The sequence below is a fragment of the Massilia sp. TSP1-1-2 genome, assembly GCF_049896185.1.
Lineage (GTDB): Bacteria > Pseudomonadota > Gammaproteobacteria > Burkholderiales > Burkholderiaceae_D > Telluria_A.
The window spans coordinates 1-57671 of record NZ_JAFCTU010000035.1 but is presented as its reverse complement, the minus strand read 5'-3'; the positions used below and the strand labels follow the sequence as shown (position 1 = coordinate 57671).

The 57671-nt window shown below is 62.7% G+C and carries 45 protein-coding genes, 3 tRNA genes and 1 pseudogene (1 of these 49 running past the window's edge); 15 read left to right on the top strand and 34 right to left on the bottom strand.

Annotated elements, in window-relative coordinates; genetic code table 11:
• Positions 1-537, top strand: partial view of a tetratricopeptide repeat protein gene (locus tag ACP7BV_RS22615; protein ID WP_426106992.1) — the 3' end only. Its footprint begins 1089 nt before the window's first position; 537 of the gene's 1626 nt are visible here — the last part of the coding sequence; its start codon lies beyond the left edge, outside the window; its stop codon occupies positions 535-537.
• 27 nt (positions 538-564) lie between these two features.
• Here the strand turns inward: ACP7BV_RS22615 and ACP7BV_RS22610 are convergent, their stop codons facing one another.
• Positions 565-1371: a hypothetical protein gene (locus ACP7BV_RS22610; RefSeq protein ID WP_426106991.1), complete on the bottom strand. Its 807-nt coding sequence runs from the start codon at positions 1369-1371 to the stop codon at positions 565-567.
• A gap of 71 nt (positions 1372-1442) precedes the next feature.
• Positions 1443-5048, bottom strand: a complete 3606-nt coding sequence (locus ACP7BV_RS22605) for a hydantoinase B/oxoprolinase family protein (protein WP_426106989.1) — start codon at positions 5046-5048, stop codon at positions 1443-1445.
• 73 nt (positions 5049-5121) lie between these two features.
• Between ACP7BV_RS22605 and ACP7BV_RS22600 the strand changes: the two genes are divergently transcribed.
• On the top strand, positions 5122-6582 hold the full coding sequence (locus tag ACP7BV_RS22600; protein ID WP_426106987.1) for an NAD(P)H-hydrate dehydratase: 1461 nt from the start codon (positions 5122-5124) through the stop codon (positions 6580-6582).
• Between the two features lie 168 nt (positions 6583-6750).
• On the opposite strand, the gene ACP7BV_RS22595 is transcribed toward ACP7BV_RS22600, so the two are convergent.
• Entirely contained in the window at positions 6751-7467 is a 717-nt protein-coding gene (locus ACP7BV_RS22595; RefSeq protein ID WP_426106986.1) for an ABC transporter ATP-binding protein, read from the bottom strand.
• On the opposite strand from ACP7BV_RS22595, the gene ACP7BV_RS22590 reads away from it, so the two are divergent.
• Both ACP7BV_RS22590 and mnmH read left to right on the top strand, forming a co-directional pair.
• Positions 7466-8095, top strand: coding sequence for an arylesterase (locus ACP7BV_RS22590; protein WP_426106985.1), 630 nt, complete (start codon positions 7466-7468; stop codon positions 8093-8095). The genes ACP7BV_RS22595 and ACP7BV_RS22590 overlap by 2 nt on opposite strands.
• The gene (gene mnmH, locus ACP7BV_RS22585; RefSeq protein ID WP_426106984.1) at positions 8092-9159 is read left to right on the top strand and encodes a tRNA 2-selenouridine(34) synthase MnmH; all 1068 of its coding nucleotides are present in this window, start codon (positions 8092-8094) and stop codon (positions 9157-9159) included. Before ACP7BV_RS22590 ends, mnmH begins: the two co-directional genes overlap by 4 nt.
• 234 nt (positions 9160-9393) lie before the next feature.
• Here mnmH and ACP7BV_RS22580 read toward each other — a convergent pair whose 3' ends face one another.
• The 11 genes from ACP7BV_RS22580 to ACP7BV_RS22530 form a co-directional block, all read right to left on the bottom strand.
• The gene (locus ACP7BV_RS22580; protein ID WP_426106983.1) at positions 9394-11298 is read right to left on the bottom strand and encodes a SurA N-terminal domain-containing protein; all 1905 of its coding nucleotides are present in this window, start codon (positions 11296-11298) and stop codon (positions 9394-9396) included.
• Positions 11299-11388: 90 nt separating this feature from the next.
• Positions 11389-11465: transfer RNA gene (locus tag ACP7BV_RS22575), tRNA-Asp, on the bottom strand.
• 26 nt (positions 11466-11491) lie between these two features.
• Positions 11492-11567: transfer RNA gene (locus ACP7BV_RS22570), tRNA-Val, on the bottom strand.
• Positions 11568-11633: 66 nt separating this feature from the next.
• Entirely contained in the window at positions 11634-11906 is a 273-nt protein-coding gene (locus tag ACP7BV_RS22565; protein WP_426106981.1) for an HU family DNA-binding protein, read from the bottom strand.
• 129 nt (positions 11907-12035) lie between these two features.
• The gene (gene lon, locus ACP7BV_RS22560) at positions 12036-14456 is read right to left on the bottom strand and encodes an endopeptidase La (RefSeq protein ID WP_426106980.1); all 2421 of its coding nucleotides are present in this window, start codon (positions 14454-14456) and stop codon (positions 12036-12038) included.
• Between the two features lie 283 nt (positions 14457-14739).
• Positions 14740-16008: an ATP-dependent Clp protease ATP-binding subunit ClpX gene (clpX, locus tag ACP7BV_RS22555; protein WP_426106978.1), complete on the bottom strand. Its 1269-nt coding sequence runs from the start codon at positions 16006-16008 to the stop codon at positions 14740-14742.
• A gap of 150 nt (positions 16009-16158) precedes the next feature.
• Positions 16159-16776, bottom strand: a complete 618-nt coding sequence (gene clpP, locus ACP7BV_RS22550; RefSeq protein ID WP_426106977.1) for an ATP-dependent Clp endopeptidase proteolytic subunit ClpP — start codon at positions 16774-16776, stop codon at positions 16159-16161.
• 47 nt (positions 16777-16823) lie between these two features.
• Positions 16824-18164, bottom strand: a complete 1341-nt coding sequence (gene tig, locus ACP7BV_RS22545) for a trigger factor (protein WP_426106976.1) — start codon at positions 18162-18164, stop codon at positions 16824-16826.
• Between the two features lie 35 nt (positions 18165-18199).
• Positions 18200-18286, bottom strand: a tRNA-Leu gene (locus ACP7BV_RS22540).
• A 332-nt stretch (positions 18287-18618) separates the two neighbouring features.
• On the bottom strand, positions 18619-21744 hold the full coding sequence (locus tag ACP7BV_RS22535) for an efflux RND transporter permease subunit (RefSeq protein ID WP_426106974.1): 3126 nt from the start codon (positions 21742-21744) through the stop codon (positions 18619-18621).
• Positions 21741-22832 carry an efflux RND transporter periplasmic adaptor subunit gene (locus ACP7BV_RS22530; protein ID WP_426106973.1) on the bottom strand — a complete coding sequence of 364 codons (1092 nt, stop codon included), beginning with the start codon at positions 22830-22832 and terminating at the stop codon, positions 21741-21743. Before ACP7BV_RS22530 ends, ACP7BV_RS22535 begins: the two co-directional genes overlap by 4 nt.
• A gap of 151 nt (positions 22833-22983) precedes the next feature.
• On the opposite strand from ACP7BV_RS22530, the gene hpnC reads away from it, so the two are divergent.
• From hpnC to ACP7BV_RS22505, 5 genes are all read left to right on the top strand, one after another.
• On the top strand, positions 22984-23793 hold the full coding sequence (gene hpnC / locus ACP7BV_RS22525) for a squalene synthase HpnC (RefSeq protein WP_426106971.1): 810 nt from the start codon (positions 22984-22986) through the stop codon (positions 23791-23793).
• Positions 23794-23917: 124 nt separating this feature from the next.
• Positions 23918-24751 (top strand): presqualene diphosphate synthase HpnD, encoded by an 834-nt coding sequence (hpnD, locus tag ACP7BV_RS22520; RefSeq protein ID WP_426106969.1) that lies wholly within the window; start codon positions 23918-23920, stop codon positions 24749-24751.
• A 4-nt stretch (positions 24752-24755) separates the two neighbouring features.
• Positions 24756-26099 carry a hydroxysqualene dehydroxylase HpnE gene (hpnE, locus tag ACP7BV_RS22515; RefSeq protein ID WP_426106967.1) on the top strand — a complete coding sequence of 448 codons (1344 nt, stop codon included), beginning with the start codon at positions 24756-24758 and terminating at the stop codon, positions 26097-26099.
• Positions 26100-26423: 324 nt separating this feature from the next.
• A complete protein-coding gene (locus ACP7BV_RS22510) occupies positions 26424-27245 on the top strand; it encodes a DUF1700 domain-containing protein (protein ID WP_426106965.1) in 822 nt (273 codons plus the stop codon).
• A 7-nt stretch (positions 27246-27252) separates the two neighbouring features.
• Entirely contained in the window at positions 27253-28059 is an 807-nt protein-coding gene (locus ACP7BV_RS22505) for a GIN domain-containing protein (RefSeq protein WP_426106963.1), read from the top strand.
• Here the strand turns inward: ACP7BV_RS22505 and ACP7BV_RS22500 are convergent.
• Positions 28052-29305: a TIGR03862 family flavoprotein gene (locus tag ACP7BV_RS22500; protein WP_426106961.1), complete on the bottom strand. Its 1254-nt coding sequence runs from the start codon at positions 29303-29305 to the stop codon at positions 28052-28054. The two genes, ACP7BV_RS22505 and ACP7BV_RS22500, sit on opposite strands and share 8 nt — an antisense overlap.
• Positions 29306-29432: 127 nt before the next feature.
• On the opposite strand from ACP7BV_RS22500, the gene ACP7BV_RS22495 reads away from it, so the two are divergent.
• From ACP7BV_RS22495 to ACP7BV_RS22485, 3 genes are read left to right on the top strand one after another with little or no spacing between them, the layout of a single operon-like run.
• Complete coding sequence (locus ACP7BV_RS22495; protein WP_426106960.1) at positions 29433-29822, top strand: hypothetical protein; 390 nt, start codon at positions 29433-29435, stop codon at positions 29820-29822.
• Positions 29819-30022, top strand: a complete 204-nt coding sequence (locus ACP7BV_RS22490) for a helix-turn-helix transcriptional regulator (RefSeq protein ID WP_426106958.1) — start codon at positions 29819-29821, stop codon at positions 30020-30022. The genes ACP7BV_RS22495 and ACP7BV_RS22490 overlap by 4 nt, the downstream gene beginning before the upstream one ends.
• Positions 30019-30939 (top strand): alpha/beta fold hydrolase, encoded by a 921-nt coding sequence (locus tag ACP7BV_RS22485; protein ID WP_426106957.1) that lies wholly within the window; start codon positions 30019-30021, stop codon positions 30937-30939. Before ACP7BV_RS22490 ends, ACP7BV_RS22485 begins: the two co-directional genes overlap by 4 nt.
• 306 nt (positions 30940-31245) lie before the next feature.
• Here the strand turns inward: ACP7BV_RS22485 and ACP7BV_RS22480 are convergent, their stop codons facing one another.
• Complete coding sequence (locus ACP7BV_RS22480; protein WP_426106956.1) at positions 31246-32007, bottom strand: TenA family transcriptional regulator; 762 nt, start codon at positions 32005-32007, stop codon at positions 31246-31248.
• 178 nt (positions 32008-32185) lie between these two features.
• Between ACP7BV_RS22480 and ACP7BV_RS22475 the strand changes: the two genes are divergently transcribed.
• Complete coding sequence (locus ACP7BV_RS22475) at positions 32186-34612, top strand: sensor domain-containing protein (RefSeq protein ID WP_426106954.1); 2427 nt, start codon at positions 32186-32188, stop codon at positions 34610-34612.
• Positions 34613-34688: 76 nt separating this feature from the next.
• Here the strand turns inward: ACP7BV_RS22475 and moaD are convergent, their stop codons facing one another.
• The 7 genes from moaD to kbl all read right to left on the bottom strand — a co-directional run bounded on the left by moaD (position 34689) and on the right by kbl (position 42481).
• Positions 34689-34946, bottom strand: a complete 258-nt coding sequence (gene moaD, locus ACP7BV_RS22470; protein ID WP_426106952.1) for a molybdopterin converting factor subunit 1 — start codon at positions 34944-34946, stop codon at positions 34689-34691.
• A 6-nt stretch (positions 34947-34952) separates the two neighbouring features.
• Positions 34953-36206: a gephyrin-like molybdotransferase Glp gene (gene glp, locus ACP7BV_RS22465; RefSeq protein ID WP_426106951.1), complete on the bottom strand. Its 1254-nt coding sequence runs from the start codon at positions 36204-36206 to the stop codon at positions 34953-34955.
• A 22-nt stretch (positions 36207-36228) separates the two neighbouring features.
• Positions 36229-37704 (bottom strand): threonine synthase, encoded by a 1476-nt coding sequence (thrC, locus tag ACP7BV_RS22460; protein ID WP_426106949.1) that lies wholly within the window; start codon positions 37702-37704, stop codon positions 36229-36231.
• 108 nt (positions 37705-37812) lie between these two features.
• Complete coding sequence (locus tag ACP7BV_RS22455) at positions 37813-38664, bottom strand: substrate-binding periplasmic protein (RefSeq protein ID WP_426106948.1); 852 nt, start codon at positions 38662-38664, stop codon at positions 37813-37815.
• Positions 38665-38831: 167 nt separating this feature from the next.
• Positions 38832-40229 carry an L-serine ammonia-lyase gene (locus ACP7BV_RS22450; RefSeq protein ID WP_426106947.1) on the bottom strand — a complete coding sequence of 466 codons (1398 nt, stop codon included), beginning with the start codon at positions 40227-40229 and terminating at the stop codon, positions 38832-38834.
• A gap of 28 nt (positions 40230-40257) precedes the next feature.
• A complete protein-coding gene (locus ACP7BV_RS22445; protein WP_426106945.1) occupies positions 40258-41220 on the bottom strand; it encodes an NAD-dependent epimerase/dehydratase family protein in 963 nt (320 codons plus the stop codon).
• Between the two features lie 49 nt (positions 41221-41269).
• Positions 41270-42481 (bottom strand): glycine C-acetyltransferase, encoded by a 1212-nt coding sequence (gene kbl / locus ACP7BV_RS22440; protein ID WP_426106944.1) that lies wholly within the window; start codon positions 42479-42481, stop codon positions 41270-41272.
• A 208-nt stretch (positions 42482-42689) separates the two neighbouring features.
• Between kbl and ACP7BV_RS22435 the strand changes: the two genes are divergently transcribed.
• A complete protein-coding gene (locus ACP7BV_RS22435; protein ID WP_426106942.1) occupies positions 42690-43265 on the top strand; it encodes a helix-turn-helix domain-containing protein in 576 nt (191 codons plus the stop codon).
• Between the two features lie 88 nt (positions 43266-43353).
• On the opposite strand, the gene ACP7BV_RS22430 is transcribed toward ACP7BV_RS22435, so the two are convergent.
• The 11 genes from ACP7BV_RS22430 to ACP7BV_RS22380 all read right to left on the bottom strand — a co-directional run bounded on the left by ACP7BV_RS22430 (position 43354) and on the right by ACP7BV_RS22380 (position 56941).
• A complete protein-coding gene (locus ACP7BV_RS22430) occupies positions 43354-44085 on the bottom strand; it encodes a hypothetical protein (protein WP_426106941.1) in 732 nt (243 codons plus the stop codon).
• A 171-nt stretch (positions 44086-44256) separates the two neighbouring features.
• Complete coding sequence (locus ACP7BV_RS22425; protein WP_426106997.1) at positions 44257-46434, bottom strand: prolyl oligopeptidase family serine peptidase; 2178 nt, start codon at positions 46432-46434, stop codon at positions 44257-44259.
• A 241-nt stretch (positions 46435-46675) separates the two neighbouring features.
• Complete coding sequence (locus ACP7BV_RS22420) at positions 46676-49030, bottom strand: putative bifunctional diguanylate cyclase/phosphodiesterase (RefSeq protein ID WP_426106996.1); 2355 nt, start codon at positions 49028-49030, stop codon at positions 46676-46678.
• A 5-nt stretch (positions 49031-49035) separates the two neighbouring features.
• Positions 49036-49668 carry a methylamine utilization protein gene (locus ACP7BV_RS22415; RefSeq protein ID WP_426106939.1) on the bottom strand — a complete coding sequence of 211 codons (633 nt, stop codon included), beginning with the start codon at positions 49666-49668 and terminating at the stop codon, positions 49036-49038.
• 157 nt (positions 49669-49825) lie between these two features.
• Entirely contained in the window at positions 49826-51220 is a 1395-nt protein-coding gene (locus ACP7BV_RS22410; protein WP_426106938.1) for an SEL1-like repeat protein, read from the bottom strand.
• 248 nt (positions 51221-51468) lie between these two features.
• A complete protein-coding gene (locus ACP7BV_RS22405; RefSeq protein WP_426106936.1) occupies positions 51469-52278 on the bottom strand; it encodes a metal ABC transporter permease in 810 nt (269 codons plus the stop codon).
• On the bottom strand, positions 52275-53195 hold the full coding sequence (locus tag ACP7BV_RS22400; protein WP_426106934.1) for a metal ABC transporter substrate-binding protein: 921 nt from the start codon (positions 53193-53195) through the stop codon (positions 52275-52277). The genes ACP7BV_RS22405 and ACP7BV_RS22400 overlap by 4 nt, the downstream gene beginning before the upstream one ends.
• Before the next feature lie 11 nt (positions 53196-53206).
• On the bottom strand, positions 53207-54574 hold the full coding sequence (locus tag ACP7BV_RS22395) for a hypothetical protein (protein WP_426106933.1): 1368 nt from the start codon (positions 54572-54574) through the stop codon (positions 53207-53209).
• A 70-nt stretch (positions 54575-54644) separates the two neighbouring features.
• The gene (locus tag ACP7BV_RS22390; RefSeq protein ID WP_426106932.1) at positions 54645-55004 is read right to left on the bottom strand and encodes a hypothetical protein; all 360 of its coding nucleotides are present in this window, start codon (positions 55002-55004) and stop codon (positions 54645-54647) included.
• A 21-nt stretch (positions 55005-55025) separates the two neighbouring features.
• Positions 55026-55667 carry a 3'-5' exonuclease gene (locus ACP7BV_RS22385; RefSeq protein WP_426106930.1) on the bottom strand — a complete coding sequence of 214 codons (642 nt, stop codon included), beginning with the start codon at positions 55665-55667 and terminating at the stop codon, positions 55026-55028.
• An 8-nt stretch (positions 55668-55675) separates the two neighbouring features.
• Positions 55676-56941 (bottom strand): Hsp70 family protein, encoded by a 1266-nt coding sequence (locus ACP7BV_RS22380; RefSeq protein WP_426106929.1) that lies wholly within the window; start codon positions 56939-56941, stop codon positions 55676-55678.
• Positions 56942-57218: 277 nt separating this feature from the next.
• Here ACP7BV_RS22380 and ACP7BV_RS22375 point away from each other — a divergent pair.
• Positions 57219-57593, top strand: a pseudogene (locus ACP7BV_RS22375) (cbb3-type cytochrome c oxidase subunit I); the annotation flags it as partial.
• Between the last annotated feature and the right edge of the window lie 78 nt (positions 57594-57671).

Genomic DNA, 57671 nt, shown 5'->3' with positions numbered 1-57671 from the left:
AAAACCGAACTGACCAGTGCCGTCGGCGGCGTGCGCAGCGCGGCCAGTCTGTCGAGCGCGCTAAAAATCGGACTGGCGCGCAGCTGCCTTGCCAGCAAACTGGACAAGGAAGCGTCGGACGTGATGCTGGCGGTGATGAACGACTTCAACAGCGACATCACGCTGCCGCAGGCCATGGCCGTGTTCGCCAAGGCCGGGCGCCAGGATCTTGCCGAGGGCCTGGGCGCTCAGCTCAAGCAGCAGTCCCAAGAATTGCTCAGCGTGGCGACCGAAAAGGCGAATATGGGCGACTTGAAGGGCGCGGTGCAAACCTTGCTCGAGGCACTACACAAGTCGCCGGGCAACCTGGAAGTGATGATCGCGCTGGCTGCCGGCATTTTGCGCCAGATTGCTGAGCTGGGCTGGGATCACAGTCTGGCGGAGGTGGGCCGGACCCAGATCGACACGATCCGCGAACTCGATGCGCGCCACCCGAAAGTGGGGCCCTTGCTCGACGAGTACAACGGGCTCAAGCGCAAATACGGCATATCGAGCTGAACTTGCCGCCGCGCTGCAGCGCGCTGATCAGCGGGTGCGTTCCTCGCACTCGCGCGCAAGTTCCCCCGGGCGGCAGCGCCGGTCCACGGCCTGGCGCGGCGGCTCCTGGAACGCAGGATCGAGCCCCCGTTCGCGCGGCGGCTGCAGCATCGTTCCCTTGATGGGCCTGGCGCGCGGCTGAACCTTTGCCACTGCGGGCGTCGCTACCCGTTTTGCAATGATGGCTGCTTTTTTGGCCACGGCCGCGATGGTGGGCTTGGGCACCACTTTCTTGGCCGGCTTGGCGGCGACAACAGCCGGCGCGGCCGGTTTTTCGACTTTCTTTGCCACAACCGGCGCTGGCGCATGCACGCTCGGCGCGGCCGGTTTCTCCACTTTCTTTGCCGTAACGGGCGCTGGCGCGCTTGGTGCTGCCGGCTTGGGCGTTTCGGCCACCGCTTGCGGGTGCGCCACGGCGGCAGTTTCTTCTTTCTTGTGCGCGGGCACTGCCTCTTGCGGCAACATCACCAGCGGCGGCAGGCTCGACACGCGTTTTTCAAGCAAGGGCGGCGCTGGCGCCGGCGCCGACGCATTGGCGGCCACCACTTCCATGGAACTGTTCGACTCGTACAAATCGAGCGCGAGCATGGTCGCGCCCGCCGCCACGGCAATCGTCACCAGCGCGATGCCCAGGAAGATGACGCGCCGGCCCCAGCGCTGTCCCGCCGTGGGCGCGGCGCTCTGATTACTCAGCCAGGCCGGCATCTCGCCGGCATCGATCGCCGGCTGCACGTTCGCTTGCGGCGCAAGGGTTGGCTCGTGCTTGTGAGCGTGGGGATGTTCGCTATGGTCCAAAATAATCGCCTATGTTTAGTCGTGCAGGCCCAAGTGTAGCCAATAATACAAAGCTACAGTGCACGAATGCGCTATTTCTCTGCGAAACCGTAACCGCCGCCGCCTGGTGTTTCCACGATAAACGTGTCGCCGGCCGCCATCTCGGTCTTGCCGATATGAGGCAGGTGCTCGGTGCTGCCATCGGCGCGCAGCACCGTGTTCACGCCCGTGGCGCCCGCTTCGCCGCCGGCCATGCCGAACGGCGCGTGCACCCGGTTGTTCGACAAGATGGCCGCCATCATGGGTTCCAGAAAGCGCAGCTTGCGCACGCCACCATTGCCGCCGGCCCAGCGCCCTGCCCCGCCGGACCCATGGCGGATGGCATAGCTTTCCAGACGGACCGGAAAGCGAAATTCCAGGATTTCCGGATCGGTCAGGCGCGAGTTGGTCATATTGGTTTGCACCACGTCGGTGCCATCGAAGCCTTTCCCCGCGCCCGAGCCGCCGGAAATCGTTTCGTAATACTGGTATTTGGCGTTGCCAAAGGTAAAGTTGTTCATCGTTCCCTGCGACGCCGCCATCACGCCGAGCGCGCCGTATAAGGCGTTGGTGATGCAGGTCGACGTTTCCACATTGCCAGAGACAACCGAGGCCGGGTAATGGGGATTGAGCATCGAGCCGGACGGAATGATCACGCGCAGCGGTTTGAGGCAACCGGCGTTAAGCGGAATATCGTCGTCAACCAGGGTGCGAAACACGTACAGCACGGCCGCCATGCACACGGCCGACGGCGCGTTGAAATTGTTGGGCAGCTGGCCGGAAGTGCCGGTGAAGTCGATCTCGGCGCTGCGTTCTGCCCGGTCGACCCGGATCGCGACCTGGATGCGGGCGCCATTATCGAGCTCGACCGTAAACTCGCCATCTTTGAGCGCCGTGATCACGCGCCGCACCGCTTCCTCGGCATTGTCCTGCACGTGGCCCATGTAGGCCTGCACCACGTCCAGCCCGAAGTGCGCCACCATCTTGCGCAATTCGTCAACGCCCTTCTGGTTGGCCGCAACCTGGGCGCGCAAGTCCGCCATGTTCTGGTCCGGATTGCGCGCCGGGTAGCGCGCCGCGCCCAGCAAGGCACGGGCCTGGGCGTCGCGCAGCAAGCCATCGGCACCGTCAACGAGCTTGAAGTTGTCGATCAAGACGCCTTCCTGGTCAATCGTCACCGAGTCCGGCGGCATGGAACCGGGTGTCGTGCCGCCGATGTCGGCGTGGTGGCCGCGCGAGCCGACATAAAACAGGATGACCTGCCCCGCTTCATCGAACACGGGCGAAATGACCGTCACGTCAGGCAGGTGGGTGCCGCCGTGGTACGGGTCGTTGAGCATGAAAACGTCGCCCGGGCGCATCTTGCCCGCGTTTTCCAGCATCACGGTCTTGATGCTCTCGCCCATGGAACCCAGGTGCACCGGCATGTGCGGGGCGTTGGCGATCAGGTTGCCGGCCGCGTCGAACAGCGCGCAGCTAAAGTCGAGCCGCTCTTTGATGTTGACCGAATAAGCGGTGTTCTGCAGCCGCAGGCCCATTTGCTCGGCAATCGACATGAACAGGTTGTTGAAAATCTCCAGCATCACCGGGTCGGCCGTGCTGCCGATCGCCCGCCGTTCGGGCAGCGCGGCGACGCGCGTGAGCACCAGGTGGTTGTGCGGCGTGACCGCTGCCTGCCAGCCTGGTTCGATAACGGTGGTCGCATTGTCCTCGGCGACGATGGCGGGGCCGGCAAGCACGTCGCCCACGCGCATGTCCGCGCGTTTGTAGAGTGCTGTCTGGTGCCAGGCGCCGGCGCTGTACATGCGCACCGTTTCGTGCTCCGTCAAGGGACCGTGGCGTGGAGCGGGGGCGGCCACGGTTTCGGGTGGCGCGTCGGACGCGCCGATCGCTTCCACCGACACCGCTTCAACCACCAGTGCCTTGCCCGGCATCAGGAAGGAAAAGCGCTTTTTATAGGCGGCGTCAAACTGCAGCGTCATTTGCGCGGCAGCGTCAAAGAGTACGATGATGGCCGAGTCGGTCCCTTCGTAACGCAGATGGACGCGGCGCACCAACGCAATGCGCTCGATGGCCACGCCCTGGTTTTCAAGCTCCTGCACCACGCTGTTTCCCAGCACGCGCAAGCGCTCGGCCAGCGCCTCGCACGGCGTATCATCAAGGCGCGTTTCGACAGCCGCCTCACGCATGGCGCTCTGGTCGGCCAGGCCCATGCCGTAGGCCGACATCACGCCGGCGAGCGAATGGACGAACACCGTCTTCATGCCCAGGGCGTCCGCCACCAGGCAAGCATGCTGGCCGCCGGCGCCGCCAAAACTGGTGAGCGCGTAGTGCGTCACGTCGTGCCCGCGCTGCACCGAGATCTGCTTGATCGCATTGGCCATATTGCCCACCGCGATCTGGATGAAGCCGTCGGCCACCTGCTCCGGGCTGGGCGTGGCGCCCGTGGCCTGGCCGATCCGCGCGGCCAGCGCGGCAAATTGTTCGCGCACGGCGCCGGCGTCGAGCGTTTGATTGGCCTGGGGACCGAACAGCGTCGGGAAATGCGCAGGCTGGACTTTGCCCAGCATGACGTTGCAGTCCGTGACCGCCAGCGGGCCGCCGCGCCGGTAGCTGGCCGGCCCCGGGTTGGCGCCCGCGCTGTCGGGGCCCACCCGATAGCGGCTGCCGTCAAAATGCAGGATCGAGCCGCCGCCCGCGGCCACGGTATGGATGCTCATCATCGGCGCGCGCATGCGCACGCCGGCGACCCGGGTCTCGAACACGCGTTCAAATTCGCCGGAAAAATGCGAAACGTCGGTGGAGGTGCCGCCCATGTCAAAGCCGATCACGCGCTCGAACCCGGCCAGGGCGCTGGCGCGCACCATGCCGACAATCCCGCCGGCCGGGCCGGACAAAATACTATCCTTGCCCTGGAACGTGCGCGCATTGGTCAGCCCGCCATTGGACTGCATGAACTGCAGGTTTACGTTGGGCAGCTGTTCGGCGATCTGGTCGACGTAGCGGCGCAAGATCGGCGAGAGATAGGCGTCGACCACGGTGGTGTCGCCGCGCGCGACCAGTTTCATCATGGGACTGACTTCATGCGAGACCGAAACCTGGGTAAAACCAATGGCGCGCGCAATGGCCGCCGCCGCCGCTTCATGCTGCGTGTAGCGGTAGCCGTGCATGAAGACGATGGCCAGTGAGCGCAAGCCCTGGTCGAACAGCGCCTGCAAGGATGCGCGCGTGGCAACAGCGTCAAAGGCGGTGACGACGTCGCCGTGGGCGCCGATGCGCTCATCGATTTCCACCACGTGGCTGTAGAGCAGTTCGGGGAGCACGATATGGCGCTCGAACAAACGCGGGCGGTTCTGGTAGGCTATGCGCAGCGCGTCGCGAAAGCCGCGCGTGATGGCCAGCGCGGTCGGTTCGCCCTTGCGCTCGAGCAGCGCGTTGGTGGCCACCGTGGTGCCCATCTTGACCGCTTCGATCGCTTGCACGGGAATCGGCGCGTCGGGGACGATGCCGAGCAGGTGGCGGATGCCGGCGACGGCGGCGTCGCGGTACTGTTCCGGATTTTCGGACAGCAGCTTGTGGGTCAGCAGGCTGCCGTCGGGCCGGCGCGCCACGATGTCGGTAAAGGTGCCGCCGCGGTCGATCCAGAATTGCCAATCCATGTTCTGCCTCGTGTAGAAATGTGTGCGCTATTGTAGAGCGAACGAACTGAAACTTTGTGTGGAAAATAACGACATGACACCACTTTACAGCGTTGCCGAGATTCGCGACATTGAACGGGCCGCCGCAGCGGGCCTCCCGGCCGGCGTTCTGATGGAGCGCGCCGGCCGCGCCGCAGCCGACTGCGCGCTGGCGATGCTCGCCGGCAGTACGGTGCTGGTGCTGGCCGGCCCTGGCAACAACGGCGGCGACGCGCTGGAAGCTGCCGCCAACCTGGCGCTGGCCGGCATTGACGTGAGCGTGCTGTACCTGGCAGGCACTGGCGAGCTCGCGCCGGAGACGGCGCACGCACTCAAGCGGGCGCGCGACGGCGACGCCGTTTTCATTGACGAGCTTCCCGCGCATTGCGATCTGGTGCTCGACGGCCTGTTTGGCATTGGCCTGGCGCGGGCGCTGACGGGCGCCGCGCGCGAGCTTGCGCTGGCCGTCAATCGACTCGGTGTGGCCGTGCTGGCGCTTGATGTGCCGAGCGGACTCGATGCCGACACTGGCGCCGTGATCGGGCCAGACGGCGTTGCCATCCGCGCCACGCGCACCATCACTTTTATTGGCGACAAGCCGGGGCTGCATACCAATTCAGGGCGCGATCACGCCGGCGTCGTGACGGTAGCGTCGCTGGAGATTGCCGCGCTGCCGCTGGCCAGCGCCGGCATCAACGACCCATCCTGCTTTGCGGCCCAGTTGACGCCGCGCTCGCACAATTCGCACAAGGGCAGTTTTGGCGACGTTGCCATTGTGGGCGGCGCGGCAGGCATGACCGGCGCGGCGGTGCTGGCCGCGCGCGGGGCGCTGTTCGCCGGCGCCGGGCGGGTGTTCGTGGCCAGTCTCGACCCCGGGCCGGCGTACGACAGCATGCAGCCCGAGATCATGTTTCGCAGCGCTGCCGCGTTCAACGGCGCGGCCAGCACGCTGGTGCTCGGGCCGGGCATGGGCGACTCGGCCGCGGCCATCCGCGCGTTGGTCAAGGCGCTGGACGGCCCCTCCCCGCTGGTGCTCGATGCGGACGCGCTCAACCTGATTGCGGCCAGTCCCGATTTGCAGGGGCATTTATCGAGCCGCGCGGCGGACACGATCATGACGCCCCATCCGCTGGAGGCAGCGCGCCTGCTGGGCGTGACGGCCGGCGTAGTCCAGGGTGACCGGCTGGCCGCGGCGCGCGAGATTGCGGCGCGTTTTGGCGCGGTGGTCGTGCTCAAGGGATCGGGCAGCGTGATTGCGGATGCGCGCGGGATGGCCGTCATTAACCCGACCGGCAATCCTGGCTTGGCCACAGGCGGCACAGGTGACGTGCTGGCGGGTGTGTGCGGCAGTTTGCTGGCGCAGGGCTGGCCGGCGTGGGAAGCGGCGCTGGGGGCGGTGTGGATGCACGGCGCCGCAGCCGACTGGCTGGTGCAGCAAGGCGTGGGGCCGGTCGGGATGACGGCGGGCGAGCTGCCGGCGGCGGTACGGACGGTGCTTAATCAGTTGTTAGGGTGACGCCGCGGTTGGCGGAATGCACTGCGTTTTTCCGCCCTACGGTGACGCTGCGGCCGGCCAAATGCACTGCCGACGACGCCATCTACACCAAACACCCCGACGCAACGGGCAATTTTCGTAGGGCGGAAAAACGCAGTGCATTGCGCCAAGCGCCGCCGACGACGCCATCTACACCAACCGGCCCGCCGCAATGGTAATGGTGCGCCCGCAGCGCGCAGCAATTGACGGATCGTGCGTCACCAGCACCAAGGTCGATCCGCGCTCGCGGTTCAATTCGAACATCAGCTGGATCACCGCTTCGCCGGTCGCCGCATCCAGGCTGCCGGTAGGTTCATCGGCAAACAGCAGCGGCGGCTCCGTGACAAACGCGCGCGCCAGCGCCACGCGCTGCTGCTCGCCACCCGACAGATACTTGGGATAGTGCTTTAGCCGGCTCGACAGCCCCACCCTGCCCAGCATCGCCGTCGCGCGCTCCTTGGCGTCGCTCGCGCCACGCAATTCGAGCGGCAGCATCACGTTTTCAAGCGCGCTCAAATGCGCCAGCAGCTGGAACGACTGGAACACGAATCCCAGCCTGGCCTTGCGCAGGCCCGCCCGCCCATCCTCGTCCAGCGCGAAAATATCCTGCCCGCCCAGCAGCACCTTGCCGCTGGAAGGCGTATCGAGACCGGCCAGCAAACCGAGCAAGGTGGACTTGCCAGACCCGGACGCGCCAACGATGGCGAGCGTCTCGGCCGGTTGCACTGTAAAATCCACGCTGTGCAGGATGGTCAGTTCGCCGCTGGTGTCGGCCACCCGTTTTGAGAGGTCGATCACTTCAATGGCGGCTGCCGCCTGGCCGGTCTGGTTCACGTAACGATGGGAAGCTTCAGGAATGTCACGCATGCGTAGTTATCTCAATAAATGGTCGCTCTGCGGCTGGCTGCTGCTGGCCGCATCAAGCAGCGCCTATTCTGCACCAAAAACCGTGCTCGTGCTCGGCGACAGCCTGTCTGCCGAATACGGTCTGAGCCGGGGCAGCGGCTGGGTCGCATTGCTCGAACAAAGACTCAGGAAGGAGAAGATCGATGCGCGCATCGTCAACGCCAGCATCAGCGGCGAGACCACCAGCGGCGGTCGTGCGCGCCTGCCTGCGCTGCTCACGCAGCACCATCCCGACCTGGTCATCATTGAACTGGGCGCCAACGATGGTCTGCGCGGCCAGCCCGTGGCCGCAGCCGAAGCGAACCTGCGCACGATGATCGAGCAGTCGCAGAAGAGCCGCGCGCGCGTGCTGCTGGTCGGCATTCGGGTACCGCCCAACTATGGGCGCAGCTACACCGAGAGCTTTTATGGCATGTACAAAAAGCTGTCGACGCAATCGAAGGCGGCGCTGGTGCCGTTCATGCTCGAAGGCGTGGCCGACACCCCTGCCATGTTCCAGGCCGACCGGCTTCACCCCAACGCGACGGCGCATCCGATCATCCTGGCCAACATCTGGCCGCAATTTCTGGCATTGGTCAACGCGAAATGAAATACCCGGCACTGATCGATTTCACCCAGATTCTTCCGCAGCTCGACCAGTTCGACTGCATCATCGACGCGCGCAGCGAGTCCGAGTACGCGCTCGATCACATTCCCGGTGCGGTCAATTGCCCCGTGCTGCATGACGAAGAGCGGGTCCGCGTCGGCACGCTGTACAAGCAAGTGAACGCCTTCGAAGCGAAAAAAGTGGGCGCGGCGCTGGTGGCCAAGAACATCGCGCGCCACATTGAGGAGCTGTGGCTGGACAAGCCGCGCGACTGGAAGCCCTTGATTTACTGCTGGCGCGGGGGCAACCGCAGCGGTTCGCTGGCGCATATCCTGGCCAAAGTCGGCTGGCCCGCGATCCAGCTTGACGGCGGCTACAAGGCCTACCGCGCGCATGTGAGCAGCGATCTGGCCGAGGTGCCGGCGCAGCAGTTCCGCGTGATCTGCGGCACCACCGGCAGCGGCAAGAGCCGCCTGCTCGAAGTGCTCGACGCGATCGGCGCGCAGGTGCTCGACCTGGAACAGCTGGCCGCGCACCGCGGCTCGGTGCTGGGCAATTTGCCCAGCCAGCCGCAGCCATCGCAAAAGATGTTCGAGACGCTGATCTGGGCCAAGATGCGCAGTTTCGATCCGGCGCTGCCGGTGTTCGTGGAGTCGGAAAGCAAAAAGGTGGGCAACCTGCGCGTGCCGGACGCGGTGATGGACAAGATGCGGCTCTCGCCGTGCGTGTCGTTGACGCTGTCGCGGCCAAACCGGGTGCGCCTGCTGATGGAGGATTACCATCATTTTACCGACAGTCCGGACACGCTCAATACGCAGCTTGAATGCCTGGTCAAGCTGCACGGACGCGCCAAGATCGATGACTGGAAGTCGATGGCCAATGGCGGCCAGATGCCGGCGCTGGTCGACCATCTTTTGGTGGACCATTATGATCCGGCGTATGTGAAGTCGATTGACCGCAATTTTGTGCAGTTTGGCCAGGCGGAGATATTGGCGTTGAACGATATCGGGGTCGATGATTTCATGGCCGCCGCGCGCTATTTACATCCAGCAGCACCAATAGTGTGACCTCACCCCACATCGTCCCCGCCTGCGCGAGGACGATGTCGGTTTGGTTTTCGGGCTATCAAATATCGCGATTTTTGGGTTGCCGGTTATTGCTAAAACGTTTGGCAACACCTTCATGTGGTGCCAGGGCGCGCTTCACCGCCGGCAAGCCTTTTGTTCATATCGCATTCGTCGCACCGATAAAAAAACCCGGACAGCTTTCGCTTCCGGGTTTTTTTCATGGTGCCGTGCCGGTTACTTGGCGTCGGAAACCGTGGTTGGCTTGAGCTTGATCTTCGACTTGGCCTTGACCTTGAGCGCATCAATATAGCTGTACATTTCCTGCTGCGCGATGACGCCGCCGATTTGCTCCTGCTCGGCCTTGCGGCGTGCCACATCAACCTGCGCCGGCTGCGTCACCTTGCCAATGCGGTACACGCCGTAGCCCACACCCGGCACATCGACGCCGACATAGGCTGGCAGCTTGGTCACATCGGCCTTGAGCACCGCCAGCATCGCCGCAGGGGCAATCGTTGGCGGCTTGTTGCGCGTGACGACTTTGGCCGCGCCGAAACCTGCAGCGTCGCCCGACAGCTTGGCCGCAGCGATTTTGGCGGCGCCCGCTTTTTGCGCCAGCTTGGTCGCTTCTTCCTGCGCTACGCGCTGGCGGATGACGGCTTCCACTTCGGCCAGCGGCCGCGCTGCTGCCGGCTTGTACTCCAGCACGCGGCCGGCGACGAGCACGCTAGGCGCCACTTCCACCGCTTCAACGTTGCGCTTGTTCTTCAGCGAGTCCGCCGAGAACAGCGCCTTGAGGAACTTGGCATTGTTCGCCGGGACGGCGCCCAGTGCAGCCGATGGCGTGCGCGTCAGGTGCTCGATCACCTGGACCGTCAGGCCCAGCTTGTCGGCCACCGGCTTCAAGCTCTCGCTCTGCTCGTCAACGGTATTATTGAACGTCTCGACCAGTTCCGAATACTTCTTCGACATCTTTTGCTTTTTGAGTTCGGCAGCCACCGCAAGCTTGACTTCGTCCAGCGGCTTGATGACCGCGGGCGTGACCTTGGTCACGGTGATGATGTGGTAACCGTAGCTGGTTTCGACCAAGGAAACCTCGCCCTGCTTGAGTTTTTGCAGTGGGGCGGCCAGTTGCGGGTCGACGCTGGCGACATTACCCAGGTCGCCGCCCAGTTCTGCCGACGCGATGTCTTCCGAACGGGTTTTGGCAATTGCGGCAAAGTTGGCGGGCGCGGCGCGCACTTCGGCCAGCACGGCGTCCGCTTTCGCCTTGGCGGCGCTGTTTTGGGCCGCGTCGCCCGCTTTCACATTGATCAGGATATGACTGGCAAGACGCTCTTCCGGCGTGGTGAACTTTTTCTGCTCGGCCTTGTAGTACGCGGCAACGTCATCGTCGCTGACCGTGACCTGCTTCTCGACGGCGGCGGCATCAAACACGACGTACTCGGCCTTGACCTGCTCGGGAATCTGAAACAGCGGCGCATTCTTGTCGTAGTAAGCCTTGACCATCGCGGGCGTGACCTGCACCTGCGCGACAAAATCGGAGGCCGGGAACACCAGCTCTTGTACTTCGCGTTCCTGGTCGGCGATTTCCGACAGGCGCGCGGCAACGGCGCGCGGCGCAAAAGCACTGCTCTGAATGGCGGTGTTGAGCTGCTGCAGCGCGAGGTCGCGCCGCATCTGCTCTTGAAACTGGGTAGGACGCATGCCCTGCGCTGCCAGCAAAGCCTTGTAGCCATCGAGGTCAAAGCTGCCGTCGGGCTTCTTGAAGGCCTCGATCTTGCCGATTTCCTTCATCAAGACTTCATCGCTGACCGTCATGTGGCTGGCGCGCAGTTCGGCGTCGAGCGCACGCTGGGACACCAGGTTGTCCAGCACTGCCTGCTTCGCTTCAGGCGTTTCGAATTCCTTGGCGTTGAAACGCTCGCCCATCGCGGAGCGCGCGCGGTCGAGCTGCTGGCGCTGGGCTTCGTCCAGATCCAGCTGGGTGACCTTCTGGCCGCCCACATTGGCCACTTCTTCCATCGCCGGGCCACCGCCGCCACCGTAGCTGCTGACACCGACGACAACGAACGACGGAATGATCAGCAATGCCAGCAGTACCTGCATCCATTTTTTGTGCGTGCGAATAAATTCAAACATGTGAGCCAATTCGAAAAGGTAAGCAAAAAGCAGCAATTAAAACGCAAACGAAAAAAAAGGCGAACTCTCGTTCGCCCTTTTTCTTTAAGCTGGCGGAGCGGACGGGACTCGAACCCGCGACCCCCGACGTGACAGGCCGGTATTCTAACCAACTGAACTACCACTCCTCAAAATACGGGTATTGCATGTCTGGTGGTGGGCGCTGAGAGGCTCGAACTCCCGACCTAAGCCTTGTAAGGGCTCCGCTCTACCAACTGAGCTAAGCGCCCAAGCATCAACGACTTACTTGGGTGCCTCCAAACGTTTTCCAGCGATTGTCACCTCGCTGAAGGACATTAGTTTACTGCATCCTTGAGCGCTTTGCCAGCTTTAAATTTCGGGACTTTGGCGGCAGCGATCTGGATCGCTTCCTTGGTGCGCGGGTTGCGCCCTTCGCGCGCCGCCCGCTCGCCGACCGAGAAGGTACCAAAGCCGACCAGGGTCACGCTGTCGTTCTCGCGCAAGCTCTTGGTGACCGCTTCGATCACGGCGTCGAGCGCGCGCGTGGCCGAAGCCTTGGTAATGTCTGCCGACTTGGCGATTTCTTCGATTAATTCTGTTTTATTCACGTGTGCCCCATTGCTTGAAATTGCGGCAGGAAATACCGCAGCAGCGTATTAAACAAGCCGCCCACAGATGTGTCAAGCCAAAAACAAACAAGCGCCCGAAGGCGCTTGTCGTTGACCAACAATTAGCAGTTAGTGCTTGACGACATCGGTACTTGCTGCGGCAGCACCGTCGGCGGCTGCTGCGGCCGGTGCCACGGCCACGGCCGGCAAATCAACCACGGGCGTCGGCATGCGTTCCAGAGCAATTTCAAGCACCTTGTCGATCCAGCGTACCGGAACGATTTCGAGCTTGTTCTTGACGTTGTCCGGAATATCGGCCAGGTCCTTGACGTTTTGCTCGGGAATCAAGACTGTTTTGATGCCGCCGCGATGCGCCGCCAGCAGCTTCTCTTTCAGTCCGCCGATCGGCAATACTTCGCCGCGCAGCGTGATTTCGCCCGTCATCGCCACGTCGGCGCGTACCGGAATGCCCGTAAAGACCGACACCAGCGCGGTGGTCATGGCGATACCGGCGGACGGACCGTCCTTCGGTGTCGCGCCTTCCGGCACGTGGATGTGAATGTCGGATTTCTCAAACACGTCGTTACGGATACCCAGGCGATTGGCGCGCGAACGCACCACCGTACGGGCCGCTTCGATCGACTCTTTCATCACGTCGCCCAGGGTACCGGTGCGAATCACGCCGCCCTTGCCCGGCATTTGCACCGCCTCGATGGTCAGCAAGTCGCCGCCCACTTCGGTCCATGCAAGGCCGACCACCTGGCCCACCTGGTTTTCCTTTTCCGCCACGCCAAAGTCGTAACGGCGCACGCCAAGGAACTTGTCGATGTTCTTGCCATTGACGAGGACCTTTTTGTCGGCCTTTTTAGTCAGCAGCATCTTGACGACCTTGCGGCAGATCTTCGAGATTTCACGCTCGAGTGAACGCACGCCGGCTTCCCGGGTGTAGTAACGGATGATGTCGCGAATGGCGACTTCCTCGACCTTGATCTCTTCTTCCTTCAGACCGTTGGCCTTGATCTGCTTGGGCAGCAAGTAACGCTGCGCAATGCTGGTCTTTTCATCCTCGGTGTAACCCGACAGGCGGATCACTTCCATCCGGTCCAGCAGCGCCGGCGGAATGTTGTACGAGTTCGAGGTCGCCACGAACATTACGTCCGACAAGTCGAAGTCCACTTCGATGTAATGGTCCGAGAACGTATGGTTCTGTTCCGGGTCCAGCACTTCAAGCAGGGCCGACGAAGGATCGCCGCGGAAGTCCGCGCCCATCTTGTCGATCTCATCTAACAGGAACAACGGGTTGCGTACGCCAACTTTCGACAGCGACTGCAATACCTTGCCCGGCATCGAGCCGATATAGGTACGGCGGTGGCCCCGGATCTCGGCTTCGTCGCGCACGCCGCCCAGCGCCATGCGCACGAACTTGCGGTTCGTGGCACGCGCGATGGACTGACCAAGCGAGGTTTTACCCACGCCGGGAGGCCCCACAAAGCACAGGATCGGTGCTTTGAGCTTGTCGACGCGTTGCTGGACCGCGAGGTATTCCAGAATGCGTTCTTTCACCTTGTCGAGGCCGTAGTGATCGCCCTCGAGGACTTTCTCTGCGTTTTCCAGGTCGTTGTTGACCTTGGACTTTTTCTTCCACGGCAGATTGACCAGGGTGTCGATGTAGTTGCGCACGACGGTCGCTTCGGCGGACATCGGCGACATCAGCTTCAACTTCTTGAGTTCGTTGGTTGCCTTGTCGAGTGCCTCTTTCGGCATCTTGGCGGCAATCACTTTCTTCTCGAGTTCGTCGATGTCGGCGCCGTCTTCGCCCTCGCCCAATTCCTTCTGGATGGCCTTGACCTGCTCGTTCAGGTAGTACTCGCGCTGCGACTTTTCCATCTGGCGCTTGACGCGGCCGCGGATGCGCTTTTCAACCTGCAAGATATCGAGTTCGCCTTCCAGCTGGCCAAGCAGATGCTCGAGGCGCTTGGCGACGTTAAAGATTTCCAGGATCACTTGCTTTTGCTCGAGCTTGAGCGGCAAGTGCGCGGCGACCGTATCGGCCAGGCGGCCTGCGTCGTCAATACCGGCGAGCGAAGCGAGAATCTCGGGTGGGATTTTTTTATTCAGTTTGACGTACTGGTCAAACTGTTGAACGATGGCCCGGCGCATCGCTTCGACTTCGGAATCGTCGCCGATTTCCGATTCGAGCGGGGTCAGGTCCGCAATGAAGTGCGCCGACGTATCGCTGATGTGATTGATACGCGCGCGCTGGGCGCCCTCGACCAGCACCTTGACGGTGCCGTCGGGAAGCTTGAGCATCTGGAGAATGTTGGCCACGCAACCGATTTCGTAGATATCGGAGGCGGATGGCTCATCCTTGGCGGCTGCCTTTTGGGCGGCAAGCATGATGCTCTTGCCTTGCTCCATCGCGGCCTCAAGCGCCTTGATCGACTTCGGACGGCCGACGAACAGTGGTATCACCATATGCGGGAAGACGACCACGTCGCGCAACGGCAGTAACGGCAGCGTCGTTTGCTCGGTTAATTTGGAAGTTGTCATGGCATACCTTATAGAAAGCGTGTTTACGATGTTGGCACTCACTGCCGAAACACAAGACCGGCGAATAAAAATATTTTCCACAAGTCGTTTAAACAGTTAATAACTTGATTCAAATACACCGGAATAAACTAAAAGAATTTAATGAACGTCAATTAAAAAAGCCACTGCGCAGCGAGGCGCTGCGAGTGGCTTTTCGATTGAAGCCTGATTCTTTTATTGAGGTAAATTGTACCGCCAAGAATTAGGGATTCAAACCCTTTTGTTGTGTGCGCGCGGCACAATTTCAGTTTTCGCCGGACGCCTTGGCTGTTTCGCTGTAAATCAGTAAAGGTTTTGCGCCGTTCGTGATCGAATTTTCATCGATAACGACCTTCACGACATTCTGCTGATTCGGCAGTTCATACATAACATCCAACAAGGCGTGTTCAAGAATCGAACGCAAACCGCGCGCACCGGTTTTGCGCGCCAATGCTTTACGGGCAATAGCATGCAAAGCGGCCGGGCGAATTTCCAATTCGGCCCCTTCCATTTCAAGCAACTTGGAATACTGTTTGATCAAGGCATTCTTCGGCTCGATCAAAATCTGGATCAGCGCCTCTTCCGTCAGCTCGCTCAAGGCGGCAACGACCGGCAAACGGCCCACCAGCTCGGGAATCAGACCGAACTTGATCAAGTCTTCCGGTTCAGCTTCAAGCAGCACGTCGCTGCTATCGCGCTGCACCTGGCTCTTGACGTTGGCCGAGAAGCCGATGCCGCTCTTTTCGGAGCGGTTCTGGATGATCTTGACCAGGCCGTCAAACGCGCCGCCGCAGATGAACATGATGTTGGTCGTGTCGATCTGGACGAAGTCCTGGTTCGGGTGCTTGCGCCCGCCCTGCGGCGGCACCGATGCCATGGTGCCTTCGATCAGTTTGAGCAGCGCTTGCTGCACGCCTTCGCCGGAGACGTCGCGCGTGATCGAGGGATTATCCGACTTGCGCGAAATTTTATCGATCTCGTCGATGTAAACAATGCCGCGCTGGGCCTTGTCGACTTCGTAATTGCAGCTTTGCAGCAGCTTCTGGATAATGTTTTCGACGTCTTCGCCCACATAACCGGCTTCGGTCAGCGTGGTGGCGTCAGCGATGACGAACGGGACGTTGAGCATACGCGCCAGCGTTTGCGCCAACAGCGTCTTGCCCGAGCCGGTAGGACCGACCAGCAAGATGTTGCTCTTGGCCAGTTCGACGTCATCTTTCTTGCCGAGGTGCTTCAAGCGCTTGTAATGGTTGTACACCGCCACCGACAGGATGCGCTTGGCCTTTTGCTGGCCGATTACATACTGGTCGAGCAGTTCCTTGATTTCATTGGGCGTTGGCAGGTCCGACTTGGCGCCGGCGACCGATTCCACGTTCGAGGTTTCGTCGCGGATGATGTCGTTGCACAGGTCGATGCACTCGTCGCAGATGAACACGGACGGTCCCGCGATGAGTTTCTTCACCTCGTGCTGGCTCTTGCCGCAGAACGAGCAGTAAAGGAGTTTTTCGCCGCTGGAGGATTTTTTGTCAGACATGGGCAGGTTTCTATTGGATTGCGATGAAAATAAGACTAAGACGGGCGTCAGAGCGATGGGCTGTGAATTGCCATGCTACCCGAAATAAAAAGCAAACGCCCGAACGTTGTCGCGCCCGGGCGTTTTTTCAGCAACACTTTGTTGAATGCATCAAGCGCGGCTGGTCAGTACTTTGTCGATCAGGCCATATTCGGCCGCTTCGTCGCCGGACATGAAGCGGTCGCGATCGGTATCCTTGTGGATCTGCTCCATCGTCTTGCCGGTGCGCTCAGCCAGGATCTGGTTGAGACGCTCGCGCAGGTACAGGATTTCCTTGGCCTGAATTTCAATGTCGGAAGCTTGCCCTTGCGAGCCGCCCGACGGCTGGTGAATCATGATGCGCGAGTTCGGCAGCGAGAAACGCTTGCCCTTGGTGCCCGCTGCAAGCAGGAAAGCACCCATGGACGCAGCCAGGCCCGTACATAACGTAGACACGTCAGGTTTGATGAAGTTCATCGTATCAAAGATCGCCAGGCCGGCCGAAACCGATCCGCCGGGCGAGTTGATGTAGAGCGAAATGTCCTTGTCGGGATTTTCGCTCTCGAGGAACAGCAGCTGGGCCACGATCAGGTTGGCCATCTGGTCGTTGACCGGGCCGACCATGAAAATCACGCGCTCCTTGAGCAGGCGCGAATAAATGTCATAGGCGCGCTCGCCACGACCACTCTGCTCCACCACCATCGGCACGAGGCCGAGAGCGTGGGTATCCAATGCCGGATTATGGTTCATTGCTGTCATTTCCTTTAGTAAGGGCTGGCCCGGGCATGTACCGGGGCTTAAGCTTGTGCCTGGCTTCCCATCAATTCGTCGAAAGCCACATCTTTGGTGGTGACTTTCGCACGGCTGAGCACATAGTTGACGACGTTTTCTTCTAATACAAGGGCTTCGACTTCCGACAGGCGGCGACGATCGCTGTAGTAGTACTTGAGCACTTCGCGCGGGTCTTCGTAACTTTGCGCGAAATCTTCGATTTGCGCCTTGACCTGCTCGGCGGTAGCCTGCAGCTTGTTGTCTGCAACCAACTGCGACAAGATCAGGCCCAGGCGCACGCGGCGCTCGGCCTTGGCGGCGAATAATTCTTGCGGGAATGGCATGTTTTTCACCTCCATGCCGCGCTGCGCCATGTCCTGGCGGGTCATTTCGGCCAGACGCTCGGCGTCCTGGGCGATCATCGCCTTCGGCACTTCCATGTCGACGACAGCCACGAGCGCGTCCATGACGGCTTCCTTGTTGCGCGCCTTGACGCGGCCGGCGACTTCGCGCTCAAGGTTGACCTTGATATCCGCGCGCATCTTTTCCAGGTCGCCGTCTTCCATGCCCAGCGTTTTGGCAAATTCTGCATCGACTGCCGGCAGGTGCGCCCACTCGAGCTGCTTCAGGGTGATGGTGAAGTCGGCAGTTTTGCCGGCCACGTCCTTGCCATGGTAGTCCTCAGGAAAAGCCAGCGGGAACGTCTTGCTCTCGCCAACTTTAAGGCCGATGGTGGCCGCTTCGAATTCCGGCAGCATGCGCCCTTCGCCCAGCACGAATGCATAGTCTTCCGCTTTGCCGCCCGGGAATTCAACGCCGTCGATGACGCCGGTAAAGTCAACCGTGACGCGGTCGGCAGCAGCTGCGATCGGCTCGCCGCCGTCGCCGTGTTCGCCAGCCACGCCCTTGGGGTGGTAGTGAACGCGCTGCTTGCGCAGGATGTCGATGGTTTTTTCGATTTCGGCTTCGGAAACGTCGGCCTTGACGGTTTCGATCTCGACGCTCGAGAGGTCGGAGATGACGACGTCCGGATAGACTTCGAAGGTGGCGTCAAAGGAGAGCACGCCTTCAGGACTGTCTTCCTTTGGTACGATATTTGGGTAGCCGGCCACGCGCAACTGATTGGTGTTGGCAGCTTCGCTGAAAGCGCGGCCAACCTTGTCGTTCAGGACGTCGGACTCGATCTGGTAGCCGTACTGCGCGGCGACCATCTTCAGAGGAACTTTACCTGGACGAAATCCCGGCGCTTTGGCCGTTTTGGCCTGTTGTTTCAGGCGCTTTTCGACTTCCGTACGGACGTCAGTCAGCGGAAAAGAGATCGTCAAGCGACGTTCGAGTTTACCCAGGGTTTCGACTGCAGTTGCCATTGTAAAAATCGTCCAAAAAAAATGAATTAAATTCGTGGTGCGAGGAGGGGGACTCGAACCCCCACACCATTGCTGGCGTCAGGACCTAAACCTGGTGCGTCTACCAATTTCGCCATCCTCGCGGGATCGCAGCTTGCACTGCCTGTGTCCGTCATGAAAACACAAAGGGCGCCCGATGATGAGACCGGCCGCCCTGCACTGCCTTTGTTAGGGGCTACAACATCAACCCGGTATTTTACTGGATTTTCTGACCATATAGGGATTTTTCCAAACCGTCCCGAAACACCGCGAAACACCGGGGTCAGACCACTTTTTCCCTACAACCAGGGTCAGACCACTTTTGCCACCTTGCGATTTACATCTGGAACAAGTGGTCTGACCCTGGTTTTCAAGCAAAAGTGGTCTGACCCTGGTTTTCAAGAAAAAGTGGTCTGACCCCGGCTGCCTTCTGCGTTCAGGTCATGAACACGGAGTTCTGGTCGAGCGCCGAGATGCCCGGCAGCGGTTTCTTGACCCGGAACCAGGCGGCGTACAGCGCCGGCAAGAACAGCAGCGTGAGCGCCGTTGCCACCACTAGCCCGCCCATGATCGCCACCGCCATCGGCCCCCAGAAAACCGATCGCGACAGCGGAATCATCGCCAGCGCGGCAGCTGCCGCCGTCAGGATGATCGGCCGGCAGCGCCGCACCGCCGCCTCGATCACGGCATGCCACGGCGGCGTGCCGTTGGCAATATCGGCTTCGATCTGGTCGACCAGAATCACCGAGTTACGGATGATCATGCCAAACAGCGCGATCACGCCCAGGTTGGCGACAAAACCGAACGGGCGCCCCAACATTAACAGCGCCATCGCCGCGCCCGCAATGCCCAGCGGCCCGGTCAGAAACACCATCAACGCGCGCGAAAAACTGTGAAGCTGCAGCATCAGCAACGTGAACACGATGAACAGCACCAGCGGCACATTGGCGGCAATCGACGCTTCGGCCGCCTTGCTGTCCGCTTCGGCGCCTTCCAGGTTGATGGTGTAGCCATTGGGCAGCGTCTTGCGCAAGGCGCTCAAGGCGTCGCTCACCTGCGCCGACACGGTCGGCCCCTGGATGCCGTCGATCACGTCGCACTGCGCGGTAATGGCCCACTCGCGCCCTTCGCGCCACACCACGCCCGGCTCCCACACAAAATGCGCGCGCGCGATCTGCGAGATGGTCACCGACTTGCCCGACGCGGTAGGAATGTTGGTGTCGTTGAGCACCGAGATGGTGGCGCGCTCCTCGAGCGGCTGGCGCACCACGATGTCGATCAGCCGGTTCTCTTCGCGGAACTGGCCGATCGTGGTGCCCGACAAAATCGTGTTCGCCGCGCGCATCACCGTTTGCGACGTCACGCCCAAAGCGCGCAACTTGTCCTGGTCCAGGTCAAGCCGCAGCACTTTGACCGACTCGTTCCAGTTGTCGTTTACGCCGGCCGTGTTTTTATTTGCGCGCATGATTTCCTTGACCTTGTCGGCCAACTCGCGCGTGGTGGCAATCTCCGGCCCCGAGACGCGAAACTGCACCGGATACGGCACCGGCGGCCCGTTCGGCAGCAGCTTGACGCGCCCGCGCACGTCGGGAAAATCGTTCTTGAAGACGTCAACGATGCTCAAGCGCAGCTGTTCGCGGCTCTTCACATCCTTGGCCAGCACCACGATTTGCGACACGTTCGACTGCGGAAAAATCTGGTCCAGCGGCAGATAAAAGCGCGGACTGCCATTGCCCACATAGCTAGTCACGCTTTCCACGTTTGGCTGCTTTTGCATGTACGCTTCGAATTTTTTTGCCTGCGCTTCGTTGGCCTTGAACGTGGTCCCTTCGGGCATCCACATCTCGACCATCAGCTCAGGCCTGCTCGAATCGGGGAAGAACTGCTTCTCGATGAAAGTAAAGCCAAACACGCCGAGAAAAAACACCGCCAGGCTGAGGGCAATGGTCGTCTTGCGCCACTCCACGCACCAGGTGACGACATTGCGAAAGCGCTGAAAACCCGGCGTGTCGAACATGTCGTGCCCCGCTTCGCCGCCGGCGTGCGGCTTGACCTTCAATATCAAAAAGCCGATGTAGGGCGTGAAGTACACCGCCACCAGCCAGGAGATGATCAAGGCCAGCGCGTTCACCGAAAACATCGAGAACGTATATTCGCCGGCGGCCGACTTGGCCAGCCCGATCGGCAAAAAGCCGGCCGCCGTGATCAGGGTCCCGGTCAGCATCGGCATGGCGGTGGAGGTGTAGGCAAAAGTGGCCGCGTCAAAGCGCGACATGCCCTCCTCCATTTTGCGCACCATCATTTCAACGGCAATGATGGCGTCGTCGACCAGCAGGCCGAGCGCGATGATCAGCGCGCCGAGCGAAATTTTATGCAGGTCGATATCGAACAGGCGCATGAACAAAAACGTAATGGCCAGCACCAGCGGAATGGTCAGCGCCACCACCAGGCCGGGGCGCATGTCGAGCCGCAGCGGCTTGGTGTGCAGTCCGAGCGCGACGAAGCTCACAATGAGCACAATGGCGATCGCCTCGATGAGCGTGTGGATAAATTCGCTGACCGAGGCGGTGACGGCGCGCGGCTGGTCCGACACGCGGGCAAGTTCGATCCCGACCGGCAGCTTGGCTTTGATTGCCGCCACCGTCTTGTCCAGCTCCTTGCCCAGCACGATGATATTGCCGCCCTTTTCCATCGACACGCCAAGGCCGATGACTTCCTTGCCGTTAAAGCGCATCTTGTCGATCGGCGGATCCTGGTACTCGCGCTTGATGGTGGCAAAGTCGCCCAGCCGGATCGTGGTCTGCCCTGCCCTGAGCTCCAGGTTTTCCAGGTCTTTTACCGTCATCAAGGCGCCCGTCACGCGCACCTGCAGGTCGTCGGTGGGCGTGACCAGCACGCCGCTCGACTCCACCGTGTTCTGGGTGGCGATCTGGTTGGCGATGACTTCGAAGGGCACGCCCAGCTGCGCGAATTTTTTATGCGAGAACTCGATGTTGATCTTCTCGTCCTGTACGCCAAACTGCTCCACTTTGGACACCAGCGGCACGCGCAGCAGTTGCTGGCGCACGAAGTCGGCGTACTGCTTCATCTCGGCGTAGGTAAAGCCGTCGCCCGAAATGGCGAAGATGGAGCCGAAGGTGTCGCCAAATTCGTCATTGAAAAACGGCCCGATCACGCCCGGGGGCAGCGTGGGCCGGATATCGCCCATTTTCTTGCGCACCTGGTACCACGAGGTGGCCGTTTCCTTGGGCGGCGTCGACTCGCGCAGCTGCACCAGGATGATGGTTTCGCCCGGCTTGGAGTAGCTCCTGATCTTGTCGATGTAAGGCGTCTCCTGCAGCTTTTTTTCGAGCTTGTCGGTCACCTGTTCGGCCATCTGCACGGCGGTGGCACCCGGCCAGATGGCGCGCACGACCATGATGCGGAAGGTAAACGGCGGATCTTCATCCTGCCCCAGGTTCATGTAGCTGATGATGCCGCCCAGCAGCAGCGCGGCCATCAGGTAGCGCGTCAGTGCGATGTGTTCGAGGGCCCAGCGCGACAGATTGAAGCCGCCCTTCATTGCGCGATCCCGCCCGACGCCGGCTGTTCGGCCGCCAAAATCTTGACCTTTTGCCCCGCCTTGAGCAGGTTCACGCCCGCCGTCACCACCGTCTGGCCAGCCGTGACGCCGCCCACCAGGACCACTTCATTGCCGGCGGTGCCGCCGATCTGCACCGGCACCAGCTTGACGGCGCCGTTTTCGACCAGCCACACCGAGGTCGTCGCCTTTTCATGGAACAGGGCCGTGAGCGGCACGCGGATCATGGGCGCCGCCGTGCTCGAGGCAAACTGCACCAGCGCCGTCATGCCCAGCTTGACGTCCAGCGCGCTGTCGGGAATCGCCACCTTAACCGCATACGTGCGCGTGGCGGCATCGGCCACGGGCGAGACTTCGCGCACCTTGCCGGGAATGACGACGTTGGGGTTGGCCCACAGGCGAACGGTGACGTCTTGCACCTGGCGCAGCGTATCGACTTTGTCTTCCGGCAGGCCGATGACGATTTCCTTGTCGCCCGCCTTGGCCACCCGCACCACTGGCGTGCCGGGCAACACCACCGAGCCGACGTCGGCGTCGACGGCGGTGACCACGCCGTCGATGTCGGCCACCAGCGTGGCATAGCCGGCCTGGTTGGACTGGCCAAAATAGCCGGCCTGCGCGGCGTCCACATTGGCCTGGGCCGCCTTCCATGCCGACAGCTTCTGGTCCAGCACCGCCCCGCTGACGAAATTTTTGATGCGCAGTTCCTGGTAGCGTTTCAGTTCGGCCTTGGCCAGGTCGCGCGATGTTTCCGCCGCCGTCAGCGTGGCCTTGGACTGGGCCTGCGACAAGCGCAAATCCTGCGGATCGAGCTGCATGAGTATCTGGCCGCGCTTGACCACGGTGCCGGGGTCCACTTTGCGGGCGGTGATCTTGCCGGGCACGCGAAACGCCAGGCGCGATTCGACCCGGGAGCGCACTTCACCGGCAAATTCGGCATTGATGCCGACATTGCTGGAGGTCAGCACGAGCACCCGCACCGGGCGGATATCTTCCACCTTTGCCGCTTCCTTGGCACAGCCGCCAAGCAAAAGAAGGTGGAGGAGGAGCAGGTTTTTTAGGGCAAGCACTGGTTTTCCTTTACTATGCGTGGGGCTTGGGCAACCCGGCGCCGGGACGAAATGCATGATGCTACTACTCGTACGGCAACTACAGCTAACTGACTTTTCGGTTATTAATTACAATAGTACAAACATTGCTCGCAAGCGTCCTTAGATTCTCATGCCCGTCGATCATTACGAAAATTTCCCGGTAGCTTCTGTATTGCTGCCCAAGCGGCTGGTGCCGGCCGTCGAAGCCATCTATGCCTTTGCCCGCAGCGCCGACGATATCGCCGACGAGGGCGACGCCCTGCCCCATGAGCGCCTGGCCGCGCTGGGTGCCTATGAAGCGGCGCTGGCCTCGATCGGCCGCGGCGAGCAGCAGCCAGAACCCATGTTTGCGCGCCTGGCCGGCGTCATTGCCCAGTACGGCTTGCCGCTGCAACCGTTTAACGATTTGCTGTCGGCCTTCAAGCAGGATGTGGGCACCACCAGCTACGCCACGTTCGCGCTGTTGCTCGACTATTGCCGCCGCTCGGCCAACCCGGTCGGCCTGTTGATGCTGCATCTGTATGGGGCGGCGACGCCGGGCAACGTGGCCGAGTCCGACGCCATTTGCTCGGCCCTGCAGTTGATCAATTTTTTGCAGGATGTGGCGATTGACCGCGAGAAGCAGCGCATTTACGTCCCCTTGGACGACATGCAGCGCTTCGGCGTGACTGCCGCCCAGCTCGACGCGGCCAACGCCGATGCCAGGTTCCAGGCCATGATGTTTTTCGAGGTAACGCGCGCGCGCGCGCTGATGCTTGCAGGCGCGCCGCTGGCCAAGCGCCTGCCCGGGCGCATTGGCTGGGAACTGCGGCTGGTGGTTCAGGGCGGGCTGCGCATCCTGCAGGCGATCGAAGCGGTGCAGTTCGACGTATTTCGGCGCCGCCCCAAGCTCAAGGCGCGCGACTGGATCGTGATTATGTGGCGCGCCTTGTGGATGTGAATGGACACGCGAATCTGGCATCTGATTGCGCCATGTGAACCAAAAACCAACACCGCGCGCCCTCGCATGGGGCGCGGCGCTATAGAATAGCGGCTTCGCCCTGCCCACTATTGCATTTCTGACCATGTCCCCCGACGAATACTGCCAACAAAAAACCGTCCAGAGCGGCTCCAGTTTCTACTACAGTTTCCTGTTCCTGCCGCCCGAGCGCAGGCGCGCGATCACGGCCATGTACGCCTTTTGCCGCGAAGTGGACGATACGGTGGACGAGTGCACCGACCAATCCATTGCCCGCATCAAGCTGGCCTGGTGGCGCACGGAAGTGTCAACCATGTACATGGGCACCCCCACGCACCCGGTGATGCTGGCCCTGCAGCCGCACCTGGCGCTCTACAATCTGCAGGAAAAGCACTTGCAGGCGATCATCGACGGCATGGAAATGGACCTGGACCAGACCCGCTACCTTGATTTCCCCGCCATGCAGCGCTATTGCTGGCACGTGGCCAGCGTGGTGGGCATTTTGTCGGCCAGCATTTTTGGCGTGACCAATCCCAAGACGCTGGAATACGCCGAAAAGCTGGGCCTGGCTTTCCAGCTCACCAACATCATCCGCGACGTGGGGGAAGACGCGCGCAAGGGCCGCATTTACCTGCCGGTCAACGAGCTGCAGCAGTTCGGCGTGACGGCGGCCGACTTGCTCAACGCGCGCCACAGCGACAAGTTCGAAGCGCTGATGCGCTTCCAGGTCGAGCGCGCAAAAAAGGTCTACGACGAAGCGTTCGCACTGCTGCCGCAGGCCGACCGGCGCGCCCAGCGTCCGGGCTTGATGATGGCCGCCATCTACCGCACGGTGCTCGACGAAATCGAGCGCGACAACTACCGCGTGCTCACGCAGCGCATCTCGCTCACGCCGATCCGCAAACTGTGGCTCGCGTGGAAAACCTATATTCGTGGCTGACAGCGTGAAAACGGCAGCCGTGATCGGCGGTGGCTGGGCCGGCTGCAGCGCGGCGGTGGAGCTGGCCCGCGCCGGCTACAAGGTCACCCTGTTCGAGGCCGCGCGCACGCTGGGCGGGCGCGCGCGCGCGGTCGAAGCGAATGGACTGACGCTCGACAACGGCCAGCACATTTTGCTGGGCGCGTACACTGAAACGCTGCGCCTGCTGCGCCTGGTGGACATCGATCCGGCCAGCGCGCTGCTCAATGTGCCGCTGCAGATGCGCTATCCGCCGGCCGGCCAGGGCATGGATTTCATCGCGCCGCGCCTGATCGCGCCGCTGCACCTGGCCGTGGCGCTGCTGCGCGCCAAGGGGCTCACGCGCGCCGACAAGATGTCGCTGGCGCGCTTTTCAACCACGGCGCGCTGGATGGACTGGCGCCTGCACGTTGATTGCAGCGTGAGCGAACTGCTGGAGCGTTTCGACCAGACCGACCGCTTGATCGCACTGATGTGGCGTCCGCTGTGCCTGGCGGCGCTGAACACGCCGCCCGAGCGCGCGTCGGCGCAGGTGTTTCTCAACGTGCTGCGCGACAGCCTGGGCGCGCGCCGCGCCGCCTCCGACATGCTGTTGCCGCGCACCGACCTGACGGCGCTGTTCCCGGCCGCCGCCGCCGCTTACATTATCGCGCGCGGGGGCATGGTGCGCACCGGCGCCAAGGTCGGCGCGCTGTCGCCAATAGCGCCGAGCGACGGCCGTTGGCAGGTGGAAGCGACCGGCAATCAAGTGGACGGCAACTGGAGCGTGCAGGTGGACGCGGCAGTGCTGGCCGGCGGCGCGCCGTCAAGCGCCGTACTACTGGCCAAACTTGGCAAACAAGAACTGGCGACGGCACTGATGGCCTTCGAGTACGAACCGATCACCACCTGCTACCTGCAATACGGCCTTGGCACGCGGCTGGACCTGCCCTTTTACGCCTTGCTCGATGACCCGGCCAGCGGGCGCTGGGGACAGTTCGTGTTCGACCGCGGCCAGCTCGAATTGGCCCAGCCAGGCCTGCTGTCGGTGGTGGTCAGCGCCTCATCCCAGGCCGGCGCGCTCGAGCGGCACGCCTTGAGCGGCGCCATTGCCGAACAATTGGCGCACGCGTTTGCACGCCCGGAACTGGCCACGCCGGCCTGGAGCCAGGTGATCACCGAAAAGCGCGCCACCTTTGCCTGCACGCCCGGCTTGCAACGGCCCGCGATTGACGTTGGCTTGCCAGGCCTGGCGCTGGCCGGGGACTACACCGCGAGCGACTATCCGGCCACGCTGGAGTCGGCCGTGCGCAGTGGCGTGGGCGCCGCCCGCCTGGTGCGGACACGCTGAAAGGCGCGTCCCTTCCCCTGATGCGCCACGGCGCCGTCGCGCTATCCGGTCGTCTGCCCCCTGAAAGACGCAGACTGTCGCATGCACATGGCCAAGAGCGCGCCCTTTTCGTACAGTCGCACCATCGATACTGATACCTGAAGACGGGATTGCAAAATGGACATCACTCTGGGATTGCGCGCCTTGACCCTGCTCGCGTTTGTCGCAGCAGCGACCGCCGTGATTGTTCTTACCCCACTGAGCCACTGAGCCACTGAGCCACTGAGCCATTGAGCCATTGAGCCATTGAGCCATTTCTGAACGCACGCAACCGAGAAGCACATCATGGGCAAAATTGACTACCTGGACGCGCTCAAGCGCGCCATGACCGGCCTGGCGCCGGCAACGCAGGCCCAAACGCTCGCCTTTTACGAGCAGCGCTTTGTGGACGGCGCGTTGGCCGGGCGCAGCGAGGCCGACCTGGCCACCGAACTGGGCGACCCGAAAAAAATCGCCATGACGCTGCGCGCCAGCGTGCACATGCAAGCTTTTGAAACGCGCAAGAACCCGGCCAACTTCGTGCGGGTGGGCTTTGCCGCGATCGGCCTGTTGATCTTCAACCTGGTGATGGTGGTGCCGGCCGTGGTCTATGCGGCCGTGCTGGCATCGCTGTACGCGCTTGGCCTGGCGTTGTATTTGTACGGCGTGGTGATCACGGCCAGCGGCCTGTCCGGCGCCACTGAAGTCAAGCTCGACGGCCCGTTCAAGAGCATGGTGATCCATGACGACGACAACAATGACGAGCGGCGCGACGGCGAACGCCAGACCAAGGTCGCCATCAGCGGCGGCAACATCCAAATTTACACGGAACCGGTAGCCGGCGCGCTCAACAAGGCCACCGCGGACGCCGCCGACGCCGAAGTGGACGACAGCGAAGGCAAGCAAACCATCCGCGCGCTGCGCCGGGCCGAACAGGTCGCCACCATCGGCGTCAAGTTCAATACCGAAATGGATGAGGCTTCGCGCACCACCCAAACCTTTTTTGGCTTTGGCCTGGTGCTGGGCGGAATCCTGATGCTGCTGCTATGCCTGATGGTCACCCGCTATACCTTCATCGCCGCCCGGCGCTACATCGAAATGAATTTCTCCCTGCTCAAGGGAAACTGAGGAAACCATGCGCACCTTACTCAAGATCGGTTCGGGACTGCTGCTGCTGGCCTTTGTGCTGATCGGCCTGACCTTTTCCATGCTGCGCGCGCAAGGCGTAAACACCCGTAGCCAGAGCGAAGGGCGGGAACTGGCCAGCGAAACGCGCACGGTCCCTGCCACGGTGACGGAAATTAACGTCAGCGGCGCGGTTGACTTGACGCTGCGCCAGGGCGCGGTGCCGGCGCTGACGGTGCGCGGCGAGCAGCGCCTGCTCGGCAACGTGGATACCATGGCCGATGGCAGCGCGCTGCAGATCGCCGTCAAGGGCATGCTGCTGCACAAGCGCCTGCCGCTGCAAGTCATTCTGGTGCTGCCGACCATTGATACGGTGCGCATCAAGGGCAGCGGCGAGAGCACCATCAATGGTTTTAGCGGGGAGCGCCTCAACGTTGTCTTAGACGGCTCGGGCCTGGTCAAGTTCAACGGCCGCTTCAAGGAAGTCCATGCGCAGGTGCGCGGCAGCGGCGACATGGAAGTCAATGGCGGCGCCAGCGACACGGTGGATGTGGCGCTGTCCGGGTCCGGGCAAATGACGGTTGTCGGTTCGTGCAAGCAATTCAAGGCCAGCCAGACCGGCTCGGGCAGGCTCGACGCAGAGCATCTTGCGGCCGACGCTGCAACAATCGAACTGCACGGTTCGGGCAGCGCGTCGGTTCAGGCGTTCAAGAGTGCAGAAGTGACCGTGCGCGGCAGCGGCGACGTCAGCGTGCTGGGCAATCCTGGCGAGCGCGTTGTCAGCCGCACCGGCTCGGGCGACGTCACGTTCAAATAAGGCCGCGCGCGGCCAGCCAGGCCAGCGCGCCCTGCCCTGCGGCACGCCCGCTGGCAAAGCAGGCGGTGAGCAGGTAGCCGCCGGTCGGCGCTTCCCAGTCGATCATTTCGCCGGCGACGAACACGCCGGGGATGGCGCGCAGCATGCCGCTGGCGTCATCGATCCCTTCGAACATCACGCCGCCCGCGCTGCTGATCGCTTCGTCGAGCGGGCGCGTTCTGGTGAGCACGACCGGCAGCATTTTCAGCGCTTCGGCCAGGCGGTCGGTGTCGGCGAATTCGGCCGCCGACAGGCATTCGCGCAGCAAGCCCGACTTTAAGCCCTTGATGCCCAGCCGGCTTTGCAGGTGGCTCGCCATCGAGCGCGCGCCACGCGGCCGCGTGACTTCGGCATGCACGCGCGCGGCGCTGAAGTCCGGGACCAGATCCAAATAGATGGTGGCGCTGCCGGCGGCGGCGATCTGCTCGCGCAGCGCGGCCGACAGCGCATAGATTAGGCTGCCTTCAACGCCGGTGGCGGTGATCACGAACTGGCCCTGGCGGCGCACCTGCGCGCCATGTGCGTCGGTGGAGGTGATGGCCACCGTGGTCAAGGGCGCGCCCGCATGGCGGCTGCTGAAATGCGCGCTCCAGCCGGTGTCGAAGCCGCAATTGGACGGCATCAAGGGCGCCACCGGCACTGCGCGCTGGTGCAGCAGCGGCACCCAAGCGCCGTCCGAGCCCAGCCTTGCCCAGCTGCCTCCGCCCAGGGCCAGCACCAGCGCGTCGGCCTGCACCCGCAGCTCGCCGGTGGGCGTGGCAAAGCGCAGCGTTTCCTGATCCCAGCCCAGCCAGCGATGCCGCATGTGCAGCTGCACGCCGGCGCCGCGCAGCCGGTGCAGCCAGGCGCGCAGCAGCGGCGCCGCTTTCATGTCGGCCGGGAACACGCGGCCCGACGTGCCAACAAAGGTGTCGACCCCGAGTTGGTGGATCCAGCTGCGCACGGCAGCAGCGTCGAACGCTTGCAGCCAGGGCGCGACCTGTGCGTGGCGCGCGCCGTAGCGCTGCACGAACGCGGGATACGGTTCGGCATGGGTGATGTTCATGCCGCCCTTGCCGGCCAGCAGGAATTTGCGGCCCACCGAGGGCATCGCGTCATACAGGTCGACCTGCAAGCCGCCCTGGCTGAGGACTTCGGCGGCCATCAGGCCTGCGGGGCCGCCGCCAATGACGGCAACGCGCGGTGGAGAGGAAGACTTGGCAGGCATGGCATGGCTCGAATAACAAGGTGAGCATTGTAGTCCAGAATACTGTCTCAAAAAATATGTAAAGCTTACTTGACACCGCTTGCGAAGCTGCCTACTATGTAAAGCATACTTTACAACAAGGAGCAACATGATGCACGAGAAAACGGTAAGCCGCGCCTACCTTACGGAGATGGCGGCCGGCTTTGCGGTGTATGGGATCATTCTGGTGGGAACGATCAAGTTCGGACGCCCGATGGCCGAGGGACCGCTGCGCACGGTCGTTTTGATGCTCCCCATGCTCGGCTTTCTGGGCGTGGTATGGGCGATCGGGCGCCACCTGATGCGGGTCGATGAGTACATTCGCAAGTTCACGCTGGAAAACATCGCCATCGCGGCAGCGGTAACCGCGGCCGCCACCTTTACCTACGGTTTTCTGGAGACCGCCGGCTACGAAAAGCTGTCGATGTTCACCGTATGGTGCGTGATGGGCGGAACCTGGTGGGGCTCGACTGTCGTTCGCGCCTTTATGAACCGATGAACAACACCATCCGAACACTGCGGGCAGAGCTGGGCTGGAGCCAGGCCCATCTCGCCGACCTGCTGAGCGTGTCGCGCCAGACGGTGAACGCCATCGAAACCGGGCGTTACGACCCCAGCTTGCCACTCGCGTTTGCCATTTCCAGACTTTTTTCCCGGCCCATCGAGGCTATTTTTACACCTGACCAGGAGGCTTCATGATTGCCCGTCTTATTCTTGCCGCAGCACTGTGCGCCAGTGTTCCCGCATTTGCCGCCGAAACCAACCGCTACGCCGCGACGGCGGTGCCGGTGGAACGCTTCGAGGTCGGCGCCACGTTAGTCGAACGGCACGGCAGCAAAGGCACGCCGCTGATCCTCATTCCGGGCCTGGCCAGCGGACCCTGGGCGTTCCAGGACACGATCGGCCAGTTCAGCAAGGAGCACGTGATCTATGTGCTGACATTGCCCGGTTTTGATGGCCGGGCGGCGGTTGACGGCAAGGGCATGGCGGCGGCGCAGGAATCGGTGCGCGCGCTGATCGAAACGCGCAAGCTCAAGCTGCCGGTGCTGATCGGGCACAGCCTGGGCGCGACCATGTCGCTGACGCTGGCCGCGGCGCACCCCGACCTGGTGCGGGGCGTGGTGGCGATCGATGGTTTGCCGGTGTTGCCGGGAACTGAAAATTGGCCGCCGGAACAGCGCACCCAAATGGTCGCGATGCTCAACAGTCCCAAGCCGGTGCCAACGGCGCAAGCGTTTGCGGCCCAGCAGCAGCAATACATGCGCGGCACCGGCACGCTGGACATGGCGCGCGCCGACGAACTGGCCAAGCTGAGCGGCAAGAGCGACCCGGCAGCCGTCATGCGCTACATGGCTGACGGCGTGGCGATCGACTTGCGCAGCGCGCTGCCGGCCATCAAGGTGCCGGTCCTGGTGATTGCGCCGTATTCGCCGGTTGACGCGGGGCAGCAGCCGCTGGATGAAGCGGGCAAGGCGGCGTATTACACCTCGCTGATGCAGGGCACGCCACATGCGACGGTCAAGATAGTGTCGCCGGCACGGCATTTTGCGATGTTCGACCAGCCGCAGGCGGTGGGTGAGGCGATTGCGACGTATTTGAAGGCGCTGCCGCAGTGAGTTGATACCTGCGCATCGCGCCCCGGACGGACGGGCTGATCTGGCACGACATTCGTGATCGGCACCGTTGCGAAAGGAAGGACGGTGCAGCAGTCCTGCATCGTTCACACGAAGTTTCATGCTCGCATGAAACTATACCTGCAAACAGCTCGCCCCCACATCGTTGTTCTCTTGTGCGCGTTCGCAGCCTTCGCGATTTCTGTCGGGCCGACCGATCTCAACGCGCTTTACGACACCCTCGTTCGCGAGGACGATGTGGTCAAGCGTTCTCAAACACAGGGTCTGGCGCTTTTATTGCGCCCCCCGTTAATGCCGACGCTGCAACGGGGCCATCAAGCACCTGTCCAGCGACAGCGCCATGTACGCGTAACTGTTGGCGATGCACCTGCCTAACAGGGTCGCATAGGCTGGCTCGGCCTTGCGACCGATCAGCGAACACACGATTTCAAGCGCCTCCCAGGGGTGCGTATCGTCGTAATGCGCATGCATCTTCAGCCAGCGCATGCCCTTTCTGCGCTCATCTGGATCGAACGAATTTTCGTACGTGTCGGAGGCGCAGATCCGTGTTGACCACTCCCCCGTTGCACCTTCAATCGCCAGGTTGGTCGCCGCCATGCTGGTGGCGAGCGAATCGCGCTCGCAGCTGTGCCAGCACCAGTGATTGAGCGCCTGGCTTTCAACGGACACGTCGGCATCAAACAGCTCGTCGCGCGAAACGCCGCTGGCGATGGCCCACTCGACCCAGTGATCGGCATGGTTCTGCTCGACCCGGATGTTTTTCATCAGGTATTTGCGCGCCATGTTCTCGGCCACTGAACGGCCGTACTTGACCTTGCAAAGATTGACCGCCATGTACTGCGGGAACTGCTCGATGACGGGCCAGCCTCCCACAAAAAATTGATACACGGCGTCGGCCGGCAAACGCGCCTCGCGGATCATGTCGAACAGCTCATGGTTGACCACTTTCTGTTTGACGCCTTCCGCCGACAGCATCATGTCTTGCGCCCACTCGGGGTAGCTGTCCAACGCCATCAGCGGGCCGCTACGGATGAATTCATTTTCTTTCATGACATGGCCTTTGGCTGCATTAACTAACTAAGACATGTCTGGTGCGCGATAGTTGCACGATGAGCCCGACAAACCGACAATTTTGCATTCATTTGCCCGCCGCATGAACGCTTGCCCTTGACCGGTTGTCTACTACTTTATTCAAGTTATGGCACGTTCCAGGGAGACTGGGACAAACATGCAAGCTACTACCGAAAGCGCTGTCGTCAACTTCTGGATCGCCCCCAACGGCAAAATCGCGACCTGGAACGACGCCTGCGCACAGTTGCTCGGCTACGCCACGCGCGACATCCTCGCGCGCCCGCTGGAGCGCCTGTTGCCGCACTCAGCGCAGCAACGCCTGGCCAAACTGCTGGAAGCGGCGCGCGAAGCGCCGGTGACGGTCGAGTCCGACCTGATGCACGCCGACGGCTCGGTGGTACCGGCGGCGCTGACGCTCGCGCCCCAATGCCGCAAGACCGGCCGCCTGTGCGGCTTTGGCGCCCTGCTGCGGGCCGGCCGCATGCATGGCGGGGCGGCAGCCGCGCTGTGCGAACACGACCTGCTCTCGCGCACGCCGCCGGGCGAAGTGATCGACCTGTTGCCGGGCACGTTCTACATGATCAATCCGGCCGGGCGGCTGGTGTTGTGGAACACCTGGGTCGAACGGGCCACCGGCTTGTCGTACGCCGAAGTGGAAGCGACTGCGGCCATCGACCTGTTTCCGCCGGACGAACGCGCGCTGGTGCAGTCCCGCATCGAGCAAGTGCTGCAGCGCGACGGGCCCGTCGTGGTCGAGGCAAGCCTGCTCTCGGGCGGCGGCGCGAGCACGCCCTTCCTGTTTACGGGCACGCGCATCCTGGTCAATGACGTGCCCTATGTGTGCGGCATGGGGCTGGACATTTCCGAGCGCCGCAAGCAGGAAGAACAGCTGCGCTTGCGCGAACGGGCGCTGCACGCCAGCAGCAACGGCATCGTGATCGCGCGCTACAGCGGCCAATCGCATCCGATCGAGTACGTCAACCCGGCCTTTGAGCGCATCACAGGTTACCGCGCCGCCGACATCGTGGGCACCAATTGGGAGCACGTGAGCGCGCTGATGTCCATTCCGGGCATCGACGACGACCAGCACGCGCTGGCGCGCGCCGCCATTCGCGAGCGGCGCGAAACGCGCGTCACGTGCCGCCACTTGCGCAAGAACGGTGAAATCTTCTGGAACGAGATGACGGTCGCGCCGGTCGTCAACGAAAGCGGCGCCGGCACCCATTTCATCGGCGTCATGAACGACGTGACCGAATCGAAGCAGCGCACCTCCTTCCTCGAACACGAAATCAACCACGACATGCTCACCGGGCTGGCCAACCGCAACCTGCTCTGGGACCGCCTTGAGCAAGCCATCCACATGGCCCAGCGCAGCAAGGCGCTGGTGGCCACCATTCTGGTCGACCTTGACAACTTCAAGGTCATCAATGACACGCTCGGCCATGAAGCCGGCGACGAAGTGCTGCGCGTGGTGGCGCGCAAAATGCTCGGTTCGGTGCGCGAGAGCGACACCGTGGCGCGCCTGGGCGGCGACGAATTCGTGCTGGTGCTGGTCAACCAGCCGTCGCTGCGCTACACGCTGCGCATGATCGAGCGCCTGCGCAAGGGCATGGAAAACGCGGTCACCATCGACGGTCGCGAAGTGGCCGTGCAGGCGAGCATGGGCGTGAGCGTTTTCCCGCATGACGGCGCCAACGCGGGCGAACTGATCCACGCGGCCGACACGGCCATGTACCACGCCAAGCTGGCCGGCCGCAACGATGTGCAGTTTTTTTCGCACGACATGAAGGTCGCCACCGACGCCAAGCTCAAGCTTGAAACGCATATGCGCCACGCGCTCGAGAACGATGAAATGTTCCTGGTGTTTCAACCCAAGCTCTCGCTCAAGACCGGAAAAATCGTCGGCGCCGAGGCGCTGCCGCGCTGGCGCCACCCCGAACAGGGTCTGCTGCTGCCAGCCTCGTTCATCCTCGAGGCAGAGGAAAACGGCGCCATCGTGCCGTTCGGCGAATGGGTATTCAACCGCCTGTGCGAAGTCATGCAGCGCCTCAAGCAGCTCGGCTTCCAGGGTTTGGTGATGTCGATGAACGTGTCGTTTCGGGAACTGAACCAGCGCGGCTTCATTGCCCTGCTGGGTGAAAAGCTGCGCCAGTCGGATCTGGCCCCCGAAACGTTCGAGCTGGAGATCAGCGAAGCGAACCTGCTGCGCAATGCCGAACTGTCGCAGCGCATCTTTACCGACATCGCGCGCCAGGGCATCCGGCTGACGGTCGATGAATTCGGCGCCGGGGTCTCCAGTCTCAAGAACCTGAACGCGCTGCCGGTGACGAACCTGAAGATCTTCAAGTCCTATGTGGGGCGCCTGACCACCGACAACCTGAGCGACATGATGGCCAAGACGATCATTGGCATCGGCCACCTGATGAACATGGGCGTCATCGGCGAAGGCGTGGAAACGCCGGGCCAGCGCGATTTTCTCAAGCAAAACGGGTGCGACCAGGTGCAGGGTAACTACTTCAGCCAGCCGGTGCCGCTGCCAGCGTTCGAGCTGCTGCTGGCCGACGCGAGCTTTGCGGCAGGCTAAAAAAACAGTTGGCGCGCAGTGACACCGCGCTTTTTGCAGAGGTTTGGGGCCGATACCGACGCATCTCTGCCTGCGGCTAGCCGCCTGTCACCGGCGGGAAAAATGCGACTTCGCAGTCCTGCGCCAATGGCGTGTCGCTGCTGCACATGACATGGTTGAGCGCCGTGCGCAGCGACTTGTCGCCCGCGAGCGCCGTGGCCCACACGCCGCCGCGCTGCACCAGCAGCAAACGTACATCCTCGACCGTGGCAGCGCCTTCCGGCAGCGCGAGGTTTTCCTGGGACGTGCCGAGCTGCTCGCGCACGCTGGCAAAAAAACGCAGCGTAATTTTCATGAAGTCCTAGTACAGTAATTCGTTAAACGGGATAAAGCGCACGCTGTCGCCGGGCACGATGATGCGGCCGGGCGGATTGTCGACCAGGCCGTCGCCCCACACGGTCGAAGTCAGCACGCCGGAGCCCTGATTGGGAAACAGCTCCAGGCCGCCCCCGTCGTTGATGCGCACGCGCAGAAATTCGTTGCGGCGGTCCGCCTTGGGCCAGCTGAAGTCCGCGCGCATGGCAAAGGCGCGCGGCGCCTTGACGTTCGCCACGCCTTGCAGGCGCAGGATAAAGGGCCGCACGAACAATAAAAAAGTGATGAAGCTCGATACCGGATTGCCGGGCAAGCCGATAAAAAAAGCGGGATCGCCGTCGCGGTCTATCTCGCCAAAGGCAAGCGGCTTGCCGGGCTTGACGGCGATCTGCCACATGTTCAGGCGTCCTTGTGCTTCGACCGCAGGCTTGATATGGTCTTCTTCGCCCACCGACACGCCGCCCGAGGTGATGATCAGGTCATGCGCGCGCGCGGCCTGGCGCAAGGTGTCGCGCGTAGCTGCCAGCGTATCGGGAACGATGCCAAAGTCGGTCAGCTCGCAGCCGAGGTTTTCCAGCAGGGCGCGCAAGGTGAAGCGGTTCGAATTGTAGAGCGCACCGGGCGCCAGCGCCTCGCCCGGCATGACCAGTTCGTCGCCGGTAAAAAAGACGGCAACGCGCAGCTTGCGGAACACCTGCAGTTGCGCCAGTCCGATTGACGCGGCCAGGCCCAGCTCCTGGCTGCGTAGGCGCGTGCCCTGTTCCAGGATGACGGCGCCGCTGGCGATGTCTTCACCCGCCCGCCGTATCCATTCGCCGCTCTGGGGCGCATGCCTGATGATGACCTTGCCTTCGCCCGCTTCACACTGCTCCTGCATCACCACCGCGTCGGCGCCGTCCGGAATCATGGCGCCGGTGAAGATGCGCGCCGCGCAGCCTGGCGCGAGATAGTCGCCCACCTGGCCGGCCGCGATGCGCTGCGAGACGGTCAAGACGGCGCTGCCGCCGGCACAGTCGGCGGCGCGCACGGCGTAGCCATCCATTTGCGTATTGTCGGCCGTGGGCACGTCGATGCCCGACACCTGTGGCGCGGCCAGCACGCGACCGTTCGCCGCCAGGGTCGCTACCAGTTCGCTCTCCATGCCGGCACCGGGGGCAAGCGCCGCACGCGCCATGAACGCGAGCGCCTCCTGCACCGACAGCATCGGTGGGCGCGCCGGGCGCTGTTCGCCGGCGCTCATGTCCCTGTCGCCGAGGTCCACGTTACAGACCCGTATTGGCCGCGATGAAGGCCTTCATCTGCGCCGCGTCTAGCGGCAAGACGACGAACTTTTGCGGCAGCGCTTCGATGTTCTCGAAGCCGGCCGGACGTTCGGCGTCCACGCCCAGCGCTTCCAGGATGGTCTCGTTGAACTTGGCCGCCAGCGCCGTTTCGAGCACGATCATCGGTACGCCCGGCGCCATGTACTGGCGCGCGACCTTGATGCCGTCGGCGGTGTGGGTGTCGATCGTGATGTCGTAGTCGTCGGCCACGTCGCGGATGGTGTTCACGCGGTCCTTGTGGGTCGATTTGCCGGACTGGAAACCGTATTCGGAGACCAGCTTGAATTCGTCGCCATCGCTGCCCGGTTTGCCGGACAGGTCAAAGCCGCCCTGCGTTTCCACCGTGTGAAACAGCGCGCGCACACGTTCGCTGTCGCGCCCGACCAGGTCGTAGATAAAGCGCTCGAAGTTGGATGCCTTGGAAATATCCATCGACGGGCTGCTCGTGTGGTACGTTTCGGCCGACTTGCGCACCCGGTACACGCCGGTGCGGAAAAATTCGTCGAGGACGTCGTTTTCGTTGGTGGCGGCCACCAGGCGGTCGATCGGCAAACCCATCATGCGGGCAATGTGGCCGGCGCAGATATTGCCGAAGTTGCCAGACGGGACCGTGAACGAGACTTTCTGGGTGTTCTCGGTCGTGGCGGCCAGGTAGCCGCGGAAGTAGTACACCACCTGCGCCACCACGCGCGCCCAGTTGATCGAATTGACGGTGCCGATTTTTTGCGCGCCCTTGAACGGCAGGTCGTTCGAGACCGCCTTGACCAGGTCCTGGCAATCGTCGAACACGCCTTCGACGGCGATGTTGAAGATGTTCGGGTCCTGCAGGCTGAACATTTGCGCGCTCTGGAACGCGCTCATTTTCTTGTGCGGCGAGAGCATGAACACGCGGATGCCCTTCTTGCCGCGCATCGCGTATTCGGCGGCGCTGCCGGTGTCGCCCGAGGTGGCGCCGAAAATATTCAGTTCGGCGCCGTCCTTGGCCAGCGTGTACTCGAACAGGTTGCCCAGCAACTGCATCGCCATGTCCTTGAAAGCGAGCGTCGGTCCGTTCGACAACGCCTGCAGGATCAAAGTCTTGTCGCCGTCTTGTTCAAGCACGCGCAGCGGCGTGATCTCGGCTGCCTTTTCGCCCTTGCGCACGTTGCGGTAGACCGCCGGCGTGTAGGTTTTTTTTGTCAGCGCCCTCAGATCCTGGTCTGGAATGTCGGTGGCGAACTTGCGCAGGATTTCAAAGGCGAGGTCGGCGTAGGACAGCTTGCGCCAGGCGTCCAGTTCGGCGCCGGTGACTTGCGGATATTCGGACGGCAAATACAGCCCGCCATCGGGCGCCAGGCCGCCAAGCAGAATGTCGGAAAATTGTGCGGGAGTGGGCGAAGCGGCGGCCTTGTCGGCGCGGGTGGAGACGTAATGCATAGTATGAGGGGTCCGTTTAGGGCTGGCAGCGTGGAGCACAACAGGGCGTTCGAGCGAATATTATAGTGCGGACCGACGCTCCTTGCGCGAAACGCTTGTTTTCCCGAATTATTCGTGGAACCACAGCGCTTTGCGGCCGATGGGCATGTCTTTGGGCATCAGCGGATTCTTCAGCTCGAAGACGCGGCGCTCTTTAAGGGCCGCTTTCCTGATCGTGGCGCCATAGTATTGCTGGAACAACTTTTCAAACGAACCATCGGCGATCATTTTTTCCAGACCGTCCGTGATATCGGCAGCCAGTTGGGTGTTGCCCTGACGCACGAAGAAATAAATGGCGGTCGGGTAATGCAGCACCACGGAAGGTTCGACGGCCAAGCGCTGCTGGTAGAGCGCGAGCTCAGCCCATATTTCGGTGACGGAGCGGGGGAAATAGTCGATGCGTTCGCTTTCCAGCATGCTGAACAGCGCCGCGTAATTGGACGTGCCGTACACGTTCAAGCCGTTGGCGCGCAGGATGGACGTATCGGGCCAGTCGCTGCCCTGCCCGGCCGTGAGCCGCTTGAGGTCGTTGATGCTGCGCAGTGCATTGAAGGTCGACGCATGCGTCTTGTTAATGAGCAGCAGGCGCCAGCCGATCAAGCCCTTGTCGAGCGGAATGCGGATTGGCAGCAGCCTGGCTTCGCGCTCGGTCGACGTCATGGTACTGACGACATCGATACCGTCGCCGTTTTCCAGGCGCAGCAGCGCGCGTCCTTGCAGCATGCGCACCGGGTGCTGCTCGACGCGGTAGGCGATGTCGGCGCGCTCAAGCGCCATTGCCAGCAGGCGCAAGGGGTAATAGGAGCGCTCGTCGGGCGCGCTTTCCGGGCGCGGATAGCGCACCACCACCTCGGCGGCGACGATTGACGGCGCACACAGCGCTGCAATCAGCAGAAACAGGCGCCAGCGGAAGAAAAGCATGCAATCCTCAATCGGTGCGGTCGGTGCTGCCAAAAGTAACCGCTTTCAAGCGCAATGACAAGTCCCTCCCGCGGGGTCAGTTCTCCCATATTACGACACGAGCTCAGCTGTTTGCAGTTGAGCTCGTGTCGTAATGGGGGAACTGACCCCGGGGGAGATGTTGTTTTTTAGCAGGCGGCGTGGTTGACGGTGACGACGTGGATGGCCAGGCCGCCAAGCGACGTTTCCTTGTACTTATCCTGCATGTCGGCGCCGGTCTGGCGCATCGTTTCGATGACGTCGTCCAGGCTGACGAAGTGGGTGCCGTCGCCCTTGAGCGCGAGCGAGGCGGCCGTGATGGCCTTGATCGCACCCATGCCGTTGCGCTCAATGCAGGGAATCTGCACCAGGCCGCCGATCGGGTCGCACGTCATGCCCAGGTGGTGCTCGATGCCGATTTCGGCCGCGTTTTCGATTTGTTCGTTGCTGCCGCCCAGTGCCGCCACCAGGCCCGCCGCCGCCATCGCGCAGGCCACGCCCACTTCGCCCTGGCAGCCGATTTCGGCGCCCGAGATTGATGCGTTCTTCTTGCACAGCATGCCGATGCCGGCCGCCGTCAGCATGAAGGCGCGTACGCCCGCCACCGGGTCGCTCGGCCGGCAGTCCTCGGCATAGTAGCGCAGCACCGCCGGGATGATCCCGGCCGCGCCGTTGGTCGGCGCCGTCACCACCCGCCCGCCGGCCGCGTTTTCCTCGTTGACGGCCATCGCATACAGGCTGACCTGGTGCAGCGCGTCGTGCGGCAGGTCGTTGGCGCGGTTGTCGCTGTTCTTGGCGTCTTGCGCCTGCTTCCACAGGTTGGCCGCGCGGCGCTTGACGTTCAAGCCGCCGGGCAGCTGGCCGCCCGTCACCAGACCATGGGCGATACAGGCGTGCATGACGTCCCAAATTTTGTCCAGGCCTGCGTCCAGCTCCGCTTCGCCCATGCGCGCCAGTTCATTCGCGCGCAGCATGTGGGCAATGCTGTTGCCGGTCGCTTTGCCATGGGCCAGCAGCTGGTCCATGGTATCGAAGGGAAAAGGAATCGGGTTCTCGCCGCCCGAACCGCTTTGGCGCGCGTGCGATTCGCCCGCGGCGTGAATGAAGCCGCCGCCGACCGAATAGAAAATACGCTCGATGGCCGAACCGTCGGCCAGCCTGAGCGTAAAGCGCATGCCGTTCGGGTGCTCCGGCAGGCTCGAACTCTTGTTCCACAACAGGTTGGCCTTGGCCGTGAACGGCACGTCTTTTACGCCCAGCAGCTTGATGACGCCATCCATCTCCGCTTCGGCCAGCCGCTCTTCCACCGCTTCAGGGTCGATGCCTTGCGGCGTTTCGCCCATCAGGCCCAGGATGACCGCCTTGTCGGTGGCGTGGCCCACGCCGGTCAGCGCGAGCGAACCATACAGAGCCGCTTCGACGCCGACGGCGTTGTCCAGCGGGCCGCATTCGAGCAGAAAGCGGCGCGCGGCGAGCATCGGCCCCACCGTGTGGGAACTCGACGGACCAATGCCGATCTTGAATAGGTCAAATACGCTCATGTCCATCGGGTTCTCCAGGTTTTTGTGAAACGTGTCAGGCGGCCTGGCCCAGAGCGACGTCGATGTTTGCGAGCATGTCGGTGACCAGCTGTTCGAGTCCGATCGCCGCTTTCCATCCCCAGTGTTCTGCTGCTGTGCTGTCGTCCAGGCTTTGCGGCCAGGTGGCGGCAATCGCCTGCCGGCTGTCAGGCGTGTAGCCGATCGTGAACGCTGGTACGGCGAGGGTAATCGCGGCGGCCAGCTCGCGTGGGTTGAACGACACGCCGGCCACATTGTAGGCCGAACGCACGGCGATTTTGTCGGCCGGTGCATCCATCAATTCGATGGTGGCGCGAATCGCGTCGGGCATGTAGATCATTGGCAGCGTGGTCTCGGGGCCAAGGAAGCAATCGTATTTTTCGCCCTTGAGCGCGGCGTGGAAGATGGCAATGGCGTAGTCGGTGGTGCCGCCGCCCGGGGGCGACTTGAAGCTGATGATGCCGGGGTAGCGGATGCTGCGCACGTCTACGCCGTACTTGGTAAAGTAGTATTCGCACAGCCGTTCGCCGGCCAGCTTGCTGATGCCGTAGATCGTGGTCGGATCCATGACCGTAAATTGGGGCGTGTTCCGGGCCGGGGTGTTGGGGCCGAAGGCGGCGATCGACGACGGCCAGAACACGCGCAGCGGCTTGCCCTCTTCGCCGCGCAGGCGCGCCACTTCCAGGATGTTGAGCAAGCCGTCCATGTTCAGTTCCCACGCCTTGAGCGGGGCTTTTTCGCCGGTGGCCGAGAGCAGCGCGGCCAGCTGGTAGACCTGGGTGATGCCCTCTTCTTCCACCAGCGCCGCCAGGCGCGCCTGGTCCAGCACGTCGAGCCGCGTGTAGCGCGCCGCCTGGTAGACGTTGAGCGCGCCGATGTCGGAGGCGATCACGTTGGCCGCGCCATGCTGGTCTGCCAGCGCGCCCACCAGTTCACTGCCGATTTGGCCGTTGGCGCCAATTACGAGGATGCGTTCCATGGTATTTTTTCCGATCTGTTGATGCGTGTAGCAATGCTTAGTTCATTACTTAGTTCTTCAGGATGTCCAGCTCGCGCCCGGCCTGTTCAAAGGCCTTCAAGACGATGTCGAGCTGCTCGCGGGTGTGGGCTGCCGATAGCTGGACGCGTACGCGGGCCTGGCCCATCGGTACCACCGGGTAGAAAAAGCCCGACAGCAGCACGCCCAGCTCGTACATTCGCGCCGCAAATTTCTGGGCGATGGGCGCTTCGAACAGCATCACCGGCACCACCGGATGGGTGCCCGGCTTGATGGTAAAGCCGATGCGTTCGATCTCCTTGCGAAAGTAGGCCGTGTTCTCGTGCAGGCGGTCGCGCAGCGCGGTCGACTTGGACAGGCGCTCGAGCACCGACAGCGAGGCGCCGGCAATCGATGGCGCCAGCGTGTTGGAAAACAGATAGGGGCGCGACTTCTGGCGCAGCGTGTCGATCACTTCCTTGCGCGCAGCCGTAAAGCCGCCCATCGCGCCGCCCAGCGCCTTGCCCAGCGTGCCGGTGATGATGTCGATGCGGCCCATCACGTCATGGTGCTCGTGCGTGCCGCGCCCGGTCTTGCCCATGAAGCCCGATGCGTGGCACTCGTCGATCATCACCAGCGCGCCGTACTGGTCGGCCAGGTCGCAGATTTTGTCGAGCCGCGCGATCGTGCCGTCCATCGAGAACACGCCGTCGGTCACGATGACCTTGTGCCGCTTGCCCGCATCAAAGGCCGCCTTGAGCTGCGCTTCCAGGTCGGCCATGTCGTTGTGCGCGTAGCGATAGCGCCCCGCCTTGCACAGGCGAATGCCATCGATGATCGATGCGTGGTTCAGCGCGTCCGAGATGATGGCGTCGTTCTCGTCGAAGAGCGGCTCGAACAGGCCGCCGTTGGCGTCGAACGCTGCCGCGTACAGGATCGTGTCCTCCATGCCCAGAAAGCTGGAAAGGGCTTTTTCCAGTTCCTTGTGCACGGTCTGGGTGCCGCAAATAAAGCGCACCGACGACAGGCCGTAGCCGTATTTTTCGGTCGCTTCGATCGACGCCTTCTGGGTTTCCAGGTCGCCCGACAGGCCAAGGTAATTATTGGCGCACATATTGATCAGGGTGCGCCCGTCGTCGGCCACCACTTCGGCGCCCTGGCGCGAAGCGAGCACGCGCTCAGGCTTGTACAGGCCCTGGCCGCGCAGCGTATCCAGGTTGGCTTGCAGGCCGGTGAAAAATGCATTTTTCGCTTGATCGCTCATCTTGTCCCTCGTCTGTGGTTGCCGGCTTGACCGACTGTTGCAGTATGCTGTACCGTGATCGCACTATGATGACAATTCCGCGATATCGAACTAAAATTCAATATAGTGGATATTACCCAAGGCCGTTGAACTTGGCAAGCATCAGTTTGTTTCGTCTCGCACCGGGTTTCGCACCTAGTTGTCTCGCACCTATGAATTGGCAAAAATCATGAATATCACGCTCGGTCCCAATTCTCCTCCTGAAGTGGGCGCAACGCTGCAGCGCTTGCGCCTCGCGCGCGGTTTGACGCTGGAGGACTTGTCGCGCATCGCCGGGGTGTCGAAATCGATGTTGTCGCAAATTGAAAGAGAGAAAGCGAATCCGACGATTGCCATCACCTGGCGCCTGGCCAATGCGCTGGGCGTGGCGATCGGCGAGCTGCTCTCGTCTGGTACGCGCGCGGCCGAGACGATCCGCGTGCTCGACGCGCATGAAACGCCCACCTTGCCGGGCGCGCATGCGGGCTACGTGCTGCGTATCCTGGGGCCGATGGAGATGGCCGGCAAGTATGAATGGTATGAGCTCACGCTCGCGCCAGGGGGCGAACTGGCGTCGCAGGCGCATGACCCGGGAACGACCGAGCACGTGACGGTGCTGCACGGGACACTGGAAGTGGAAGTCGGGGTCGAGAAAAAGAAGCTGAAGGTGGGCGGCACCGCCAGGTATCCGGCCGACCAGAACCACGTACTGCGCAATGCGGGCAAGACCGAGGCCAAGGCCTTGCTGGTGGTTGTGCACCGGTAGGTCGCTGGCGACGCGTGGTGGAATGCGGCCTGCGGCCTTTTCCAGCCTACATTTGGGGCGATGCCGCGTCACCGGCACCAGGTGACATTTAGCGCCGCCTGGCAAATGCAAAGGCCAGCACAAAGGCCGCAGCCACCGCCAGCAGATGCTTGAGCGTGTGTCCGCTGACAAAGCCCAGCGCCTGAAACACCGCCTGATCGGCCACTTCGAACAGCTTGGCCCACACATACAACCCTATCGCGACAAAGAACAAGGTACGCTGGGCCATCAGCGCGCCGGACTGCCACTGCAGCACCGGAATCAGCACCAGGGGCGCGGCCTGAATCAGCAGATAGAAGCGCAAGTCGCCGCTCCATGACCACCAGAACACGCTCAGCGCCCCCAAGCCCGTCAGCACCAGCAGCGGCAGTTGCGTCTTCGTATTCGGATAGGCGTCGCGCACGGCCGCTGCCAGCAAGGCCGCGCATGCGAGCGCGATGGGCAACCGGTCCCACGCCAGGCGTGCATTGTCGGGCGCCATGTGATACCAGGTTGACCCGAGAGCCGTCGCGCCGATGGCGCCGAAAAACACCGCGTTGGCCAGGCGGGCCGGATCGTCACGGCGCGCGCGGCGCAGCGCGGCAAAGCCAACCATGGCTACCAGCAGAAAACCCAGGTTGGACAAGACGTCGCCGGCATTGGCCAAGCCAAAGAGCGTGCGCTGGTCGGCAAAGTCGTGATAGTTGGCCGTTTGTGCGATGGGACCGAAAGCGGTCAGCGCGACAATCAAGGCAAAGCCCAGGTACGGGGCGAGGTGCACTCTGGCAGGGGCAAGCGGCATGGTGGTCCTTGGCGTTGAAAAACCCCAGTGTGACCGGCCAGGCTTGATGACGATACCCGAGGGCCGCGCGTACCTTGCAAGGCGACCTTGCGTACCGAAATATGATACCGCCGCGCTTGAATCCACCGCGCGCACGACGTCGCCGCGAAGGCGACGTCGTTGCACAGCTCTTTACTGCGCGGCCACCTTGGCCGGCGCCGCCATTTGCAGGGTGCGGCTCAAGAAGCCCCAGCGGTCGGCGACTTCTTCGATCACCTTGGTGGTCGGCTTGCCGGCGCCGTGGCCCGCCTTGACGTCGATGCGGATCAGGATAGGCGCGCCGCCGCTTGGCTGCGCGGCCTGCGCGGTCGCGGCAAACTTGAAGCTGTGCGCCGGGACCACGCGGTCATCGTGGTCCGCCGTCGTGATCATCGTGGCCGGGTAGCACACGCCAGGCTTGATGTTATGCAGCGGCGAATACTTGACCAGCGCCTTGAATTCGTCGGCGTTGTCGGACGAGCCGTAGTCGGACGTCCACGCCCAGCCGATGGTGAACTTGTGAAAGCGCAGCATGTCGAGCACGCCCACCTGCGGGATGGCCGCGCCGAACAGCTCCGGACGCTGCGTCATCGCCGCGCCCACCAACAGGCCGCCGTTGCTGCCGCCACCGATCGCCAGCTTGGCGGGCGACGTGACCTTGTTCGCGATCAGCCATTCGGCCGCGCCGATGAAGTCGTCGAACACGTTCTGCTTGTGCAGCTTGGTCCCGGCCTCGTGCCAGGCTTCGCCGTATTCGCCGCCGCCGCGCAGGTTGGCCACCGCGTACACGCCGCCCATTTCCATCCACGCCAGGTTGGCGGGCGAAAAGCTCGGCGTGATCGAGACGTTAAAGCCGCCGTAGCCGTACAGGTAGGTCGGATTGCTGCCATCGAGCTTGATGCCTTTTTTGGAGACGATGAACATCGGCACCTTGGTACCATCGCGGCTGGTGTAGAACTGCTGGCGCGTTTCGTACCCGGCCGGGTCGAAGTCGACCTTCGGCTTGCGAAACACCGTGCTTGCGCCGCTCTTCATGTCGAGGCGGTAGATGGTGGTCGGGTTGGTGAAACCGGTGAACGAATAGAACGTCTCGACATCCTTGCGCTTGCCGCCAAAACCGCTGACCGTGCCGATGCCGGGCAAGGTGATGTCGCGTGCCAGCTTGCCTTTGCGGTCGAACACCTTGACCATGCTGCGCGCGTCGGCCAGGTACTCGGCAACGATCTGGTTGTTGACCAGGTTGGCGCCCACCAGCGTTTGCGCAGACTCCCCGAGGACCTGCTTCCAGGAAGCTTCCTGCGGGTGGCGCGTGTCGATGGCGACCACGCGCGCGCGCGCGGCGTTCTTGTCGGTCTTAAAGTAAAAAACTGCGCCGTCGTTGTCGATAAAGTCGTACGATGCTTCGAACTTGTCGATCAGCGGCAGCACCTTGCTGCCCGGTTTCGAGAGATCCTTGTAGAACACGCGGTTCCGGGGTGCCGTGCCCTTGGAGGCGGTGATGATCAGGTATTTGCCGTCGTCGGTCACTTCGCCGCCGAAGCCCCACTCCTTCTCGTCGGGCCGGTCGTAGACCAGCACGTCGGCGCTTTGGGGCGTGCCGATTTTATGGAAGTACAGCTTCTGGAAGTAGTTCACGCTGGCCAGCATGCCCGCTTCGTCGGGCGCGTCGTAGCGGCTGTAGAAAAAGCCCTTGCCGTCCGCAGTCCAGGAGGCGCCGGAGAACTTAACCCACTTGAGGTGGTCGTCAAGGTCCTTGCCGGTGTCGATGTCGCGCACCTTCCATTCGTTCCAGTCCGAGCCTGACGCTGCAGTGCCGTAGGCGAGATATTTGCCGTCCGGGCTGACGGCGCTGCCGGCCAGGGCGACGGTGCCGTCGGCGGCCAGCGTATTCGGGTCGAGCAGCAGGCGCGGCTCGTCAGCGAGGGACTTCATCGTGTACAGGACCGCCTGGTTTTGCAGGCCGTCGTTGCGGCTGTAGAAATAGCGCCCGCTTTCCTTGTACGGCACGCCGTAGCGCTCATAGTTCCACAGCTTGGTCAGGCGCTGCTTGATGGTCTCGCGCTCCGGGATCTGGGCCAGGAACGCTTGCGTGACCTTGTTCTCGGCCTCGACCCAGGCGCGCGTCTCGGCGCTGTTGGCGTCTTCGAGCCAGCGGTACGGGTCGGCGATGGTGGTGCCGTGGTAAATATCCTGCTGCGTGCCCTTCAGAGTCGCCGGATAGCTCATTGTTGACGCGCCCGGGGGGCAGGATTGCGCGACTGCGTTTGCGCTGAACGTGCTGAGTGTGCCGAGCATGGCGAGCAGGCTGGCGACCAGGGTGACGTGCCTCATTTGCATAAAATTTCCGTCTTTTGGGTAAAGAGTCGAAGACGGCAAGACCGGATCGCGGACTGCCGCTGCTGGCGATATGCCGGGGGAGATGATAACGTGAAAATGCGGCACGGGCGAGCTCAACATGGCTAAAAAAATACTTCGTAGAACCAGGAACAGTAGGCCGTCGATACGGAAAAGCGCAGCGCATTTCGACCTGCACGGGTGCCGAGACTTTTTGGGCGGAGCCCTGCAAATGTGGCTATACCGGCGGCACCCAGGCCGCGATCCACGCGGCCAGCTCGTCGCCCGGCATTGCCCGACTCATGAAATAGCCCTGCCCCTGGTCGCATCCCAACGCCGCCAGCAGGCGCCACACCGCCTCGCTCTCGATCCCCTCGGCCACTACGCGTAAACCCATGTTGTGGCCAAGGTCGATCGTCGAACGCACGATCTTGGTGTCGCCGCTATCGTGCTCCATGTTGAGCACGAACGACTTGTCGATCTTCAGTTCGTCGACCGGCAGCCGCTTGAGATAGGCCAGCGACGAATAACCGGTGCCGAAATCGTCGATCGACAAATCCACGCCCATCGCATGGAGCCGCTCGAGCGTGAGCTGGGCGCGCACCGGGTCGTCCATGATGGCGCTCTCGGTGATCTCAAGGCAGAACGATTGCGCCGCCACTTTGTGGCGCTCCAAAATCTCGCCAAACTTGGCCGGCAGGTCCTGGTCGAGTAAATCGCGGGTCGACAGGTTGACCGATATTTTCAGGTGGATGCCTTGCTCGGCCAGCTGCCGGCACAGCGCCGCCGAGCGCTCCAGCACCCAGCGCGTGAGTACGCGAATGAATCCGGTCTGCTCGGCAAACGGGATGAATTCGTCCGGGAACACGTTGCCGCGCTCGGGATGGACCCAGCGCACCAGCGCTTCGGCGCCCACCACTTCGCCGGTGTCCAGGCGCAGCTTGGGCTGCAGGTGCAGGCGAAATTCGTCGCGTTCGATCGCGTTGCGCAGTTCGCTCAACAAGCCCAGGCTCTTGGCGCTGGCCGTGTCCATGGCCGCCTCGTACAAAATAGCGCCGTCGTTGCTCTGCTTGGCCTGGTACATCGCCACTTCGGCCATCGACAGCAGCTCCTCGGCTTTGGCGCCATGCGCGGGAAAGGCTGCGATGCCTAGCCCGGCGCCGATGTCGACGGTCTGGTCATCGAGTGAAATCGGTACTTCGAGCACCTGCAGGATGCCCGCCGCGACAGATTGCGCGCGCTCCACGTTGACGGCCGAGAGCAGCACCGCAAATTCGTCGCCGCCCAGGCGCGCCACGTGCGCCGACGGATCGGCGGCCGCCATGTGCAGCTTGAGGCGCGCGGCGACCTGGCGCAGCAGCTCGTCGCCGAAGTCGTGGCCCATGACGTCGTTGACGTGCTTGAAGCGGTTCAGGTCCATCATCAGCACGAACGCCGCGTGACCGGCGCGGCCCGCCTCGGTCAGCGCTTCGCCCAGCAGCAGCACGAACTGGGCGCGGTTAGGCAGGCCCGTCAGCGAATCCCAGTAGGCCAGGCGGCCGATCTCGTGCTCGCGCTTGGCGATCCCGTCGCGCATACTGTCAAAGGCCTTGGCCAGCGCGCCGATTTCGTCATTGCGCTCCAGATTGATCTGGCCGCGGTAGTCGCCCCGTTCAAGCCGGCGCGCGGTGGCCGCCAGTTCGCGCAGCGGCTGGGCGACGCGCTTGGCGGTCAGCACCGCCGCCACGCCGGCCACCAAAATCCCGATCACGGTCAAGGCTACCAGCGTGCGTTCGAGCCGTACGTACTGCGCGGTGGCGGCGTCAATTGAGCGCGCCAGCAGGACGCCCGCATCCGGACCGATCTGCACCAGGCGCGCGCTGTACGGGCTGCCGCCGATATCGATCTCGATGGAACGCGCCGACTTGCCGGGCAAGGCGTGCAAGTCGCTGACCACCTGGGGCATCAGCGCCGGCGCCAGCGTCGAGGCAACCGGCGTCCAGCGCCCGTCGGGCGCGCGCGCAAGGATGGCCACGTCAAGGGCGGACAACTGCTGCATGTCCACCGCCAGCTCGCGCTCGATGGCAAAACCCATCGCCACCCAGGCGATCGTGATCGGCGCCTTGACCGGCATGACGACGATCTGCACCGGGCGGTTGTCGACCACGGCAATGGCGCTGGCGCCGTCGGCCTGTTCGGCGCGGTCGAGCAGGCCGAGGACCAGATGTTCGATCGAGGAGCGCATGGCGATGCCGCTGGCAGCGCTCACCTTGCGCTCGCCGTCGATCAGCATGGTCAGGTCCGCGTGCGCGCGGCGCGCGCTGTTTTGCAGGGCTGATTCGATGGTGGCGCGGTCGTTCGCAGCGCCATTGCCGACCGCTTGCACGAAAGCGGTGTCGCGCGCCAGTACCTGGGCCGAAAAGCGCTGGGTTTGCGCGCTTTGCTCCAGAAGCTTGCTGAACACCTTCTCGCCGTTATCGAGTTCGGTGGCGATGGAGGCGCGCGCATTGCGCTCGATGCCTTGCTGGATTACCAGCAAGCCGAGCACCTGTACGACGATGATCAAGGCCAGAAACAGTGTCGCGATGCGCCCTTCCAGGCTGTTGAAGCGCATCTTCACTAGTTGCTCGGCGCGTCGGCCCCGATTGGCGGCGGTTTGAGCGGCAGCTTGAACGAAAGTGCCGACGGCGCTTCGCTCCTGAGCGCGACGCTTTGCTCGGCAATGGCGCCGTTCATCTGGTAGTGCCAGGCCGTCACGGTGTATTTGCCGGCGGCCGGCACCTCGATGCGCGCCACGCCGGCCGCGTCGGTCTTGGCAAAATAGGGAGAATCGACGACTTTCACATATGACACCATGCGATCATGGATATTGCATCCCAAGACCACCAGGCCGGCTTTCTCGAACACTTGCGGCGCGGCCGTCACGCCGCTATAGAGTTTTTGGTCGAATTTTTTGGCGGGCGAAAACGAATAGATATGGTGCTTGACCTTGTCGTTATTGGGAAACGACACGCGGCTGCCGGTCTGGATCACGGTGACCAAGGGCAGGAACTTCAGGCCGCGCTGTTCGATCTGACCGGGTGTTAACACGCGCGGCATGGCCACACCGCCCTCGGCGTCGACAACCACGACGGCGTCGGCGAGCGGCTTGCCGGCGCTGTCGCTGACCTGCACCGTCAGCGCGCCGGCGTGGGCGCCGTACGCGGCCAAACACATTGTTGCCAGCAAGGCGGGTCGGAAGGGAAGTTTCATGAGCCTCGGTCGGGTGGAAGTCTGGCATCGGTATGCCTGCCTGCCGGACTATTGTAGCGCCATCGCGAAAGTTCCGAGAAGAACTTTCAATCGCGCCAGGGCAATTCGGCACGGCACATTGCACGCCTTGCCTTTATATACATGCCCGCGCTGCCGCTCAGTGCGCGCCGCGGGCGGCGGCGCCCGTTGCATGGCTCAGTTGCCACTGGCGCGACAGGTCGAGCGCCGAGCCGATTTCGGACGGGGTGAGGCGGCGCGCGACGATGCTCTTGTTGGCGCTGGCCGTTTCGTCGCCAGCGTCGGCGGCCAGCAGCATCCACATGTAGGAGCGCACGGTGTCGCGCGGCACGCCGCGCCCGCTGCTGTACATGCCGCCCAGGTTGTACTGGGCCAGCGCATGGCCCTGTTCGGCCGCCTGCTGGTACCAGTGCACGGCCAGTGCGTCGTCCTGCGCAACGCCTTGCCCGTTCGCATACATGACGCCGAGATTGTTTTGCGCACTGGCGTCGCCCTGCTCGGCGGCGATGCGGTACCAGCGCGCCGCTTGCGCTTCATTCTTGGGGACGCCCTGGCCGGTAGCATAAATAACGCCCAGGTTAAACTGGGCGTTGGGTGCTCCCTGGTCGGCGGCGCGGCGATACCATTCCAGCGCGCGCAATTCGTCGCGCGGCGCGCCGCGGCCGTTGGCGTACATGCTGCCCAAGTTGTATTGCGCCAGGATGTGGCCTTGCTCGGCCGAGCGCAGGTACCAGGCCATGGCAAGCGCTTCATCCTGCTCGACGCCCTGGCCGTTGGCCAGCATCACGCCCAGGCTGAACTGGGCGTCGCGGTCGCCCTGCTCGGCTGCGCGCTGCAGCCAGGCAAAGGCGCGCAAGGCATCGCAGCGCACGCCCAGGCCTTCGGCATAGGCCACGCCCAGCTGGCGCTGGGCGCCGGCACAGCCTTGCGCTGCCGCCTGGCGAAACCAGCACAGCGCTTGCGCGTCATTCGCTTCAACCCCCTGCCCGCGCTTGTACATCAAGCCCAGGTTGAGCTGGGCCTGCACTTCGCCCTGCACCGCCGCCTTGCGAAACCAGGCCATGGCAAGCGGAAAGTTCATCGGCGCGCCGTGGCCAAACAGATAGCATTCGGCCAGCAAGCTTTGCGCGCTGGCCACGCCTTGCTCGGCCGCCCGGTAAAACCAGGCGAGGGCCAGTTCATGGTTTTGTTCAAGGCCGCGGCCTTTCTTGTACATTTGCCCGAGGTTTTGCTGGGCCGACGCGTCGCCCTGCTCGGCCGCGTGGCGAAACCAGTAGGTGGCCTCGGCATCACTGCGCTCGACGCCGCGGCCGTTGTAATACAGGGCGCCGAGGTGGTTCTGGGCAAAGGCAAGTCCTTGCAGCGCAGCCTGGCGCAACCACTTGTAGGCGTGCGCGTAATCGCGCTCGATGCAATCGCCTTTTTTGTACATCAGGCCCAGATTGAACTGGGCATATGCGTCGCCGCGCTCAGCTGCCTGGCGGAACCACACGTAAGTCTGATAGTTCTCGCGAGATATATTCTGGCGGTTCATGCTCATCCTCCGGCGCGAAGCCGTAAAAACGCAGGATTAATGGAGCTGTAACAGGCACTAAGCGAGCTGAGAAGTATTGCTAAAATTTTAATATGGGAAGAATGACGGCGTTTGACTGTTCGCAAAAGCGTGGCCGTGCACGCACGATATGGCACATGAAAAAACCCCGCAGTGCGTGTTCACGGCGGGGTTTCAATTGCATGCGGAAAGTATCGGGCGCGCCGGAGCAGCATCGGCCCTGTTTCGGGTTAGTGCCTCATCGGGACATGGTCGCATCTGACGCCCACTTTGGCCGCCTCCCGGGCCGGCTTGGGACCGCATGCGTACACCACCATCGCCAGCAACGCCAGGCACCAGACGATCAGCGCACCGGACGGAAGATCGAGAAACACCGACGCCACCAACCCGAAGCCATAGCCGCCCACACCGGTCAGGTAAGCGAGCGACAGCTTGCGCGGTTCGGCATAATGGCGCACCGCCAGGCTGGGCACGATCAGGCTGGCGAAGACCAGGTACACGCCCACCAGCTGGACCGAGGCAGTCACGGCCATCGCGAACACCAGGTAGAAACCCAGACGCCCCATGCGGTGATTGAAGAAGTACAGGATCGCCAGGATCGCGACCGAACCCAATGCCGGCATCAGTAACTGTCCGAAACTGACCCACAGAATCTGCCCGGCAAGCAACTCCTGCATATGCTCGCCACCATGGGGGTTGTGCGCCACCAGCAGCAGGCCGGCTGTGGCCGCCAAAATGAACATGACCCCGATCTGCGCCTCCTGCACGTCGGGCCAGCGTTTTTCGGTCCAGGTCAGCAGCAAGGCGCCCAGCACCGCCGCCACGCCGGCTGCCACCTGCACCGCCCAGCCGCTGGGGTCGAGCTGGCCGCTGCTGGCAATGATGACGCCGAGCGCGGCGATCTGCGCGATGGCCAGATCGATGAAGACGATGCCGCGCTTGAGCACTTGCGCGCCCAGTGGAACGTGGGTGGCAAGCACCAGGATGCCGGCCAGAAAGGCCGGCAGCACGATCATCAAGTCCAGACCCGTGTCGTTCATTTCGCTGCAGCCAGCAGGCGCTGGACGGTGGTGTCAAACATGGCGAACAGATCTTTCGACTGCGCATCGGCGCCCACCGTAAACGGCAGCACGACCGCGGGAATACGGGCATGCTCGGAGAGCCAATTGGACGCGCGCGCATCCTGGTAGGCGGCGCGCAAGACCATCTTCGCCGGTTGGCCTTGCAGCTGGGACAGTAATTGCCCAAGCTGGGCCGCGCTAGGCTCGACGCCCGGCTTGGCCTCGAGCGTGCCGACCTGGCGCAAGCCGAGCCAGTTCATCAAATACTCCATGTTCTTGTGATGCTCGACCACGGCCACATTGCGCAGCGGCGCCGCCTGCTGTTCCCACTTGAGCATGGCGGCGTTCCAGCGCCCGGAAAAATCCTTGTAGCGCACTTGATAGTGGGCGGCATTGGCCGGGTCGATCTCTGCCAGGCGCTTGGACAGGGCGGCGGCAACCAGCGCAATATTATGGGGATTTTGCTGAATGTGCGGATTGCCCGATGCGTGCACGTCACCTTCGCTGCGGTCCAGCTTGGCCGGCACGTCAAGGCGCGGCACAAAGCTGCCCGCTACAAAGTTGCCCGGCTGGCCGGCGGCAATCTTGGCATTGCCCGACTGCTGGACCAGTACCGGCAACCAGCCCGTTTCCAGTTCCAGCCCGGTGCACACGATCAGGTCGGCATTGCGGGTGCGCGCGATCAAGCCCGGGCGCGCTTCGATCCGGTGCGGATCTTGCAAGGCATTGGTGGCGCTGCTCACTTTAACCTTGTCGCCACCCAGTTCCACGGTGAGCGCTTCCCATTCCGGTTCGCAGGCCAGCACGCTCACGGCCGCGTGCGCGCTCAGGCTTGCTGCGGCGAGAAAAATCGAAACCAGCGATTGTTTGACGATGTTGTTGATAATGTTGTTCATTATTGTGCTCCTTAGAACGCGTGGGCAGCGTGTGTGCCCAGGCTCATGATGTACTGCAGGAATATTTGATTGTCGGGCGTGCCGGAACGGGCCTGGTCGCGCGCGAACTGCAGGCGCATGCGAGAAAATTCCGACGGGCTATAGTCGAGCATCAGGCTGCTGCGCCGTGGCGCATAGCTTTCCAGGATCGGAAACATGGCACCGGTCAGGCCGATAGCCGGCGTGCCCGACGCCAGGCGGTCGTAGCGCAGGCCGGCGCGCCAGGCCGGCATGAACTGGTAGACCGCCTGCGCATACCAGCCCGACTGGACGGCGGCGTAGTCGCCGCTGGCGCCGTCATTGGCCAGGCTGCCGCTTTCCTTGCGCCGCAAATACTCGCCTTGCAGCTTGAAGTTGCGCTGGGTGGCGTTGCCATTCGGCGCCCATTTATAGACCGCGTCGGCCATCAGCACCGTGGAGCGGCCCGTGAAGGCGGCGGTCAAGCCGGCGTTGTCGAAGGCGCGCTCGACAGCGCCCGTGCGCAGGTAGGACAGGCCGGCGCGCCAGCTTGCCGAGTCGCCGATATCGTTGCCGGCGTGGGCGAACACGGCTGTGGAATTGAAGCCATTTTTGTTGCGATCGTTGCCTGGCGGCGCAGCGCCGCGTCCGGCTTCCATGCCCAGTTGAATATAGGTGTCGGTCGGCGCCAGCCAGGTCAGTTGGCCGCCATCGGTCTTGTACTGGCCGCCGAACATGGCCTGGTACGCCAGCGGCGCATCGACAAAGTCCCAGGTGTGCGCATGCTGGCCGTTCAGGTAACCGATCGAGGACAGGAAGCGCCCGGCCCGCGCATTGACGCCGCCGGCAAGCGCGCGCGTTTGCACAAACGCTTCTTCCACGCCAATCTCGTTTTCGCCGGACAAGGCAAAGGTCAGGCGCCCGCTGAACATGGGATCGATATTGGCCGACAAGGTCAATTCCGACTCGCCCAAATTGAAACTGCGCGCGCCCGGGCCTACTTCGCCGCCCAGCGGCATGAAGCCCTGGATGCGGTAGCTGCCTGGGTCTTGCGACAGGTTGTTGAAGCTGCCGCCGAGAACCATGGAGATATCGGGATTGAAGGCATTGCTGTTGGCCGCCACCGGCGCGACGGCTGGGGCCGGCGCCTGCGCTGGAGTCTGGACAGCGGCCTGGGCCGCGCTGTTTTGGGCCTGCGCCGTAGCGGCCTGCGCATCTTGCAAACGCTGCTCGAGCGCTTGCAGGCGCGCTTCGTAGGATTGCTTCATTTCCTGGATCTGGGCGCGGATGGCGGCCAGTTCCTTGTCGTCAGCGGCGAAAGCCGACACCGGTGCTGCAAACGCGGCAAGCAATGCCGCGCCAAGAATGGAACGTTTGAACATGATAATCCTGTTAGCAATAAGAATGACAAGCCCCTGCGCAAGGCGCAGCGGACGAGCAAATGCAAAAAAACTAGGACAGGACGGGGGGAGCGCGGGACTGGAAGGCGAGAATGATGCGGGCGCCAGCGGCGCGCGCCGGAATGCCGGCGATGGCAAAAGACGCTTGCTGCGGCACGTCTAGTTGCGCCGGCGAACTGACCAGCGGTCCGGCCAGCTGCGCAAAGGCGAGGCACTGATTACAGCTCTGGTCCTGCGCCAGCGCCGCCTTCAGGGCGCCGTCGGCGTCGCCCTGGGTCCGGGCCTGGGCCTGCGCCGTACCGGCATTGTTACGCTGCCCGGTCAAGTGCGAGAGCACGTGCGTGGACGCCAACTGCTGTGAAACAAGCAGTAGCAGCGACAACAGAACACGGACGAAGGCCTGGCGGGTCATGGTAGCGCTATTGTAAGACGATTAGGAAATATCTGGCTGCTTATTTGTAACAGCGTATTTATGCAGGAAGTCGGGCACTTTGGCCGCACTTAATTTATTTACCGAGACCAGTAGCTGGGGACAAACCGGTCCGAGCTTGTAAGTACTGCCCAGATGGCGGCTAATATGGATCAGCACTTCGGCCGCCACTTCGGCATCGGACTCGGCCCTGTGCGCCGCGCTGCGAAAGCGAATACCGAGCTGCCCGGACAGCAAACCGAGCTTGTAGCTGCCCAGTCCAGGGAACACGCGGCGCGACAGTTTTAGCGAACAGACCAGGCCGACGTGACGCGGCGCCAAATCCAGCCGCGCCGCCTCGGCCTTGAGGAATTTTTCGTCAAAGCTTGCGTTGTGGGCCGACAAGGCGTCGTCCCCGATGAAGTCGAGCAGCTCGGGCACCACGCGCGAGGCTGGCGGCGCACTGTCGACCATGGCTTGGGAAATGCCGGTCAGGTGGGTGATAAAGGAAGGAATTCTGACCTGGCAATTGATCAGCGACACGTAGCGCTCGGTGACCTTGCCGCCCACGATGCGCAGCGCGGCCACCTCGGTGATGCGGTCTCCCATCGCGGGCGAAAGCCCGGTGGTCTCGAAGTCAAGCATGACGATAGGTTTTTCAAACATGCCGTAGCCTACCCGTATTTGCGCACTGCATCAAGGGCCAGGCCGGCGCCAATGCTGCCGAACAGATCGCCTTCGACCTTGCGCGCCCGGGGCAACAGCGCCCCAATCCGTTCGCGCAGCATGCGCACGCCGCTCGAGCCACCGGTAAAGAAAACGGTATCGACCGCGTCGGCACGCACGCCCGCGTCCGCCAGCAGCTTGAGCACGGTCTGGTCGATCTGGCCGACCAGGTGGACAATGGATTCTTCAAAATCCTTGCGGTGCAGCACCAGGTTTTCGGGCGGCGACAAGCGCTCCAGGTGCAATTCGGTGCTGGCCGCGCCCGACAGGGCGATCTTGCCCTCCTCCACCTTCATCGCCAGCCAGTGGCCGGCGCGGTCATCGATCAGGCGCTGCAGGCGGCCGAGTTTTTTGGGCTCGCGCGCGTCGCGCGCCACATCGGCCAGCTGGGTCCAGATCTTCTTGGTATAGGCAAGATTAATCGTGTGCCAGGTTGCCAGGTTAAAGTAATAGCTCGACGGAATGGCGCTGCCATTGTTCATCAGGCTCTGGTAGCCAAGCAGCGGCATGACGGACGACAAGCTGAGGTATTTGTCGAAATCGGTGCCGCCGATATGCACGCCGCCAGTCGCGAGGATATCGTCGCGCCGTTCTGCCTTGCGGGAGCGCTCCGGCGACAGGCGCACCAGTGAAAAGTCGGACGTACCGCCGCCAATGTCGGCGATCAGCACCAGTTCTTCGCTAGATATTTGCGATTCGTAGTCGAACGCGGCGGCGATCGGCTCGAACTGAAAGGCCACGTCTTTAAAGCCGACCGCGTGCGCGATGCCGGCCAGCGTATCTTCGGCCAACTTGTCGGCAGTGGCGCTATCGTCGATGAAAAACACGGGACGGCCGAACACTGCCGAGGTAAATTCGCGGCCCGCCTCGCGCTCGGCGCGCCGCTTGACCTCGCCAATGAAGTGCGTCAGCAGCATGCGAAACGGCAAGGCGCGCCCGCCCACTTCGGTCTGGCCATCGATCAGACTCGTCCCCAGCAAGCTTTTAAGCGAGCGCATCAGGCGGCCCTCGTAGCCGGCCAGGTAGCCGGCCAGGGCCGCGCGGCCGTAGCTGACCTCGTCGTCGTCAGCGTTGAAGAACACCACCGACGGCAAAGTCGGCTTGCCGTCTTCGAGCGCGAGCAAAGCCGAACCCGCCTCGCCATTGGCGCGCGGACTGATGAAACCAACCGTGGAATTAGACGTCCCGAAATCGACGCCGCAAGCGTTGCCCATGTGACCCTTTGTCGTAAGGGGCGATATTTTACCAGATTCTTACCAGATTCTTACCAGATTCTTACAAGATTCTTACCGGATTCCAAGTCCCATTCGTCGCCGGAAATTCCCTGCGGCTGGGCGACATCTGAACACGGTCCAAGTTTCGTGCGCTACGCCCCCGCATGACCGGCGTCAAGGCGCGCTAAAACGCCTTATCGTGCCCCCGCCTCGCCTCGCTATAGTCAGTCGCACTGTAATTGATCTGTGATCGGTTTTAATATTGCAGGAGGCGGCAATGCGTGTCACGACGGCAGATGGCGAAACCCCGGAATTTGTTGACGAGCACGAACACGGACATCCGCACGGCTGGCGGCGCTGGCTGTACGCCACCAACCACAAGGATATCGGCACGCTGTACCTGTGGTTTTCCGTGACCATGTTCATGGTGGGTGGCGTGCTTGCGCTGCTGCTGCGCATGGAACTGTTCCGACCGGGCCTGCAATATTTTGCGCCGGAGCTCTACAACCAGTTTGTCACCATGCACGGGCTGATCATGGTGTTCGGCGCCATCATGCCCGCCTTTGTCGGCTTCGCCAACTGGATGGTGCCGCTGCAGGTGGGCGCGGGCGACATGGCGTTTGCGCGCATGAACAATTTTTCGTTCTGGTTGCCGGTAATTTGCAAGCTAGTTGTCGCCTAAAAGCGGTTTCTACGCTGCTTTTTTGAGTTCTGGATTTTTCTCCTTTTT

Coding starts and splice junctions, on each gene's coding strand:
- hpnD (WP_426106969.1), top strand. CDS start 23,918: ATGTCCCCCGACGAATACTGCCAACAAAAAACCGTCCAGAGCGGCTCC.
- ACP7BV_RS22595 (WP_426106986.1), bottom strand. CDS start 7,467: ATGCGTGACATTCCTGAAGCTTCCCATCGTTACGTGAACCAGACCGGC.
- ACP7BV_RS22490 (WP_426106958.1), top strand. CDS start 29,819: ATGAACAACACCATCCGAACACTGCGGGCAGAGCTGGGCTGGAGCCAG.
- ACP7BV_RS22450 (WP_426106947.1), bottom strand. CDS start 40,229: ATGGACATGAGCGTATTTGACCTATTCAAGATCGGCATTGGTCCGTCG.
- ACP7BV_RS22605 (WP_426106989.1), bottom strand. CDS start 5,048: ATGGATTGGCAATTCTGGATCGACCGCGGCGGCACCTTTACCGACATC.
- ACP7BV_RS22495 (WP_426106960.1), top strand. CDS start 29,433: ATGATGCACGAGAAAACGGTAAGCCGCGCCTACCTTACGGAGATGGCG.
- ACP7BV_RS22455 (WP_426106948.1), bottom strand. CDS start 38,664: ATGCTTTTCTTCCGCTGGCGCCTGTTTCTGCTGATTGCAGCGCTGTGT.
- kbl (WP_426106944.1), bottom strand. CDS start 42,481: ATGAGCGATCAAGCGAAAAATGCATTTTTCACCGGCCTGCAAGCCAAC.
- ACP7BV_RS22435 (WP_426106942.1), top strand. CDS start 42,690: ATGAATATCACGCTCGGTCCCAATTCTCCTCCTGAAGTGGGCGCAACG.
- thrC (WP_426106949.1), bottom strand. CDS start 37,704: ATGCATTACGTCTCCACCCGCGCCGACAAGGCCGCCGCTTCGCCCACT.
- hpnC (WP_426106971.1), top strand. CDS start 22,984: ATGCCCGTCGATCATTACGAAAATTTCCCGGTAGCTTCTGTATTGCTG.
- ACP7BV_RS22380 (WP_426106929.1), bottom strand. CDS start 56,941: ATGGGCAACGCTTGCGGCGTCGATTTCGGGACGTCTAATTCCACGGTT.
- ACP7BV_RS22600 (WP_426106987.1), top strand. CDS start 5,122: ATGACACCACTTTACAGCGTTGCCGAGATTCGCGACATTGAACGGGCC.
- ACP7BV_RS22510 (WP_426106965.1), top strand. CDS start 26,424: ATGGGCAAAATTGACTACCTGGACGCGCTCAAGCGCGCCATGACCGGC.
- ACP7BV_RS22580 (WP_426106983.1), bottom strand. CDS start 11,298: ATGTTTGAATTTATTCGCACGCACAAAAAATGGATGCAGGTACTGCTG.
- ACP7BV_RS22430 (WP_426106941.1), bottom strand. CDS start 44,085: ATGCCGCTTGCCCCTGCCAGAGTGCACCTCGCCCCGTACCTGGGCTTT.
- ACP7BV_RS22420 (WP_426106996.1), bottom strand. CDS start 49,030: ATGCGCTTCAACAGCCTGGAAGGGCGCATCGCGACACTGTTTCTGGCC.
- clpX (WP_426106978.1), bottom strand. CDS start 16,008: ATGTCTGACAAAAAATCCTCCAGCGGCGAAAAACTCCTTTACTGCTCG.
- ACP7BV_RS22410 (WP_426106938.1), bottom strand. CDS start 51,220: ATGAACCGCCAGAATATATCTCGCGAGAACTATCAGACTTACGTGTGG.
- ACP7BV_RS22485 (WP_426106957.1), top strand. CDS start 30,019: ATGATTGCCCGTCTTATTCTTGCCGCAGCACTGTGCGCCAGTGTTCCC.
- moaD (WP_426106952.1), bottom strand. CDS start 34,946: ATGAAAATTACGCTGCGTTTTTTTGCCAGCGTGCGCGAGCAGCTCGGC.
- ACP7BV_RS22500 (WP_426106961.1), bottom strand. CDS start 29,305: ATGCCTGCCAAGTCTTCCTCTCCACCGCGCGTTGCCGTCATTGGCGGC.
- ACP7BV_RS22395 (WP_426106933.1), bottom strand. CDS start 54,574: ATGTTCAAACGTTCCATTCTTGGCGCGGCATTGCTTGCCGCGTTTGCA.
- ACP7BV_RS22400 (WP_426106934.1), bottom strand. CDS start 53,195: ATGAACAACATTATCAACAACATCGTCAAACAATCGCTGGTTTCGATT.
- ACP7BV_RS22590 (WP_426106985.1), top strand. CDS start 7,466: ATGCGTAGTTATCTCAATAAATGGTCGCTCTGCGGCTGGCTGCTGCTG.
- mnmH (WP_426106984.1), top strand. CDS start 8,092: ATGAAATACCCGGCACTGATCGATTTCACCCAGATTCTTCCGCAGCTC.
- ACP7BV_RS22405 (WP_426106936.1), bottom strand. CDS start 52,278: ATGAACGACACGGGTCTGGACTTGATGATCGTGCTGCCGGCCTTTCTG.
- ACP7BV_RS22535 (WP_426106974.1), bottom strand. CDS start 21,744: ATGAAGGGCGGCTTCAATCTGTCGCGCTGGGCCCTCGAACACATCGCA.
- ACP7BV_RS22415 (WP_426106939.1), bottom strand. CDS start 49,668: ATGAAACTTCCCTTCCGACCCGCCTTGCTGGCAACAATGTGTTTGGCC.
- ACP7BV_RS22475 (WP_426106954.1), top strand. CDS start 32,186: ATGCAAGCTACTACCGAAAGCGCTGTCGTCAACTTCTGGATCGCCCCC.
- ACP7BV_RS22390 (WP_426106932.1), bottom strand. CDS start 55,004: ATGACCCGCCAGGCCTTCGTCCGTGTTCTGTTGTCGCTGCTACTGCTT.
- ACP7BV_RS22445 (WP_426106945.1), bottom strand. CDS start 41,220: ATGGAACGCATCCTCGTAATTGGCGCCAACGGCCAAATCGGCAGTGAA.
- clpP (WP_426106977.1), bottom strand. CDS start 16,776: ATGAACCATAATCCGGCATTGGATACCCACGCTCTCGGCCTCGTGCCG.
- ACP7BV_RS22425 (WP_426106997.1), bottom strand. CDS start 46,434: ATGAGGCACGTCACCCTGGTCGCCAGCCTGCTCGCCATGCTCGGCACA.
- ACP7BV_RS22480 (WP_426106956.1), bottom strand. CDS start 32,007: ATGAAAGAAAATGAATTCATCCGTAGCGGCCCGCTGATGGCGTTGGAC.
- ACP7BV_RS22505 (WP_426106963.1), top strand. CDS start 27,253: ATGCGCACCTTACTCAAGATCGGTTCGGGACTGCTGCTGCTGGCCTTT.
- glp (WP_426106951.1), bottom strand. CDS start 36,206: ATGAGCGCCGGCGAACAGCGCCCGGCGCGCCCACCGATGCTGTCGGTG.
- tig (WP_426106976.1), bottom strand. CDS start 18,164: ATGGCAACTGCAGTCGAAACCCTGGGTAAACTCGAACGTCGCTTGACG.
- lon (WP_426106980.1), bottom strand. CDS start 14,456: ATGACAACTTCCAAATTAACCGAGCAAACGACGCTGCCGTTACTGCCG.
- ACP7BV_RS22385 (WP_426106930.1), bottom strand. CDS start 55,667: ATGTTTGAAAAACCTATCGTCATGCTTGACTTCGAGACCACCGGGCTT.